Source organism: Pirellulales bacterium (assembly GCA_019694435.1).
Taxonomy (GTDB): Bacteria; Planctomycetota; Planctomycetia; order Pirellulales; family JAEUIK01; genus JAIBBZ01.
This window is the reverse complement of the sequence record JAIBBZ010000002.1, coordinates 288,358-346,028: the sequence shown is the minus strand read 5'-3', so window position 1 is coordinate 346,028 and position 57,671 is coordinate 288,358. Positions and strand designations below refer to the sequence as shown.

The following is a 57,671-nucleotide window of genomic DNA, read 5'->3' as shown; positions in this document are numbered from 1 at the left end:
TCGAGCGCAGGCGCGATCAGCGCTATCCCTACCCGCAATTGATCACGCTTCACCCGGTTGGTCCCGACGGCCGTACCCCGGTCGACGAACCGCTTGTGGTGTCGGGCAAACACCTGTCCGAATCGGGATTGGGCTTCTTCCACCCGTACCCGATCGCCTATCGCCGCGTGATTGCCTCGCTGCAAACGCCCAGCGGCCAATGGCTCGGCTTTCTGCTCGACCTCGGCTGGTGCCGCTTTACCCGGCACGGCTGGTATGAGAGCGGTGGCCGCTTCTTGAGCTGCTTGCCGTCGCCGCTGGCCCCCAACACCGAACTGGCAACCTAGCTACGCCGGGGCGGGACGACCGATTCGAGCGCGGCTTCCGGTGCTGGCTGGACGCCCTGCGCCGGCGCGGCGGTCGGCACGGACAGGGCGGCGGCTGTGCGTTCACCGCCGGAGCCCGCCAGCAAGTCGTCGAACCGTGCCCGCAACTCGGCGGCACGATCGGCCGCCCACCATTCGAGAAACCGCGTGTGGGCCTCGGTCAGCGCAGCACGACGCTCGATGAGCAGCCGGTCGATCAGTTCGCCGGCGCGCGCCGCGGCATCGGTCTTGAGATCCGTAAACGTGGTGATCGCGGCCGCATGGTCGTTGACATCGCCCAAGCGCTCCTGCATCTCCTCGACGAACGGGTACAACTGTTCGCGGAGCACCGGCGGAAAAGCCCCCGCGAACAGTTCGATCGAATACCGCAGCGCTTTGCCGCGAATCCGGAACTCGTGTAGCGCGGCGATGTCATGCAGGTCGGCCTGCCCGGCGGCAAAAAACACCTCGACCGCGCGGCTCAAGCTCGTCAGGGCAAATTGCCCGAAGGACGGTTCCCGCGTGGGCTCGACGTGAACGCCGTGCTTGCCGTTCGATGCTTCGCCGTTCCGCGCTTTCGCTACCCCTGCTGACCCATTGCCGGCCGTGGTCCTGGCGGCATCGGCCGACGGCCGAAAATGCACCTTATGCAAGAACCGTTCGATCTTCCGGCCGAAGCGTCTCTCGGCCAGCCGCTGGTACACCTTTTCGATCGGGCGCTGGGCCTTGTGGCGCCGCTGGAGGACGATTTCGATGACCGGCTTCCACGAGTTGTCGCCCACCTGGCGCGACCGTTCGCGCAAGTGATCCAGCAACACATCGGCATCTCGCGCGGCGCCGGCCGCCTTGCGGATTCTCTTGACGTCCCGGGCCAGCTTCTGCAGGCCACGCGGCGGCGCAAACTCGGCAAAACATTCCAGCGCTGCTACGGCGCGCCGCGAGGCGACGCGCAATTGATGCACATACTCGAGATCTTCGTCGGCCCGCTGCGCCGCCAGGGGCAGATAGCGCCAGACCAGGTGCAGGCGCGATTCGAGCCCCAGGCGCGCCGCCTCGCTGGCGGGCATCTGGGGCGAAACCCCGCTCAACCATTTTCCCCTGCGAGCCATCGGTCACCAGCTTCCTCTGCCGACCTCCCCAGCCAACACCAAGGGCCTCAGTCGCGCGGCGACGCCTCCGTGTCAGCCCAATCTCAGCGAAGAAGTGGCCGGCCATGACCCCTGCTTCCCCTGGGGTCGGCTAGGCCAGCGTTAGAAGAATATGACGCCTGCCACCCTAGGAGTCCATGAGCCGGACATTTTGGCGACCCGTAGCCAGGGGGGTCAGGGCGCGGTGGGCGGGGGGCCGCCTGACCCAAAAATCTCGCCCAGCAGCCGCGCGAGTTCGTCACCCCGGGCCTGTTGGCTGATCACCTTGCCGTCGCGATCGACGAGAATGGCCGTGGGAATTGCGCGAACTCCATATTTTTCCGCCAGGGGATGCCGTTCGACGCCGTCTTCGAACAGCGTGACCCAGGCCAGCCGACGCTCGGCCAGGAACGCCTCGAGGTCTTCCCGGTCGCGATCCAGGCTGATCCCCACCACGTCAAAGCCCTGCGCGTGGTACTGCTCGTAAAGCGCCTGCACCTTGGGCAGCTCGGCCACGCAGGGCCCACACCAGGTCGCCCAAAAATCCACGAGCACGACGTGGCCGCGATACGAAGCCCAATCGAAATCGAGCCCGTCGACCGTCTTGCCGGCGATTTCCAGCACCTGGTCCTTCAAATCGGCGGCCGGGGCGCTGCCAGGCCGCGGTTGTCCGGCCGCAAATTTCATGTTGCGCCCCGTGCGGGCCACGATTTTTTCCTTGCTCGCGGCAAACGTCTCGCCGAACTCCTGCAGCAGCTTGCCGGCAAGCGCGTCGTCGGGAATCAAGTTCACCACGTGACTGATCGCCGAGGCGAGCCGCAAAAATCGCTCGTCGAGCGGTTCGCCCGCCGCGGCGGCAGCGGTCAGCGCCTGGCGAATTTCAGCCAACAAGGCCTCGGCCCCGGCCACTTGTTCGGCCGTCAGCGCCAAGGCCCGACCTTCCAGCACCAACCGCTTGGCCAATCGGGCAACGTCCGGTGCAGGATCGGTCTGCAATGCCGTGGCCAGTTCCAACAAGCGGGCGTCGGCCTGCGTGTCGCCTCCACTGGCGGAAAAATGCCAGGCCTCGAGTTGAATCGCTCGGGCCCGCGCGCGCAACTTGTCGCCGGGTTGTTCGGCGAGCAAGCGCTCGACCGCGTTGTCGACGGCCGCGGTATAGCCAGGACGACGCCGGATCGATGCCGGGCGCGTGTGCATGCGCTCCAGGAAATCGACCAGGCGCAGGCCCGACAACTCGGCAGGCGCCAGGTAGGGATTCTTCGCCGGTGGATCCTCGGCCACCAGCGGCAGCGCCAACAACAGCGCAAACGGGACGGCGATCGCCGCGATCAGGCGCAGCCTGAGCGGAGTTTGCCGCGGCCAGACTGCGGACGTTTCATATCGGCGACGTCGCAATGGGCTAGTCATTGCCGCCTGCGGTGTCGGTGTCTTCGACGGGTCCCAAGAGCTTCTCAAGCTGTTCTGCCAGCTCGGGCCCGCGGGCCGAAAGCGACACGACGTTGCCCTTCTGATCGACGAGCATCGTCGCCGGGATACCGAAGATGCCGTAATACGTGGCCAGCGGATGATCCCAACCGGTGGCCATCGGGTCGTCGCTGAACAACGTCACCCAGGGGAGTTCGTTTTCCTTCAAAAAGGCCTCGAGTTCGCCGCGTTCCTCGTCGAGGCTGATCCCCACGACCTCGAACCCTTTGTCGTGATACTTGGCGTACTGCTCCAGCACGTTGGGCAGCTCGGCCCGACATGGTCCGCACCACGTCGCCCAGAAGTCGATGAGCACGACCTTGCCTTTGTACGACGCCCAATCGAACTCGCCGCCATCGAATTTCGTGCCGGTCAGTTCCAGCGGCTTGCCGATCAGCGTGGCCTTGCGGGCCGCGCCGGCGAGCTTCTGTGAATAGCTGCGGACCTCGGGGTTGTCGCTCGCGGCGAGAATCTTGGCAAACATCTCGTAGGCCTCGGCGGCCAGTTCGAGCTTGCCGGCGTCTTCGAGAATCTCGGCCGTCTTGCGCGCCAGGCCGACGTGGCGTTCGTCGATCTCCTTGGACTTCTGGATATACGCGGCGATGTCGGCCAGGCCGCTGCGCGCTGCCGCATCGTCGCCGTCGGCAATCGACATCGCCTTGTCGGCGATCAGTACCATCTCCGCTTCGGCGGCCAGCTCGGGATCCGGGTCGTTGGCCAGCGACCGGGCGAATTCGAGCAAGTTGTTCGACTTGTCGGTCGGATAGATGCGCTTGAGCAACTTGAGCGCCGCCAGCTTGGTCCGCGCCGCCGTGGATCGCGGCTCGCGTTCCATGGTCAGCTCGAGGATCTTGTCGCTCGTGGCCACCATCGCCTGCAAGATCTTGGTGAAGTGCTTGATCTTTTCAGCACGCGTCGTGCCTTGCGGCTCCTCACCTTCCAACCGCTGCAAGAACGCCAGCAATTCTTCAACCGACGCGTTCTCAGGAACAGCCAGAGGATCGACGGCGGGTTCGGCCGGCGCGGCCGGTTCCTGCTGCGCGGCTGGCTCCTCCTGGGCCATGGCCGTCACGGTCCACGCGGCCGGGGCCAGCAACAACAAGATCATTGCGACCATCGGCCGCTTCGCTTCGTCGATCGGGCTCAACCTCAACATGTGCGTTGCCGACTTTCGTGTGGAAGGGATTTCAAGCCGAGCGCCAGCGCAAAACGGACCGCCGCGAAACACCAGCGCGACCGATAAAGCCTATCCCGGCCTGTTGCCGCAAGGCAAGTCAAGCCCGGCGCCGTGGTAGCCAGCGCAAGGGGGGCGGCCCTCCAGCCGGCACCCTGGCGGCGTTTTACGGCGCAAAAATGCTGCGGCCGCCATCGACGGGCAGCGCCACGCCGGTCAGAAAATCGTTCTCGATCAACTGGAACACGGCCGAGGCGACGTGCTCCGGGCGGCCCTCGCGCTTCACGACCGTGGCGGCAATGACTGCGGCGCGTTCGGCCTCCGGCATATCGTCGGGCAGCATCACCGGTCCGGGCAGGACGGCGTTGACGCGCACGCGGGGATTGCGCGTCCCCAACTCGACGGCAAACGTCCGGGTCAGCGTTTCGATCGCGCCTTTCGACGCGAAATAAGCGGCGTAGTCCAGATACGGCCGCACGACGGCCCAGTCACCCACGTTGACGATCACGCCTCCGGTCGGCTGCGCCACCATGGCCAATCCCGCGCGCTGGCAGCAGAGGAACGTACCGAGCGTGTTGACCTCGAACTGCCGGCGGACGTCCTCGGCCGTGGTGTCTTCGAGCCGGCGCGGTACCCACACCGCGGCCGTGTTTACCAGCACGTCGATCCGGCCGAACGCGCCGAGCGTCTGGGTGACGAGGCGCTCAACCTGCCGTTCGTCGCTCAATTCGGCTGCCAACGCGATGGCGATCCCGCCGCCGGCCACGATGTCGGCGGCCGTAGCCTGTGCATCGGGCAGCGAAGTGTTGGCATGGACGACGACGCGGTAACCGCGCGCCGCCAGGTCGCGGACCACGCAGTTCCCCACGCGGCGCTTGCCCGAGCCGGTGACCAGCGCCACCGGCGCCGCGGCCCGCTCCGGGTTACTCGGGTTTGCGCGCGGCATGCGTGTCGTGTTCCTGGCCGAGCGAGGGGCCGTGAAAACGGACGATCGCGTCCCAGGCCTCTTGCGGAGATTCGGCGTAGGTAATCAGCTCCAGATGTTCGTCGGCGACCGCGCCGGCGTCGGCCAGGAACTGAAAATCGATGACCCGCGACCAGTATTCGCGGCCAAACAGGATGATCGGAATTCGCTGCATCCGCCGCGTTTGCCGCAGCGTCAGGGCGTCGAACAGCTCGTCGATCGTGCCGAAGCCCCCTGGGAACACGACCAGCGCTCGTGCCCGCAGCAGAAAGTGCAGCTTGCGCAGCGCGAAGTAGTGAAACTGAAAGCAAAGCTGGGGTGTGATGTAGGGGTTCGGCAATTGTTCGGCCGGCAACGTGATGTTCAGGCCGACCGACTTGGCGCCGACGTCGAATGCGCCCCGGTTCGCGGCTTCCATGATGCCTGGCCCGCCCCCGGTGACGACGACAAAATCGCAATCGCCGTTGGTCTGGCAGACCGTCGAAACCAGCCGGGAAAATTCCCGGGCCGCGTCGTAGTAGCGCGAACGCTCGAGAAGCTGTTCGCTCCGCCTGACTTCGCGGCTCAGCGACTGATCGTGCGGTTGGGCATGGCTTGCCGCCCGGGCCGCGGCGAGGCGACGCTCGGCCGCCGGGCGCTCGACGATTTGCGTGCTGCCGAACACCACGATCGTCGAGCGGATGCCCTGTTCGCCGAAGGTCATCTCAGGCTTGAGCAGCTCGAGCTGCATCCGCACGGGCCGCAGCTCGGACCGCGCGAGAAAATTCACGTCGCGCTCGGCCAGTTGGTAGCTGCCCGACGCGAGAATCGCTCGCAGGTTGGCCTCTTCCGCGGCACTCATGGCGAGGCCTCCAGCTCGACGCTTTCGCCCATTCGCGGCACGGTGACGTTCCAGCCCCGGCTGCGGCGCAACTCTTCGGCCAGATTCAGCGAGGCCTGTTTTTCGCCGTGGGTCAGGAACGTGCGCCGCGGCGCCGGGATCGCGCTCAGCCAGCGCAGCAGCTCGCTGCGGCCCGCGTGACCGGAAAGCCCCGAGATTTCGGCGACCTGTGCCCGTACCGGCACGTCCATGCCGTGCATCCGCAGATACTTGGCGCCCTCTTTGAGCGCCCGGCCGCGCGTACCCTCCGCCTGGAATCCGCCGAGCACGATCGTGTTGCGCGGCTCGGGCAATCGCTGCCGCAAGTGATGCAGGATGCGCCCACCCGACATCATTCCCGACGAAGAGATGATCACGGCCGGCCCCGGCACACTGTTGATCTCCTTCGACTCGGCGGCCGTACGGGCAAAGTGGATGTTGCGGCCGCGGAGCGCGCAGTGCGTGGGCTCGAGCTCCAGCTCGCTCAGGTCGTGCTCCCGGCGATAGCGCGTGTAGATCTCCGTGGCGTCGACCGCCATCGGGCTGTCGATGAAGATCGGCAGCACGGGAATGCGATTTCGCTCGGCAAGCACGTTCAGCAGATAGACGAGCTGCTGGGCGCGCCCCACGGCAAACGCCGCGACCAGCATCACGCCGCCGCGGCGAATCGCGTCGACCACCACCTGCGTGAGCGAATCGAGCAGATCGTCGGGCGGATGATCGCGGTCACCGTAGGTGCTTTCGCAAACCAGGTAGTCGCACGGCGCCGGGGGCGCGGGATCGTGATAGAGCGGCGCGTTGTATCGCCCCACGTCGCCGGAAAACATCAGCCGGAGCGGCCGGGTGCCGTTGCGAATCTCCACCTCGATCGAGCACGACCCCAGCAGGTGGCCGATGTCGTGATAGCGGCACCAGATTTCTTCGGCCACCTTGAACCAGCCGTTGCGCTCGACCGGCTGCATCAGCTTGAGCGTCTTCTGCACGTCGTTGCCCGTGAACAAAGGCAACGCCGGTTTGTGTTTCGAATAGCCCTTGCGGTTGGCATACTCCGCGTCGTCTTCTTGCAGCTTGGCCGTGTCGAACAGGATCAGCTCGGCCAGCTCGCTGGTGGCCGGCGTGCAATAGATCGGCCCCCGGAAACCCTGCCGCACCAGCCGGGGCAGCATGCCGACGTGATCGACGTGGGCATGCGTGAGCACGACCGAGTCGAGCGCATCGGGCGGGAAAGGCCAATGGTTCCAGTTCAGCAGCCGGAGCTGCTTGAGTCCCTGAAACATGCCGCAATCGAACAGCACGGACGAGCGGCCGGCCTCGAGCAGATACTTCGATCCGGTGACCGTCTCGGCGGCGCCGTGAAAGGTAAGTCGGGGCATGTCGTTTCAACGCGGATGCGTGGCGCACCGCTCTCGCGACCCCCGCGGGCGGCCGTTCAAGTTTAACCACCCTCGGCGATGGCCGTCTCCCCCAAAGCAGCCGGTGCCGCGGGACGCAGCCAGCCGGCGAGCATCAGGCACGCGGCCGCGGCGATCAGGCAGGTCAACACCAGCAGCGCCGTCCACACGTCGCGTTGGGATTGCGCGAACCAGGCGGGCGGCAGCTTCACGAGGAGATAGGCGCCGTACCAAAAGACGACGTGCTCGAGCCAGGGCCGCGCGCTTCGACCGCGCGGCGCCATGAGCCCCGTCGCCAGGCAGTAGCTCGCCGCGCCGGCCGCCACGATCAGCGCACCGCCGGGCCACCCCAGGGCGACGGTCGCCACGAGCCACACACTCACCAACGGCTCGCCCTGCCAGCGCAATCGCGCAAAGATCGCCGCGAGCGCGCACAGCGCCAGGATCAGCATCAGCGTAGGATCGAAAAACTCGGCCGCCGCCTTCGTGTGCACCAGCACCTTTTGCAGCCAGGCGTAACCTATGCCAATGCCCAGGCCGCCGGCCAGCCAGACGCGGGCATCCACCTGTCGACCGTCGCGACGCATCAGCCCGGCGGCCAACAGCGCGCACCAGGCCGTCGCCCCGACGACGAACAGCGCCCAATACGCCTCTCGTTCGAGGCTCAAGAACCGCGGCAAAGGCCCGCGCAACAGCGAGTCGAACCAGATCGCGTCGGTCCACGGTGCCAGGTAGCCCAAGTTTGCCTGCGCCACGACGACGAACATGCAGCCCGTCCAGAGCTCGATCGTGGGATACCGCGCCGCGATCGCGCAGCCGCAATCGCGGCACCGGCCGCCCAACCACAGCCAACCCAGAACCGGCACGTTGTCGCGCCCGCGAATTCGATTGCCGCATACCGGGCAATGCGACGGCGGATGCACGATGCTCTTGCCCGCGGGCCAGCGGTGAACGACCACGTTCAAAAAGCTACCGATCGACGCGCCCAGGCAGAACAACCACACGGTCGTCACGATGCTGCCGGTCACGGTGTTCCACGGCCAGAGCACCTCCTGGCGATACAACCGCGCGGCGTGCAACGTCAGCAGCAGGGCGATGGCACCGATGGCAACGACGATTTCGACGATCAATACGCGCCGCGCGCGCTGCAGCGCCCCTTGGACGTCCGGATCGAGCGGCGGGGTAGGGGGCGTCATGCGCTTAGAGAATCCCGTGCAAAGGCCCACCCCGGGCCGCCAATTGATCGACGCGCGCCGTCACGGCCGGATCTTCGACCAGGGGCGGCGCATGATGCGGTTTGATGCGCGCATCGATCACCAACGGGCCGCGACAACCCCAGTGTTTCTGTTCGACGAATTCGCCGCAGCCGGCGATGTCCGCGGCCGGATTGCTGCGCGTGAAGGTGACCCAGAGAAAGTTGCTGACGGTCCGCGCCGTAAACTCGCTGTCGTCGACCAGCACCACCAGCGGAAACTGCTGAATCGCATCGTCGTCGCGAACATGCGCCGTAAACCTGGCCGCCGCAGCGTCGCTGCCGGGGGCGGCGACCGCAAACCGCGGCGCCTCGACGGCCAAGACACCGGGCAGGCACACGCGCGGACGCGCAAATCCTTCGGGCAGACGCAAGTCGCCCACGATCGAACCAGGCAGCTCGCGCACCACCGGACCCGCGGCGGCCCACACGACCTTCGAGCCTTCGTTGAAACCGCTGCCCGAATAATCGAGCGTGTCGATCGTCGTGCGGGTCTGAAAATGTACGTCGCGGCGCCAATCGATCCGCCGCAGCAAGTGCGAGAAGAACGCGGGCAGATCGTGGATGTCGAGCCGCGGGTCGTCGTCGCCGGCGACGATCAACAGGTACTTGGCCAGCGACATCTGGCCCTGGCCCAGGATCGCGTTGGCCTGCGTGAGCAGTTCCTGCGGCCGCGGCGGACGGTGATACGGCACATAGCGCTCGCTGCCGATCGCCAACAGCAGCGGGTGGACGCCGGCCGCGTCGACTGCGTTGACGGCCCGTACGCCGGCGATGACCGTGGGAATCACCGGCCCGGTGATCTCGTGGATCAACTCGCCAAAACTCGTGTCTTCCTGCGGCGGGCGGCCAACGACGGTGAAGGGCCAAACCGCGTCGCGGCGGTGATAGACTCTGTGCACGCGCATCACCGGGAACTCGTGCACCAGGCTGTAATAACCCAGGTGATCGCCGAACGGACCCTCGGGCAGGGTCCGCTGGGGATCGATGTAGCCGGTCAGGCAAAAGTCGGCATCCGCCGCGATCGCCGCTTCGCCCGGGCTGCGCACCAGGCGAATCGACCGCCCGGCCAGCGCGCCGGCGAACGACAGTTCGGAAAGGCCCTCGGGCAGCGGCATCACGGCGGCCACGGTCATGGCCGGCGGACCGCCGACGAACACGCTCACCGGCAGGCGCTCGCCGCGCCGCACGGCCGCGGCATGATGCACGCCGATGCCGCGGTGAATCTGATAATGCAGTCCGACTTCGCGGTTCGCCTCGTAACGGTTGCCGGCCAGCTGAATGCGATACATGCCCAGGTTCGAACGTTGCCAGCCCGGCTGGTCAGGATCCTCGGTGTACACCTGCGGCAGCGTGATGAACGGCCCGCCATCACGCGGCCAGGCGACGATCGGCGGCAACTCGGCGAGCGTCGTCTCGCACTCGAGTACCGGCCCGCGACGCGTGCTGCGCGGCAGCATGTGCCATGCGGCGCGGAGGGCGCCGGCGTGCCGCCAGGGCGCTTTGGCCGCTTGGGCGGGATCGATCTTCAACTGGACCAGCTTGCGGACCCGGCCGAGCGTATCGCGAAAGATAAAGTGCGTGCGCTCGCGGGTGCCGAACAGATTGCTGACCGCCGGAAAACGGCAACCGCGCAGCCGGTTGAACAAGATCGCAGGACCGCCGGCCTGGTAGACGCGGCGCTGAATCTCGGCGGCTTCGAGCCGGGGATCGATCTCGTCGTCGATCCGCACCAGGCGGCCCGTGGCGGCCAGGTCGTCGACGCACGCCCGTAGCGAGCGATAGCCCATGGCGCGGCCTGGCTTCAGGAGAATTCTGGGCGAATCTGCCGCAAACGTTGTTCGGTCAACTGCATCAACCGATCTTCGGCCGCCTCGTCCGCAGCTTCATAGGTGACCGAGAACCGCAGGAACGCGCCGGCGTCGTCCCAGGGCACCGTGCAGATCGAATGTTCGGTGATCAGGTACTGGCTAGCCGCCTCGGCCGTCTCGAACCTCGGCCCGCCGGCGATGCCGCGCGGCGCCAGCGTGTACAGAAAGTAGGTCCCGCCCGGCATCCGGCAATCGAAGCCGCAGCGCTGCAAGGTCTCGACGAGCTTCTGCAGCCGGCGGGCATACTTCACCTTGGTCTGGCGCGGGATGTCGTCGTCGTCGAGCGCCACGCAGGCGGCCCGCTGGATGGCCATGAACTGGCCCGAGTCGCTGTTGTCCTTGATATCGGCGAACGCACGGACAATTCGCTCGTGACCGCAGACAAAGCCGATGCGCCAGCCGATCATGTTCCAGCCCTTCGACAGGCTGTGCACTTCGACGCCGACTTCCTTGGCGCCGGGAACCTGCAGAAAGCTGGTCGGCTCACCGTCGTAACTCAGCATCGCATGGGCCGCGTCCTGCACGACGACCACCTGGTTGCGCTGCGCGAAGTCGATCACGCGCTCGTAAAACGCTCGCGTCGCCAGCTTCCCCGTCGGGCTATTGGGGTAGTTGATCACCAGCAGCTTGGCTCGCAGCGCGACGTCCGGCGGAATCGCGTCGAGATCGGGAAAGAAATCGTTCTGAGCCAACAGCGGCAGCCGATGGACCTCGCCGCCGTAGTAGCGCGTGTGCGTGCCGGCGACGGGGTAGCCCGGCACGGTCATCAACGTCACGTCGCCCGGATTGATAAACGCCGCGGGCAACATGGCCAAGGCGGGCTTCGAGCCGATGGCGTGATTGACCTCGGTAACCGGGTCGATGTCGACGCCGAAGCGCCGCTTCATGAACCGCGCCGCGGCCTCCTTGAACTCGGCGATGCCGTTGTCGGCATAGCCGCGGTTCTCGGTGCGGTGTACTTCGTGGGCCAGGGACGCGCGGACCTTGTCGGCGGCGGGTACGTCGTTTTCGCCGATGCCGAAATCGATCAACGCCCGCTCAGGGTGCTCGGCCAGGGCCTTGCGCTTGGCGCGCTTGATCTTCTCGAACTTGTAGATCTCGGTGCCCTTGCCGTAGCCCGCCCCGCCGATGCGGTCGGCAAACAAGGTCTGAAAATAAGGATCGTCCATGTTCTCGCTGCTTCACCGGCCCCCGGCCATTCGGTCACCCGCCGCCTCGCGCCCCCGACGCCGTGCCGGGAGTCTGAGTGACCATAGACATCCGGTCGCGAGCCGACAAGCTACCGAGCGGCAAAATCGCCCGCGTGGATGCTCGGCAGATGCGTCACACCCATCAAAAACTTGTCGACCGAGCGGGCAGCCTCGCGTCCTTCGTGAATCGCCCACACGACCAGCGACTGGCCGCGCCGCGAATCGCCCGCCGCGAAGACGCCGGGCACGCTGGTCTGATAGTCGCCGTCGCAGGCAATATTGCCCCGCGCATCGACCTCCAAGCCCAACTCGGCGACTGGGCCCTGCCGCTCCGGCCCCAAGAAGCCCATCGCCAGCAGCACCAACTGAGAGTTCCACACCTTTTCGGTGCCGGGCACTTCGCGCAACGACGGGCGCCCATTGGCGTCGGGCACCCACTCGACGCTCACCGTCTTCAGCCCCTTCACCTGGCCCGATTCGTCGCCCAGGAACTCCTTGGTCAAGATGCTCCAGTGACGGTCGCAACCCTCTTCGTGCGAGCTGCTGGTGCGCAGCATCATCGGCCAATACGGCCAAGGCGTGGCCTGCGGCCGTTCATGGGCACGCGGATACTTGCCCAGGTCCGGCGGCTTGTCGAGCAGCTCGAACTGCGTGACACTCTTCGCGTGCTGACGGTTCGAGGTGCCTGTGCAATCGCTGCCGGTGTCGCCGCCGCCGATCACGAGCACATCCTTGCCCGTGGCGAGAATGGCCACGTCGTCGGCGATCGTGTCGCCCTGGTTGCGTTTGTTTTGCTGGGGCAGGAACTCCATGGCGAAATGCACGCCCTTGAGTTCCCGTCCAGGCACCTTCAGATCGCGCGGCTGAGTGGAGCCGATGGTCAGCAGAATGGCGTCGAATTCGCTTTTCAATTCGGCGCTCGATACGTTCACGCCGACGTTTGCGTTGCAGCGAAATTCGACCCCCTCGTCCTCGAGCTGACGCACGCGCCGCGCCACGCGCCATTTTTCCAGCTTGAAGTCGGGAATGCCGTACATCAGCAATCCGCCGGGACGGTCGTCGCGTTCGAAGACCGTGACCTGGTGGCCGGCACGGTTCAGTTGTTGCGCCGCCGCCAGACCGGCCGGCCCGCTGCCAATCACCGCGACGCGCTTGCCGGTCCGCGTCAGCGGCGGCTCCGGTACGATCCAGCCCTCATCGAAGCCGCGATCGGCGATCGACATTTCGATCTGCTTGATCGTCACCGGGTCGGCATTGATCCCCAGCACGCAGGCCGACTCGCAGGGAGCCGGGCAAATGCGGCCCGTGAACTCGGGAAAGTTGTTCGTCGCATGGAGCGTGGCGAGCGCCTCGCGCCAGCGACCGCGAAACACCAGGTCATTCCAGTCTGGAATGATGTTGCCCAGCGGGCAGCCCGTGTGGCAGAAGGGCACCCCGCAGTCCATGCACCGGGCGCCTTGTAGCGCGATCTCTTCGGCCGGCAGCACTTGCAGGAATTCCTTGTAGTGCTGCAAACGGTTCGAGACCGGCTCGTCCTTGTACGTCTTGCGCTCGAACTTCATGAACCCGCGAACGTCACCCATGGCCCACCTCCGCCAGCTCGGTGCCCAACTCGCGCTCGCGCGCCATGATGGCCAGGGCGCGCTTGTAGTCGATCGGCATCACCTTGACGAACTTCTTCACCAGTCGCTCCCAGTTGTCGAGCACGTATTGCCCACGGGTACTCTCCGTGAATTCGACGTGCCGCCGCACGAGCCGGTGCACGCGCTCGAGATCTTCCGGTTCGCTCAACTCTTCCAGTTCGACCATTTCGCGATTCACCTGCGGCGGGAACGTGCCGAATTCGTCGAGCACGTAGGCGATGCCCCCGCTCATCCCGGCGGCAAAGTTGCGCCCCGTCGGCCCGAGGATCACCGCGTAGCCGCCGGTCATGTATTCGCAGCCATGATCGCCGACCCCTTCGACCACGGCCGACGCGCCGCTATTACGCACGCAGAACCGCTCGCCGGCGATACCCCGCAAATAGACCTCACCCGCCGTGGCCCCATACAAGACCACGTTACCGGCGATGATGTTCTCCTCCGGCACGAAGGTCGATTCGCGCGGCGGGCGCACGATGATCTTGCCGCCCGAGAGCCCCTTGCCGCAGTAATCATTCACGTCGCCTTCGACGCGGACCGTAATGCCGGGAGCGCCGAACGCCAGCAAACTCTGGCCGCCGGTGCCGTGGAAGTTGAGCTGAATCGTGTCGGGCGGCAGGCCGTTGGCGCCGAAATGCCGCGTGACCTCGCTCGACAGGATCGTGCCGAGGGTCCGCTGCGTATTGCGGATGGCCATGTCGACCTTGACCGGCGTGCCGTGTTCCAGCGCCGGCCGGCACAAGTCGAGCAGCACCTTCATATCGAGAGAATCCTCGATGCCGTGATCCTGCGACTGGCAGCAGTAAGTCATCACGCGCGCCGGCACGTCCGGCTTGTGCAGCATCGTCGAAAAATCGAGGCCCCGGGCCTTCCAATGATCGATCGCCTCGCGGGTATCGAGCCGGTCGACGCGGCCGACCATCTCGTTGATCGTGCGGAAGCCGAGTTCGGCCATGATCTCGCGCACGCCCTCGGCCACCAGCAGGAAGTAATTCACGACCCATTCCGGCTTGCCGCGGAACAGCTTGCGCAAGGCCGGGTCCTGCGTGGCGATCCCTACGGGACAGGTGTTCAAGTGGCACTTGCGCATCATGATGCAGCCCATCACGACCAGGGCGGCCGTGGCGATGCCGTATTCTTCGGCGCCGAGCAGCGTGGCGATCACCACGTCGCGCGGCGTGCGAATCATGCCGTCGGTCTGCACGACGATCCGGCTCCGCAGGTCGTTGAGCACCAGCACCTGGTGCGTCTCGGCGAGGCCCAGCTCCCAGGGGATGCCGGCGTGCTTGATCGAGGTCTGCGGGCTGGCACCGGTGCCGCCGTCGTGGCCCGAGATCAGCACGACGTCGGCCTTGCCCTTGGCCACGCCGGCCGCGACGGTGCCCACGCCCACCTCGGCCACGAGCTTCACGCTGATCCGTGCATCGCGGTTGGCGTTTTTCAAGTCGTGGATCAGTTGGGCGAGATCCTCGATCGAGTAAATATCGTGGTGGGGCGGCGGTGAAATCAGGCCCACGCCCGGCGTGCTGTGCCGGATACGGGCAATCTCGCGATCGACCTTGTGGCCGGGCAACTGACCGCCTTCGCCGGGCTTGGCACCCTGGGCCATCTTGATCTGCAGTTCCTTGGCGTTGACCAGGTATTCACTGGTCACGCCGAAGCGTCCGCTGGCCACCTGCTTGATCGCGCTGGAGCGGAAATCGCCGTTGTCGTCGGGGAGATACCGCACCGGGTCTTCGCCGCCTTCGCCGGTGTTGCTCTTGCCGCCGAGCCGATTCATGGCGATGGCCAGCGTCTCGTGGGCTTCCTTGGAGATCGAGCCATACGACATCGCCCCGGTGGCGAACCGCTTGACGATCTCGCTGGCCGGCTCAACCTGGTCGAGCGGCAACGGCTTGTCGGCCGACTTGAACTGCAACAGCCCCCGTAGCGTGAGCAGCTTGCGCTGCTGCTGGTCGATGCCTTCGCAATACTTGCGGAACTCCTCGCGGCTGTTGAGTTGCGTGGCGTGTTGCAGCCGGGCCACGACGTCGGGGTTCATGACGTGCGCCTCGCCCTTGCGGCGCCATTGATATTGTCCGCCCACGTCCAACCCCAACACCTGCGGCACCGCGGTCCGCGGATATGCGTGCTCGTGACGGCGCAGCGACTCCTCGGCCACTTCTTCCAGCCCAATGCCCGAGATGCGGCTGGCGGTCCAGGCGAAGTACTCGTCGATGAAGCCGCGGTTGAGGCCGATCGCTTCGAAGATCTGCGCCCCACGGTAGCTTTGCTGGGTCGAGATGCCCATCTTCGACATGACCTTCAGCAGGCCCTTGTTGCAGGCCTTGATGTAGTTCTTTTCCAGCTTGGCGACGGTGTACTCCTCGGGCACCAGGCCTTGTTCGCGCATGTCGCGCAACGTAGCCAGGGCCAGGTACGGGTTCACGGCACCGGCCCCATAGGCGGTGAGCAGGGCAAAGTGCTGGACCTCGCGGGCCTCGCCGGTTTCGACGATCAGGCCGCAGCGCGTCCGCGTACCCTCGCGAATCAGGTGATGATGCACGGCCGACACCGCCAGCAACACGGGAATCGGCACTTGGTCGGCGCTGACGCCACGATCCGAGAGCACCAACAGCGTCGCGCCTGCGGCCAGCGCCGCCGAGCACTCGGCCTGCAGCGCCGCGATCCGGGCGCGCATCCCCTCGGCCCCTGCGCTGCGCGGAAAGAGCGTCGAAAACGTGCGTGCGCGCAAACGGCCCGAGTCGAGCGCGCGAATCTTGGCCAGGTCACGGTCGGCCAAGATCGGCGTCTCGAGCCGCAACAGGCCGCACTGCTCCGGCTGTTCGTCGAGCAGATTGCCTTCCGAGCCGATCGTCGTCACCAGCGAGGTGACCAGCTCCTCGCGAATCGCATCGAGCGGCGGATTGGTCACCTGGGCAAAGAGCTGCTTGAAATAGTTGTAGAGCAGCTGCGGCCGGTCGGAGAGCACCGCCAGCGGCGCGTCGTTGCCCATCGAGCCGATGGCCTCGGCGCCGTCGACCGCCATCGGATGCATGACGATCCGCAAGTCCTCGTACGTGTAGCCGAACGTCCGCTGCAAGGCGAGCAGTTCGGGACCGGATTGGCCGTTGGCCGGCTGGCCGTTGAGTTCGGCGGGCTCGGGCAAACGGTCGAGCGTCCACTGGTGCGCCTGGAGCCACTCGCGATAGGGCTTGCGGGCGGCCAACTGCTGCTTGAGCTCGCTGTCGGCGATGATCCGGCCCTGGGCCGTGTCGATCAGGAACATGCGGCCCGGACGCAGACGGCCCTTGGATTCCACCTCGCTGGGCGGAATATCGAGCACACCGGCCTCGGACGCCATGACCACGCGGCCGCCCTTGGTGACCCAGTACCGGCTCGGGCGCAAACCATTGCGATCCAGGATTGCACCGATGCAGGTGCCGTCGGTAAAGGCGATCGAGGCCGGGCCGTCCCAGGGCTCCATCAAGCAGGCCTGGTATTCGTAGTAGGCCTTCTTCGCGTCCGACATGCTCTCGTGGCCCGCCCACGGCTCGGGAATGAGCATCGACACCGCCTCGGCCAACGGCCGGCCGGTCATCACGAGCAATTCGAGCACGTTGTCGAGAATCGCCGAGTCGCTGGCGCTGGGCGTGCAGATCGGGAAGATCTTCTTCAGGTCGGCGCCGTACTTTTCGCTGTCGAGCATGCTCTGGCGGGCATACATCCAATTGACGTTGCCGCGCAGCGTGTTGATCTCGCCGTTGTGCGCCAAGAACCGGAACGGGTGCGCCAGGTCCCAGGTGGGGAACGTATTGGTGCTGTAACGCTGGTGAACCAGCGCCAGGGCCGACGCAAAATCGGGCTCGCTCAAGTCCTTGTAGAAGCGGTCGACCTGGTAGGCCAACAGCAGGCCCTTGTAGATCATCACCCGCGACGACAGGCTCGGCAGATAGAAGAACTCTTTCTCCTCGAGCTCGCTGGCGCGGACCGCGATCTCGGCCCGCTTGCGGATCACGTACAGCTTCCACTCGAACATGTCAGGCGCGGTCTCGGGGCCACGGCCCACGAACACCTGGCGGATGAACGGCTCGACCTCGCGCGCCGTCCGGCCGATGTCCCGATTGTCGACCGGCACATCGCGCCAACCGATCAAGCGCTGACCTTCTTCAGCAATGCACTGCTCGAGCAGCCGTTCGCAAACGGCGCGTTCGTCCGCCTCGGGCGGCAGGAACACCAACCCGGCGCCGTACTCGCCCGGCCCCGGCAGGTCGAGTCGCAGCTCGCGACAGCGGGCGGCGAAAAACTCGTGCGGGATCTGCGTGAGAATCCCCGCACCGTCGCCCGTGAGCGGATCGCAGCCGCATGCGCCGCGGTGGGTGAGGTTCTCGAGAATCTCGAGCCCCTGGCGGACAATGTCGTGGCTCTTGCGGCCATGAATGTCGACCACGAAACCGACGCCACAGGCGTCGCGTTCATTCGCCGGGTCGTACAAACCTTGCGCGCGGGGACGGAGCGGTCGCTTTCTCTCTGGCATGGCAATTACCTGGTCGGGATTCAGTTCCGCGACATCTGCGGACGTTTCTTTTTGGCGTGACCGTTGGGCGACTGGCCGTTGTCGGCCGGACCGTGACCGGCTGTGCCGTTAGCACGGGCCCCCGTGGTGCCGTAGCCGGCCGCGGCCTCGACCGCGAGTTCCGGCGCAGGTGCACACCCGGGACCGTGATCCTCGCCGTTCGCGCCGGGATAGCCCGTAGCGACCGGCACCTTATCCGCCTGTCCGACAGCCCCTTCTTCCTGTTGCAGCAGCTCGATGAATCGTTGGGCCGTGCTGCTCAGCTCGCGGCCGCGGCGATAGATGATGCCCAGCGGCCGGACCAGCTCGTCGGTGGCCAGCGCGATGCCCCGTAGCGTGCCGGTCTCGATCTCGCGAACCACCGTCGGCGCAGGCAACAAGGCCACGCCGGCATCGATCTCGACGGCGCGCTTGATCGTTTCGATATTGTCGAATTCCATCGCCATCTCGACTTCGACCCCGCGGACGTGCAGCAGCCGGTCGATCTCGCGGCGAATCGTCAGCCCCGTCTCGAAGCCGACCATGCGTTGCCCGGCCAGATCGGCCAGGTCGATGCGCGCCTTGCTCGCCAGGGCATGCCCCGGGGCACAGACCAGCACCATCGGCTCTTCGCGCCAAGGCAATGCCTGAATCGTCCGCGACGACTTGGGATAGCTCACCAGCCCCAGGTCGGTCTTGTCGTTCTCGACGCTCTCGTAGACGCGGTGCGGGTGCAGGTATTCGAGCCGTACATTGGCCCGCGGATAGCGGCTCATGAACTCGAACAGGTGCCGGTTCATGTGGTGCAGGCCGACCGAGTAGATCGACGCCACGCGCAGCCTTCCAGCGACTTCGTCGTGCAGCGTGCGCACGCGATCTTCGAGTGCCGCATAGCGGTCGACCAGGCTGCGGCAGCCGTCGTAGAACACCTCACCCTCGAGCGTCAGCACGAACGGCCGCTTCGAGCGGTCGATCAGCCGCACGCCCAGATGCTCCTCCAATTGGAGCACGACCTGGCTGGCGCCCGACTGCGAAATGCCGTTCTCGCTGGCAGCCTTGGAAAAGCTCTCCAGGCGCACGATGTCGCAGAAGATCTTGAGATTCGAGAACTTCACGGCGCAGCCCAAACCAGGGACGAAACCGGCACAAAAAGGAGTCGACGCGATAATTACGATTTCAAATATCGCGTCGTCGCAACATCTGAAATGAACAACATAGGGTAAAAGTCCTTTGACGCTTCGTCAAGCAGGAGTGACCGCGTGTTTTGGCTGCCGAAACAACCGCCCAGAGCGTGCCGAACCACCCAGTTTACGCAGGCAGTAAACTCAATGCCGATCTAGGGTTGCGCTAGAGTCGCCGACCGGCAGTGCTGGCCTGCTCCTGGCCGCGAGCACCAGCGAGCGACGATCAATCGCCCCGATAGTGCGGTCGGACGACATCAGCCAGGGCAATGCTGGCGACGGTAGCCCCCTCACGACACCGGGCGCGGCCCGGATGTTCGCCCGCGGCCCAGATGTTCACCGGCTAGGCGGGCTGACGGGCCGCGCGGATCGCGGCGGTGAGCCGGGGAACCGCATCGAACAGGTCGGCGACGAGGCCGTAATCGGCCACCTCAAAGATGGGCGCGCCGGCGTCCTTATTGATGGCCACGATGGTTTTCGAGTTACGCATGCCGGCGAGGTGCTGGATGGCCCCGCTCAGGCCCGCGCAGAGGTAGAGCTTCGGGGCGATCACCTTGCCCGTTTGGCCGACCTGAAAATCGTTGGGCATCCATCCGGCGTCGACCACGGCCCGGCTCGCACCCACCGCGGCACCCAGCAGGTCGGCCAGCTCTTCGAGCAGCTTGAAGCCCTCGGCGCCTTTCGTACCACGGCCACCCGAGACGACGATATCGGCCTCGGTCAGCTCCGGGCGCGTCAGTTCCGTCTTGTGCACTCCGGCAAAACGCTTGCGCGGATGGGCCAAGCGCTCGGGCAGCGGGGCGTCGGCAATTTCGGCCGGGGCGCCGCCTTCGCCGCACGCCTCGAACGCCGACGCACGACAAGTCGCCACGGCGACCGGGGCCGTCAGCTCGACCTCAGCCAGCAGGTTGCCCGAAAACGACGGCTTGGTGAAACGCAGGGCACCGGCATCGGCGCCGCGAATCTCGAGCACGTCCGAGGCCATCGGAGCACCCAGCCGCGCGGCCACGCGCGGCAAGCAATCGCGCGTCGCCGTGGCCGAAGCCGCGCAGACCAGCCGATAGCGCTGCTCGGCCACTGCCACAATCGCCCGGGCCCGCGCCTCGCCGGTGCCCGAATCCAAGTCGGCATGTTCCGCCACCCAGACTTTGCGGACGTCGTGCTCGGCGACCCGTGGGGCCAGCGCCTTGGCGCCCGTGCCGAGCAAGAGCACGTCGCAAGCCTCGCCGGCAGCTTTGGCCGCGGCGTGACCAAAGCCGATCGCGGCCTCGTCGCTGCGCGTCAGACGCCCCCCGGAAACAAAGACGATGGCCAAGACGTCGGACATGGCGATGAGCCCTGAGTTGAAGTTGCGCTGTTCGCGCGCGTGGTGAGACTACGGTTTTGCGAGGTCAGATCAGCCCCTTGGCCATGAGCACCTCGGCCAAGGCCTCGGGACTTTCGACCAGTTCGCCCTTTTGGCGCGCCGGCAACGTGCGGTAGCCGGTGACCCGGTAGCCGTCGGCGGGCACCGCGCCGATTTCGGACCACGGCACCACGGCCTGGGGTTTTTTCTTGGCCTTCAGGATGCCCGGCAGCGAGGCGTACCGGGGCTGATTCAGTCGCAGGTCGGTCGTGATCACGGCCGGCAAGTCGACCTCGACCGTTTCGAGCCCGCCGTCGATCTCGCAAGTGACCCGGGCCGATTTCCCGGCCGCATCAAGTTCGACCTTCGAGGCAAACGACGCGTGCGGCCAATCCAGCAACTCGGCCAGCATCAGCGGAACCTGCCCGTTCTCGGCGTCGATCGCCAGTTTGCCCATCAGCACCAGGTCGGGCGACTCGCGCCGAATTGCAGCGGCGAGCGCCGTGGCCGTCTGCAGCGGATCGAGCGGCTGCGCGCAATCGACGCGCAACGAACGATCGGCCCCCATGGCCAGCGCCGCGACCAGTTGTTCTTGCAGGGCCTCGGGACCCACGCCCAGGGCAATCACTTCGCCGCCCACGCGGTCGCGAATCACGAGCGCCTCTTCGACGGCCAGCTCGTCGAAGGGGTTGATCTCGAACTGCAATTGATCCGTGACGAGCGCCCCGCCTTGGGCAATTTTCATCCGCGTATCGCGCTGTGGCGTGCGCTTGATCGTGGCAATGATTTTCATCAATTCGGCCCGGCAGGTTGATGTTGGGGCTGGCGCAGCGGTATCTGACGCGGGTCAATAGCGACGCCCGGGTCGGTTGGGCCCGGGCGTCGCGGTCGGATCGTGACCCGTGCGCACCTACGCTCGACAAGCGAGCGGGCGAGCACGTTACTTGTTGTAGGCCATCAGGATTTCGTCGGTCTGCACGCCGGCGATCGACTTGAAGCCGCCGTCGACAATCTTCTCGCCAAGCTTGGTGACCGCGCGGAAGTATTGATCCGACGGACGTTCGCCGGTGAGACGACGAGTCAGGTCCTGGCAGAGCACGTCGGCCGCGTCGCGAACGATCTCGTCGCTCTGACGGCTGGCATACAGCGCGGTGCAGAGGATCACGGTCGCGTCCTGGACGCGCTGCGACAGCTCCGACATCCGGCACTGCCGGTCGGCCAGCGCCAACTGGTGCTTGAACATCGCACCGACGCTGATTTCGTAAGGCGACCGCTGCAGGAAGTTGGAGGCAAACTCGGCATGCGCCTTCAGCTTCTCGGGCATGGCCGGCAGCGTGTACTGCGCGCTGCGCAGCTTCTGGCCGGCCACCCACTTCATCCACGAGCTGCCCGGGCCCGCCAAGGCCAAGGCATGCGACGGGTTGAACGGGTTGGGCTTCTTGATGCCGTGCTTTTGCAGGGCCTTGCCGATCGGCTCGAAGAACTTGACGCCGTGCTCCTTGACGAGCGACTTGAAGAAGGCCATGCCGAGCATTTCGCCTTCGCCCTCGTAGATGCACGGAGCCAGGAACTCGTGCACGTTGTCGCCGAAGACGTGGCCGTGCAGGAACGAGCGGCCGCCGTGCGTCTTCATGAAGTACTCGATCGCCGCGGTCTTCTGCGATTCGCTGCCGAAGATCTTGGCGATGATGCACTCCATTTCACCGCGGTAGCCTTCGTCCAACAAACCGCCGCACCACTCGACCAAGGCGTCGCTGCCGACGACCAGGCCGGCCGTCTGGCCCAAGCGGCGCTGCACCAGCTCGCGCGTCGAGATCGGCTGGCTGTAGGTCACGCGGAACTTGGCCCAGGGGAGCATGCTGGCCATCATCAACCGCATCTGGCCCGACGCATTGGCGCACAACGCCACGCGGCCCAGGTTCAGGCCGTGATAGGCGATCGTCAGCCCGTCGCCGCGATTGACCTTCAGCAGGTTCTCGGCCGGAACGTGGAAGTCCTTGAAGATGATGCCGCGGTTGTAGGCGCCACGGATGGCGTACAGGCCGTACTTTTTCAGTTGGAAGCTGTCGTTCTCGGCATCCGGCAGGTCGGCGATCAGCACCGCCGGCTTGCCCTCGATCAAGCACACCAGGCCGATCGTGCGGCCGGGCGTGACGTTGGTGATGAACAGCTTCTCGCCGTTCACCACGTAGCGATCGCCTTCCAGCTTGGCGGTGGTACGCAGATTCGTCAGGTCCGAACCGGCACACGGCTCCGTCAGCGCAAACGCGCTGAGCCGTTCGCCGCTGGCCAGCTTCGGCAGATACTTCTGCTTCTGCTCGGGCGAGCCGAAGGTGCGAATCGGATCGACGGCGCCGATGCACCCGTGCACGCTGGCCAGGCCGGCCACGGTGCCTTCGAGCATCGACATCTTGGTCAGGAACGAGGCAAAGCTGACAAACGGCGCCCCGGCCCCGCCGTACTCGGGACCGACCAGCAGACCCCAGTAGCCGACCTGGCCCAGGTCGCCGAGCACGCGCTCGGTGATCTTGCCTTCGGCGTTGTAGAGCGACTTCGCTTCGCGATGGCGACGGACGACGTCTAACGAGTCGTTCATCACTTTGGTCACGCGATCGGGGACTTGCGGCGGCTTGCTGACGAACAGATCGACTGGCACTTCGCGGTCCCAGACGGCGCGGTGGATCGGGCTGGCCGTCGTGCGGAATTTGAACAGGTGCTCGACCTGGTCGTCGGCCTTGTCGATGGCGCCCGTACGCCGAGCCTCGTCGGCACTCTTACCGCCGAGCTTCAGCGCCGTTTCGGCGAACGATTCTTTGGTGTCGTCATGGTGGGCGCCAACTCCGTTTTGACCTTGGGATTTTTCGGCCAGCTCCATAGCGTCGGTCTTCATGCGTCACGACCTTTGTTCAAGAACGGGTTGGTTCGAATATAGGTGCAAGCGGCAACAACCGCTTCGGCAAACGCTTCCGCAAAAACCCCACCTGAGTGAGCGCAATCCGCCCGTCTCGCTAATCCATCCTGTTTCGCTGATCAATCGTAGTCCTGCCCTGCGCGGCCAGCAACTAGCTGCGACCTTTCCGTCGCGAGGCCAAGTTCCTTTCAATCGCAGCGTTCGAAAATCGTGGCGATGCCCTGGCCGATGCCGATGCACATCGTGGCCAGACCGAGCCGAGCGCCGCGGTCGATCATGTTGTGAACCAGTGTCGTCGTGATCCGTGCACCGCTGGCGCCCAGGGGGTGTCCAATCGCCACCGCGCCACCGCGCAGGTTGACGCGCTCCTCATCCATCCCCAGTGCCCGAATGCAGGAGAGCGCCTGTGCGGCGAACGCCTCGTTCAGCTCGATCACGTCGATGTCCGACAGCTTCAAGCCGGCCCGCTTGAGCGCCTTGTGCGTAGCCGGAACCGGCCCCGAGCCCATCACCGCCGGATCGACACCCGCCACGGCCGTCGCCCGGACGCGCACCAGCGGCTTGAGCCCCAGCGACTTGGCCTTCTCCTCGCTCATCACCAGAATGGCCGCCGCGCCGTCGTTGAGCGGCGAGCTGTTGCCGGCCGTGACGGTTCCCATGCCCGGCATGAAGGCCGGCTTGAGCGCCGACAGGCCGTCGTAGCTGCAGTCGTCCCGGACGCACTGATCACGGCGAATCAGCGTGCGGTTGCCATCCTCGTCGCGGCCGTAGACTGGCGCGATCTCGCGCTCGAACTCGCCCTTGCGATGCGCCTCCGACGCCTTCTGGTGCGAACGCAGCGCGAACTCGTCTTGCTCCTTCCGCGTGATGCCACCGGTCATCGCCAGGAACTCGGCCGTGAAGCCCATGTTCAAGGCCGCCAGCGACGTGCGGTGGAACAGCTTTGGGTTCGGGTCGGCGCCTTGATCCATCGGGATGTGATTCATGTGCTCGAAACCGCCCACGATCTGGCAGTCTTCGAAACCGGACATGATCGAGTGCGCGGCCTGATTGAGTGCCTGCAGGCTCGAGCCGCACAGGCGATTGACCGTCGTTCCTGCCGATTCGATCGGCAAGCCGGCCATCAAGCCGATGGCCCGGGCCGCGTTCATGCCTTGCTCGCCCGTCTGCTGGGTGTTGCCCAGGACGACGTCTTCGACCTCCTGCGGATCGATGCCCGTCCGTTCGACGAGCGCCTTGATGCAGGCCACGGCCAGATCGTCGGAACGCACGTCGCGGAACGCGCCCTTGTCCTTATGCGCGCGGCCCACGGCCGTGCGTACGCAACCGACAATCACGGGGGTCTTCATGCCAAATACTCCTTTGACGGAGGTCGTTGTGTTCGAGGCGAGGGAAAATGCCGGGCAGTGGTTGCCGGGCCCTTAGCTGTAAAACTTGCGCCCGGCGCGGGCCAGGTCGGCCAGCATCGGCGTCGGCTGTGCCCGTTCGCCGAGGGCCTCGAGCGGCTTGAGCCATTCGACGATCTTGCCGAGGCCGATCGAGTCGGCCCAGAACAGCAGCCCGCCCTTATACGGCGGGAAACCGGTGCCGAAGATCAGGCCCAGGTCCACGTCGCGCGGATCGCGGACAATCTTCTCTTCGAGAATCCGCGTGGCCTCGAGCACCATCGGCAAGAACAGTCGGTGCTGAATCTGCTCGTCGGTGAATTTTTCCTGCTTCCGCACCAGCGGGCCGATCAATTCTTGCACTGCCGGGTCGGGCACACCCTTGCCGCCTTTTTGTCCGACGTAGGAGAAGAACCCCATCCCGGTCTTCTGGCCCAGTCGCTTCCGTTCGACCATCGCGGGCAACAGCGGCGAGGCGGCGCACCGCGTCGGGAAGGCCTGCTGCATCACGGCGCCGGCGTACAGCGCCGTATCGAGCCCGACGACGTCGTACAACTGAATCGGTCCCATCGGCATGCCGAACTTCTTGGCGGCCTTGTCGACCTGGTCGATCGAAGCGCCGTCGAGCAGCAGTTCCAGGGCCTCGTTCATGTAGGGCAGCAACAGGCGGTTCACCAGGAAGCCTGGCCCGTCGTTGACGACGATCGGCGACTTGCCGATGGCCTTGGCATAGGCCACGGCCGTGGCGACGGTCTCGTCGCTCGTCTTGGCCCCGCGGATCACCTCGACCAGCGGCATCTGCCGCACCGGGTTGAAAAAGTGGATCCCGCAGAAGCGTTCGGGCCGTTTCAGCCCTTCGGCCAGCCGGGTGATCGGAATCGTCGAGGTGTTGCTCGCCAGGATCGCCGTGGCGGCCAATTGCGGCTCGAGCCGGGCATAGAGTTGCTTCTTGACGTCCGGGTTCTCGACGACGGCCTCGATCACCAGGTTGCAGCCGGCAAATTCGGCGTCCGTCGTCGTGGCGTTGAGCAGCGCGGCGTTTTCGATCGCCTTGCCGCCGTCCGGGCCGCGCTTCGACTTGTCGAAGGCCACCTCGTTGAGCACGGTTTGCACGCCCTTTTGCAGGGCCGGGGCGATGGCGTCGGTCAGCGTGACGGGCATCCCGCGCCGCATGCTCGCGGCCGCGATGCCGGCGCCCATGATGCCCGCGCCCACGACGCCCACCGTCTTGATCTCGCCGGCTTTGACGTCCGCGCGATCGACGCCCGTGTCCTTCTTGTTGCGATCCATCAAGAAGAAGACGTTGATCAGCGAGCGGTTGATCGGCGTGCCGAACAGGTCGGCCATCGCGTTGGCTTCGTTGTTGCACGCGCCTTCGATGTCGACCCGCGCCGAGTTGATAATTGTTTCCAGCGCCTTGATCGGTGCCGGATATTGCCCCTTAGTCTGCTGCTGGATGAAGGCCCCCGCCGTGGCGCTCAAGAACATCAACTCGGTGTCGTCGAGGCCCGTCACCGGCTGGCTCCAGGCCTTTCGATCGCGGAGGTAATCCCCCGTCGCCTGCTCGGCGCGGACCATGTTGATCGCGGCTTGCAGCAACCGGTCGCCCGGCACCACGTCGTTCGCCAGGCCAAAGCTCGTGGCCTTCTTGGCGTCGATCGGCTCACCGCTCGAGCACATCTCGATCGCGTTGGCCAACCCGAGCATGCGCGGCGTACGGGCCGTACCGCCCCAGCCCGGGATGATGCCGATCTTGATTTCCGGGAAGCCCATTTGGGCCTTCTTGTCGGTGGTCAAGATCCGGCGATCGCACCAGCACGACATTTCGCAGCCGCCGCCCAGGCACACGCCGTCGATCGCGGCCACGGTGACAAACGGCACCTGCGAGAGGCGCTGGAACAGCTTCCGGCCGCGCGTACACATCTCGACGATCATCTGCCGATCGATGTTTTCGGCCGCGGCGAACTCCGTAATATCGGCACCGGCGATGAATGCGCCCGGCTTGCCCGAACGGATGATCAATCCCGCCAGCCCGGGTTTCTTCTCCAGGGCGTCGAGGTGTTCTTGCAGCTCGAGCAGCACGTGCTGCGAAAAGACGTTGGCGCCTTTGCCCGGCGCGTCGAACGTGAGCACCGCGATATCGGGCTCGGGCATTGTGAGGGTGATGGTACGGGCTTCGGCCATGCTAGGCTGCCTTTGCGCGGCGGGGGTGGTGGGAGTGCGGTCCAAAAAATCCGAGCCTGTCATCGGCCAGGCAATTCTCGCGGCCGGCCGCCCCTGCGAAACATCAGCGGGACGCGGGCTCCTCCCGAATAGCCCTGCGAACCCCTCGGAGTCCATCGTTTTTACCATGCCTCGGAGGGCCGAGGCTGCCTAATTCTGTCTATACTGACCATAGAAACCAGCAATAATCGGGGGCTTCGCCGCCACCGGGTTTTCGACCCGGAAAACCTCGCCAGGAAAGGAGTCTTTTCGATGAAAAACCTCGCTGCGCTGCTCGTCGGATTGGTCACGTGCGGGGGGGTCGCAATCACGGCTACCGAGCCGACCGACGGTTCTCCCGCCGGGGCGAACCATATCCGGCTGGTGATCGACTATGGCGACGGCGTCGAGAAGCACTTCACCGCGCTCGCCTGGCGCGACGGCATGACCGTGCTCGACGCGCTGCAGGCCGCTCAGAAGGTGTCGCACGGCATCCAATTCGTCAGCCGCGGGCAGGGCGAAATCGCCTTCGTCAGTCAGATCGACGATTTGAAAAACCAAGGTGGCGGAGCCGACGGCCGAAACTGGGTGTTTTCGGTAAACGAGAAGACTGCCGATCGGAGTTGTGGTATCCTCCAGGTCCGGCCCGGAGATCGGATCGCCTGGCGGTTCGGCGGGTTGCCGCCGAAGAAATAAAGCGCTCTCGCGCTCGTCGTCAGTTCGTTTTGTTGGCACGCGGAACTTCGGGAGAACGGTTCGATGCGGAAGGCGTCTCAAGCGGCAATGTTTGCGATCATCGTCGTGTTGTGCATCGTGGCCCGCGTGGGTGCGCATGAGGGCTGGCTGCCCGCTCCTCCGAACTTCGCCCCGATGGCCGGCGCGGCGCTGCTGGCGGGTGTCCTGTTCCGCAGCACTCCGGTCGCGATTGCACTGCCGCTGGCGGCGATGGCTGGCAGCGACCTGCTGATCGGCGGCTACGAATGGCAGGTGATGCTCTGCGTGTACGCCACGCTGTTGCTGCCGGTCACCATGGGGCGGATGCTTCGCAATCGTCCGGGCATCGGCCGTTTGCTGGGGTGCACGGTCGCCTCGAGCCTGGCTTTCTTCGCCGTGACGAACTTCGCCGTTTGGGCGTTCAGCCCCTGGTACGAGCAGGACCTGGCCGGCCTGGTCGAATGCTTCGTCGCCGCACTGCCGTTCTTCAAATACACCTTGGCTGGCGACCTGGCCTGGACCGCTGCGTTCTTCGCGGCGTTGGCCCTGAGCAGCCGGACGTTGCCGCAGTGGCTGCCCGGCCGCCCGGCGCTGGCGCGCGTGCGCAAGGGTTAAGCGCGTGGCCGCGGCTGCTGGCCGAGCCTCGCTTCGGGGAGACGCGCTCAAGCGCCGCGAGTTTCTGCGCCTCGGCTTGCGCGGATTCGGCGCGTTGACGCTGCCGGGACTCTTGCGGCTCCGTGCACAGGCCGACATGGCCGCAACCGCGGCCGGCGCTATGCCGCAACCGCGCACCGCGGTGATCCTCGTCTGGCTGCGCGGCGGCGCGAGCCACCTGGAGACCTACGACCCCAAGCCCGACGCCCCCAGCGAATTCCGTGGGCCTTTTGGCACGATCGAAACGCGCGTGCCGGGGCTGCGATTGGGCGAGTTGCTGCCGCGACATGCGGCAATCGCAGATCGGTTCACGATCCTCCGCTCGATGGCCCACACCGGCGGCGGACACCCGGCCGGCTCTCTGCAGTTGCTCACCGGCGACCCGGCCCCGGCCGACAAGCCGAAGCCCGAATTCCCCGACTTGATGACCGTGGCGAACTATCTCCGCTTCGACCCGCGGCGCGAATTGCCCAACTTTGTCGGCGTCAACGGGATTTCGAGCTACGACGGCTTTGTGATCGCCGGCAGTGCTTATCTCGGCACACGGTATGAACCGTTTCGCGTGACCGGCGATCCGAGCGCGCCCGACTTTCGCGTCCCCAACATCGGGCTCGATGCGCCCGAGGCCGCGGCCCAGTTGCGTGAGCGCGCCGACTTGCGCCGCGCGCTCGATCGTCTGCGTCGCACGGTCGACCAGGTCGGCTCGATGCAAGCACTCGATGCGTTCGAGGCGCAAGCCCTGAACCTGCTCACCAGTCCTGCGGCCCAAGCGGCCTTCGACCTCCAACGCGAAGATCAACGGACGCGCGAGCGCTACGGGCTCAATGCCTGGGGGCAACAGTGCCTGATGGCTCGGCGGCTGGTCGAAGCGGGCGTCGAGTTGATCACCACCACGTTCGACGGGCCGTTATGCGGCCGCGTCGCGAACTGGGACGATCACGCGGTGAACCATCACGTGTTCGATGCGTTGGCCTTTCGAGCGCCGGCGTTCGACCGGGCCGTCACCGCGTTGATCGAAGACCTGTACGAGCGCGGCCTCGACCGGCGAGTGCTGGTCGTCGTGACGGGCGAATTTGGCCGTACGCCCCGAATCTCATACGTCGCCAGCAGCGGCGCCGGCGTGGCCAGCGCGGCCCAGGGAGTCGTTCAGCCGGGCCGCGACCACTGGCCGGCGGCCAACAGCATGCTGTTCGCCGGCGGCGGCCTGACCACGGGCCAGGTGATCGGTGCCACCGACCGCCGCGGCGAAGAAGTCGTCGAGCGCCGTGTCGGCGTGCAGGATTTCCTGGCGACGATCTACCGCCACCTGGGCATCGACTACGCGAACGTCGCGATTCCCAACTTCTCCGGGCGACCTGTACCGATCGTCACCGATGGCCGGCCGATTCCGGAGCTCACTGCCTGACCGTCACTGCCGGTATCCGCCCCGGTAGTTCGCAGCACTACGACCGCCGGCCGAAGCGCTTGCGGAACAGGCCCAGGCCCAGCACCCCCGCGATGGCTAGCGCGAAACTGCTCGGCTCGGGCACCGCGATACAGTCGTGGCGGAAAGTTCCCTGCACGGTCAGCGGCACGCTGGCCGCGTTGGCGACGTTGGTCAGGTGCAAGCTCACGATGGCCGGGCAAAAGGGCAACGTGAAGATGCCCGTGTTGATCGTATTCACCTGGCCGCCAATCACGATGAACTGCGGGATCGGCGCCGGAACGACGATGTTGGTGCCCTGCGGGTCCAAATAGTCGAAGTCGATCTGCAGAATCGCAAACGCGCCGGGGACAGTGGTCGCCGTACCGAGGAACTCGAACTCCTTGTAGTCCTGGTGCGGCGGCAGCAGATTTGGGAACACGTAGCCCTGTGACTGGCTCGGGTTGAGCGTGATCGAGTTGATGATTTCGGTCTGAGCCTGAAGCCGGCTCGTGCCCAAGAGCAGAAGCGCCACCAGCAGCGTGCTACGCAGCGAGTTCATTCGTCACTCCTGTTCGGCGCACGGTCCGTGCGCCTGATTGGGGGATCCCACAGATCGCGCATCCGCGGCGCGGCACACGCGCAAGCCGGGGGCGGTCTTCCAGCATCTATCGGTTGCGTAACCGGCAAAATCCATACAATCGGCACAATCGCCGCAACCTGCACGAAACAGGTACGCGACCCCCGCTGGAAGGCGATCGCTAGCAGCGCCAGCCGTCGCCGCACGACGCGTTTAGGGAGTCGCTTTTTTGAGCTGCGCCAGGCTCGCCTGTGCCGCCTTGCGCACCGCCGGCGTGTCTTTCAGCCGCTCGTTCAGCACGGCCGCAAACTCCGCGTCGGCCGCGGTGCCCATCGCCAGCACGGCCTCGCGCCGCACGGCCTCGTCGGCGTCTTGGGCCAAGCGCACCAGTGCGCTGCGCCCCGCGGCGTCGCCGGCGGCAATCAAGGCCCGCGCCACGTCGACCTGCAACAGGTGATCGGAACCACGCAGCAGGCGATCGAGCGGTTCGCGATGCCGGGGAAGTCGCCCGGATGCTGCGATGGCCGCCAATGCGGCACGGACCACGGCCGGGTCGCTGTCGGCCAGCAAATCGGCAACCAGGTCTTCCTGGCCGGCCGCGGGATACTCGGCCAGATGTTCGCAGGCGCGGCGCCGGATCTCGGCGCTCGCATGGCCCAGGGCGAGTTGCGCCATCCATTGCGCCTCGGTGCTGGCATCGCCGGCCAGCGCCAGCAGCACCCCGCGCCAGACCAGCACGTCGGTCTCGTGTGCCATGAGCCGAGCCAAACGTGTGCGTGCCAGGGGCGACAGCGCGCCGCCACGGGTGACCTGCCCGCGCAAAGCTTCGGCAGCAGCGCGCCGATCGCGCACCGCGCGGCTGCCCAATGCCGCCAAGGCCGCGAACGATTGATCGACCTCGGGAAGAATCTCGACGTAGACGACCTCCGGCACTTCGACGCCGCGCTCGGCGGCCGCGGCAATCGCGCCGGGCAAGCGGTCGTCGAGCGCCAACAACTCTTCGCGGGCCCCGGCTCGCGACTCCGCGGACAATGGGCCGGCGGACAAAGTTTGGCAAGCCCGTTCGGCGACAACGACGTCGGCTGCGGCGACGGGTTCGGTCAGCGCACCTGCCGCGGCCTCCGTGGCTGCCATTGACTGCCGCAGATCGCCCCGCCCTTGGGCGAGCTGTTGCCGCAAAGCAGCTAATTGCTCTTGGCGCAGGACTTCGGGCGCGGTGGGCGAAAACGACTTTGCCGCCGGCCAACGAGCGGCAAGTGCGCCGGCCGCGGCTGCGCGCGCCTGTTCGCTGTGCACCTCCAACGCCACGAGCAACACTGGCGCCGCCAATTCGTCCGGCCAGCCGTGCACTGCCGCAACCAGGCTCTCCACCACCTCGGGGCTGATATCCGCGGCCAGCTTTTCGGCCACCCTCCGACCGTCGTCGTCGGGCCACCGGGCCAGGCTTTGGGCGACCGTCTGCCGCACGCGCCACGCGCGATCGTCGGCCTGGCCAACGACCAGGGCCCGTTCGCCGCGCTGTGCCAGCGCCTCGATCGCCGCCGCGCGCATCAATTCGCCTTCGTCGTCGAGATACGATTTCAGTTTGGTCTTCGAAGGATCGTCATCGAGATGTCCCAGTGCCTCGACCGCGGCGAGCCGCACGTGCAAGTTGCCGTCGTAGAGCGCCTGCGCGACGAGCGTGTCTGCATGCGCCACGTCGCGCGCGCCGACGACGCGCACGGCCGCGGCGCGAACGGTGGGATCGCGATCGTTGCACAGCTCGCCAACCTCAGCCGGCGGCGGCGCATTTGCGGTTTGCCACACCTCGAGCGCCGCGGCGCGCACTTCCGGCGCCTCCGCGTGCAACGCCTCGCGAAATCGCGGCTCCTCGCTCGGAGCGACGAACCGTCCCTGCGCCGCGAGCAATTCGGCGTGCAGCTCGCCGTGATAACTCGCCGCGCGGCGCGCCAGCGAGTTTTCCTGCTCGACCAGCAGCGCGGCCAGCGCGCGTTGCGGGTGGGCCGTGGCCGGTACAGTTGCCAGGGCCTCGGCCGCGGCGCAGCGCAGTTGCAGCGATGCTCCTGGGTCGCCGATCGTGCCCTGGAGCACTTCGGCGCCATCAGCCCGATCGAGGCGCGCCAGCGCGATCGCGGCATTGGTCCGCACGAGCCGGTCGTCACTGGCCAGGGCCGCCAGCAGGACCTCGACCGGCGGCGGCGAGGCCAAGAGCTTTTCAACCGCCAGGTTCTGCCAGCGCAAATTCACGCCGCGCGCATGATCCTGGTCCGGGCGTCGCGTCCAGCCATCGCGGCTCAGCTCGCTCGGCAAATCGTCGTCCTGCGGCTTGGCATCCGGCGAATTGCTGGCCACGGGCAAGGCCGCGTTGGCCTGGCCGGCCACGGTTTGTTCACCGTCGGATGCCGTCGCGTGCTCGGTGGCCAGTCGATTTGCGTCGTCGCGCCGCGCCCAGGGTGCCAGGCCGCAGCCCGAGGCGCCGCCGAGCACCAGCGCAAGGCACAGCGCGAACCATTCTCGAGGTTGCCGGAGCGACCGATCCATGGTCGTAAGCATCCTTAGGCGCGTCTTGGCCCACGATTCGTGGGTCATCAGCGCGAATCATGCAGCCCTGATGTTGCTGGCGTCAGCCCGGCGGTTCCGCAGCGACGGCGCGATCGGCAGCGGCCGGCGTGGCGCGGGCCGCTACTTCGACCCCCAGCGCCGCCAGGATCATCTTGGACTGCCGCTGCAGCCATTGATGGACCTCCGCGGGCCGATCTGCCGGTGTCTCCGCTCCGGCCAGCGCCTGCATGGCGGCAACGACCGCTTGGCGTTGCGCGTCTTGCAAAAAGGGCGCGGCCTTGTGACTTTGTGCGTGCCGTAGCAAGCCCACCAAAGCGGCGGCCCGAACAGCGTCGTGTTGCTTGGGATCGCTGACCAATTTGACGAGTGCTCCGGCAGCGTCGCCCAAGGGCGTCGGCGCGCCGGTGCCTGCCAAGGGCGGCTCCTGCGCATTCAAATCGCCGAGAATCAGCGTCCAATTGACGCGCGACGCGGGGTGGAACGCCGGATCGCCCGCGAGCCGCTGCAGCGACGTGAGCAGCAATTTGTTGAGCGCGTCATGCGCCTGCGTGTTGCCCTTGTTGCCGTAGTTGCGCAGATCGCGCTTCAGCATCTCGCGCAGCTTCCCGGCATCGGCCAGGCGCTCGAGCTTGGAGAATTCGGCGATCCGCGCTTGGTAGAACTTGTCGAAATTCTCGGGATTGTCGACCGCGCCGGTGCGCTGTGCCGCGCTGACCGTCGCGTTGGCGCCGGCAGGGACCTCGATCTTCAACTGCCGGAATCCGGCGGCCTCTTCCGCGCCCACCGACACGGTTCCGATGCCGGAGAGCATCAGAGCCAGGACCAGCGGTCCGGCCGCTCGACGCACTTGATCAAACGCGCCCATTCGCACCATCTCGTTTGTTCCGGTTCCCCACGTGCGCATGTGGAAACACGCAGCCAACATCGGGGCACTAACCTAGCATAATGCGGTCTGGCCACTCATGCCGTCGGGCACCGGGGTGCGCTCGCTCGTGGCGTGCGTCGCCAGCCCGCACGAACCCAACCATGGCAAGGCCAACCAAGACGTGCCATCTAAGACATGTAAGTGCAAACGTGATAAGATGTTCAGGTCGGCATGCGGCAGCGCACGGTACCATCGTCCGCCGCCGGCTGTCAAGATTTGCTGAGCCCGGGCCGGGCCGGACAGGCGGCCGACCAGACCGACACAAACCTTTATCTTCTATAGACTTCGGAATCGCGCACCCGAGAGGCCCTGCAAGCTCGTGACGCTGTTGTTCACCTCGAAACGCTTTCTCGACCATGAGACCGGCGCCCACCCGGAGCGGCCACAGAGGCTGATCCAGGTCCATCGGCACCTGGAGCGAGTAGGACTCGCGGCCCGCTGCGAAATCCCACAATGGCAGCCCGCCACCGATGTGGAATTGACCCGCGTGCATCAACCCGGCTACCTGCCTTGGTTGCGCGACTATTGCCTGCGCGGCGGCGGACGCGTCGAGGCCGACACGGTCGTCTGCCCGGCTTCGGCCGAGGTGGCCGAGTATGCCGCGGGCGCGGTGTGCGAGGCGGTGCGCCGTGTGTTGGCCGGCCCGCAACGTCAGGCGCTGTGCCTGGTGCGCCCGCCGGGACATCACGCCCTGGCCGGAGAAGTGATGGGCTTCTGCCTCTACAACAATGTGGCGATCGGCGCGCGGGCTGCGCTCGACGAAGGGCGCCTGTCGCGCGTCATGATCGTCGATTGGGACGTGCATCACGGCAACGGCACGCAGGACACCTTTTGGCACGATCCGCAGGTCGCGTTCTTCTCGGCGCATCGTTGGCCATTTTACCCGGGCACCGGCCGCGCCGAGGAAACCGGCTCCGGGCCAGGCCTGGGCCTCACGCGCAACCTGCCGTGCCCGATGGGCATCGCGCGAAGCCTGTATCTCGACCGTGTCCGCGCTGAGCTCGAACAGTTCGCGTCGCGACACCCGCCCGAGCTGATTCTGATCAGCGCCGGGTTCGATGCGCACCGCGATGATCCCGTGGGATCACTCGGGCTCGAAGTCGAGGATTTCGCCCAGCTGACCGAAATCGTGCTCGACGTGGCCGAGGCCTTCAGCGGGGGCCGGGTGGTCAGTGTGCTCGAAGGGGGCTACAACCCTGGTATCCTGGCCGCCTGCGTCGAGGCGCATCTGGCGACCCTGCTGGACCGCGATCCCGCCACGCCTGCCGCTTGAAAACTGGCCTTACCTTCGCACCGAGCTTGCGGACCGCTGCCATGAAAACCGACGCCTCGCAGGCACTGTTGAACGACGTCGATGCCTATTGCCGCGAACTGCGGCCGCACGAGGAGTTGTGCTATCTCGAGCACCGTTTCAACGAGCAGACGATCGAACTGGGCAAAAAATACGACATTCTGTCGATGCCCTTTCCACGCGAATACGGCGGCCGTGGCGCCGATGCGGTGACCTACGCCCGCGCCCTGGCACGCATCGGCCGCGAGGGTACCGGCGTGCGGACCTTTTTCTCGGGCCACGTGTCGATCGGACAATACCCGATCTATCGCTACGGCAACGAAGCCCAGCGGCAGCGTTATCTGCCCCGCGCCGCGCGCGGCGAGATCATCGCCGCGTTCGGCTTGACCGAGCCCGATGCCGGCTCAAATCCACTGGAGATGACCACTACCTACCGCCGTGAGGGCAACCGCTTTCTGCTCAACGGCGTGAAGTATCTGATCTCCAACGGCGGCATTGCCGACGTCGTCGTGGTGTTCGGCTATCCCGAGGATCAAGCGGGCGACGCGCGGCGGATGAGCGCCTTTATCGTCGAGACGGCCGGCGAAACGTTCGAGCGCGAAGACCTGACCTCGAAAATGGGTATGTACTCGGCCAACACGGGTATGTTTCAGATGACCAATCACCCGGTGCCCGCCGAGAACCTGCTCGGCGAAGAAGGCAACGGTTTTCGCATCGCCATGGGCACGCTGATCTCGGGCCGCTTGAGTGTGGCCGCCGGGTGCCTGGGAGTGATCGAAGACTGCCTGGCCGAGGTCTTGAATTACAGCAAAGAGCGGCACCAGCACGGCAAGCCAATCGCCAAGCACCAATTGGTCCAGGAACACCTGGCAATGATCGAAATCCATCGGGCCACGAGCGACGCCGTAATCGAGCGCGCCGCCCAGGCCAAGGCTGCAAGCGATGCGGCCCCGGGCGATGCCAAACTCGTCGCCGAGGCCGACTTCCTGGTGACCGAGGCCAAATTCGTGGCCACCAACGCCGCCTGGGATGCCGCGGATCGTGCCGTGCAGGTCTACGGGGGTCGCGGCTGGTCCGAGTTGTATCGCGTGGGCCGTCATCTGCAAGACGTGCGCGTGTGCCGCATCTATGAAGGCACCGACGAAATCCTCAAGCTGAAGATCGCCGCGGCGCTGTTGGGCAAAGAGTATCAGGCGTTTCAGTGACGCGGCGGCGCTCTGGCGCCTCGTGCAATTGCGTTCGTCGCCGTTTCACGAGACCGCAATCTGAAGCTGGCCTGTGGACCGGCGTTCATAGGTGCCCGCCCTGTGGAACGTCTCAATTTTCTTGCGGCAGGTGCGAATAAGATCAGGCCTGGAGACTACGCGACGTGAAGGATCTGCGGCGATGCAATCCGCGCTAGTTGTCATCGGTGTGCTGGTAGCGCTTTACGTGGCGCAATCGTTGTTTTGGCGCTGGGCCAGCCGTCGCTGGTCGTTGCCGTGCCCCACGGCGCTGTCGTGGGCCGTGGATGGACGCATCGTCGACGTCGTCGCAGGCACCGAGATCACCTTGCAGCGCATGCAGTTGAGGCCGGGCACGACTGTCGTCGAAATTGGCCCCGGTCCGGGCCGGCTCTTGCTGCCGGCGGCGCGCCGCGTGTTGCCAGGTGGAAGAGCCATCGGCATCGAGCTTCAGCAAGGGATGCTCGACAAGCTCCGCCGAAAACTCAGCCAGAACGACCCCGGCAACGTCGAATTGATCCATGCGGACGCCACCCGCGCCGTGCTCCCGCACGCCAGCGCCGATCTGGTGTTTCTGTGCACCGTGCTGGGCGAAATCCCCGATCGAGCCCGAGCGCTGCAGAACTGTTTTGATGCCCTGCGGCCGGGCGGGCGGCTGTCGATCACCGAAATCAAGGGCGACCCTCACTACCAGTCGCGCGCCAAAGTAGACTCGTTGGCGCGGGAAGCCGGCTTCGAGCCCGAGAGCTGCGAGGGCAACTGGTGGCGTTACACGGCCAACTTCCGCAAGCCGATCTCGGCCGGGCAATCGCAGCCCTAGTCGAAGATTGCCTCAGGTCGTCGCGTTCGTGTGCCAACCCGGACCTCCGCTCGCCAAAGCCTAGTCATGAAAGATCACGCCGACTGGAACGACAGCTACCGCGAAGGCAATCTGCCCTGGGACACCGGCCGGCCTTCCACCGAGCTGCAACATGTCTTGAGCGCATACGCCCTGCGGCCGTGTCGCGCACTCGAAATCGGTTGCGGGACGGGCACCAACAGCGTCTGGCTGGCCCAACAGGGCTTCGACGTCACCGGCATCGATGTGGCGCCGCTGGCGATTGAGCAAGCGCAACAGCGCGCAGCAACCGCGGGGGTGCACGTGCGTTTCCTGGCCGCCGACGTGCTCCAATTACCAGACCTCGGCGGCCCGGCTGACTTCTTTTTCGATCGCGGCTGTTACCATGCCGTTCGTCGCAGCGCCGCGCGGCAATATGCGCCTGCCGTGGCGCGGCAGTTGGCTCCCGGCGCACGGGGCTTGATCCTGGCCGGCCACGCGCGCGAGCCACACATGCCGGGGCCGCCGGTGGTCAGCGAAGAACAGCTTCGCGAGGAGCTTGGCCTGGCGTTCGAAATCCTCGATCTGCACGAGTTCCGCTTCGACGAAGCCCCCGGGGTTCCGGCAAGCTTCCTGGGCTGGTCGTGCCTGATTGCCAAGCGCTGACCGATGCGCTTTATTCCCCCAGCTGACGGCGGATCTGCTGCCAGCCGTTTTTCAAGACTTGACCCGCGGCGGCTTGGATCAGGGTGGGGCTCACCGTCGCGATCAGACCCTTGAGCCGGGTCACGTCGGCCGACCAGGCGAGCCGTGAGCCGCCGTCGTGCGGGGCGATGGCCAGGGTGCTCGCCACGTCGATCTCGGTGCCGATACCACGCCCGGCGATGCGCATCACGGCGCCCCGCGGCGGGTCGAGCGACTCGAGCCCGATGTCGAGCTTGAGCGTACCGCGCAAGAAGCCGAAACCGGGCCGCACCGTGCACTTGAGTTGCCGCTCGCCGACGCGCTCGGACGAAGCCAGGTCGGGGATATTGGCCGCCAGCAGGTCCATGTCGGTCATCACGGCGAACAGCCGCTCGGGCGGTGCGCGAAACAATTCTTCGCCGGAAAGCTGCAGTGAGGCGGCCATGTGCAAAGGGAAAAAATGCCAAGAAGCAAGGAGAACTCCACGCACGATTATAATGCCGCCACGGGGTTCCTCCGAGAGAAAGCCAGCTGCGCTGGGAAACTTGATGCAGATGATGCATGCTCCACGGGCGGCGACGATTGTGCTGCCGCTATTGCTCGCCGCCGCTGTGCACGGCGCTGAACCGCCGCGGCCGGCCACGGACGCGCCGCTCGACGGCCGCGAGGGGCATCCGCTGGCCTTGGAGAACTTTCGCCCCCGGTCCATGCTGCGGCTCGACAATCACCCACCGCAGCGAGCCCGCTTCCCAGCGGTCGACGTTCATTTTCACCCGCGGCTGAAAATGCACAGCTCGCCGCAGGGCCTGGACGAGTACGTGCGGCTGATGGACGAACAAAACATTGCGCTCTCTGTCAGCCTCGACGGCGGTACCGGCGAATCGCTGGCCGAGCATCGCAAGTTTCTCTGGACGAAGTATCCCGACCGGTTCGTCATCTTTTCCACGCTCGACTTCATCGGTGCGGGCAAGAACTCGGAGCCGGAGACCTGGGACTGTCATCGCCCGGAGTTTGGCCGCCGGGCCGCAGAGCTGTTGGCCGACGCGAAAGCACAAGGAGCCAGTGGCCTGAAGTTTCACAAGACGTTCGGGCTGGCCTGGAAGAATCCCGACGGGTCGCTGATCAAGATCGACGACCCGCGCTGGGACCCGATTTGGGAGGCTTGTGGCCGGCTCGATTTGCCGGTGCTCATCCACACGGCCGATCCGGCCGCGTTTTGGGAGCCGATCGACGAACAGAACGAGCGCTGGGAGGAACTGAAACGTCACCCGGAGTGGAGCTTTCACGGCCCGCAATGGCCGCCGCGCCTGGAACTGCTCGAGGCCTTGTTGCGCATTGTCGCGCGCCACCCGCAGACGAAATTCATCGGTGCCCACGTTGCCAGCAATGCCGAGGACTTGCGAACCGTTGGCCGCTGGCTCGACGCGTATCCCAATCTTTATGTCGACCTGGCCGCCCGCATCGCCGAGCTGGGGCGCCAGCCATACACCGCGCGCGACTTCTTCCTGAAATACTCCGACCGCATTCTGTTCGGGACTGACGGCCCGCGTACGCGCGGTCGCTTGCTGCCGCACTGGGAACTGCTCGAGACGCGCGACGAATTCTTTGCCTACGGCGACGAACCGTTTCCCGTCCAGGGCTTCTGGAATATTTACGGTCTCGACCTGCCCGATGAAGTCTTGCGCCAGGTGTACCTGGAGAACGCGCTGCGCTTGATCCCGGGGGTGCGCGAGCGGTACGAACGCTGGCAGGCCGCACCAGCGAAGCCGTAGCACATCGCGCAGCCGGGCGGCACAAGGCCAAGGGCGGCATTCGCCCCGGCGCGGCTAGCACGACATGGGCGATTGCGCGAACAGCATGTGCCCGAATTGCCGTACCAGCTCTGGATCGAGCTGCGTGCCGGCGGCACGGTCCAACACGTCGACCGCTTCTTCGACGGTGTGGGGACGCCACCAGCCGCGGCCGAAGTGCACGTCGTCGAACAGGCTGGCGATCGCCAGCACGCGGGCCCCCAGGGGAATTAGCTGGCCGGCCGGATCACCGTGCGTGCCATCGTACCACCGATCGGAAAGTCGCACGGTGTCGACCAGCTTCTTGTTCGAAAAGCAGCTATTCAGGATGTCCACGGTCACCTGCCGGTGCCGCTGGGCGATGGCGAATTCTTCGTCGGTCAGGGCGCCGGTCTTGTTGAGAATCTGATCGGGAATCGCCAGCCGACCGATGTCGTGCAGCAGCGCGGCGATTTCCAACCGGATTCGCTGCTTGGGCTCGAGCCCCATGTATCGGGCAAAGTCGCGGCACCATTGGGCCACGCGCCGCGAATGCACGGCCGTCGGTTCGTCGCGGTGTTTGAGCGCCGTGAGCAGCGTGTTGACGACCAGGTAAGGAATCGTCGCACCGTCGTCGCGGCCGTCGTCCTCCGGCGCGTCGGCAGCCGCGGAGGCCACCAGGCTCGACGAGTGTGCGAGGTCGTCGTGGCGGATAACCCGGTTCCGTCCGCTGCGTTTGGCGATCAGCAGGGCCTGATCCGCGAAGTCGATCAACGTCTCTTCGTTCAGCACTTCCAGCGTTCGGGCCGACAACCCACAACTGATCGTGAAACAGAATTGGTCGTTGCCCCCCGGCAGTCGAAGCTGCGCTACGAGATCGCGGACGCGCTCGGCCAGCTGCGCGGCGCCCTCGGCGTCGGTGTTCGCCAGCAGCACGCAGAATTCTTCGCCGCCATAACGGCACAACAGGTCCGATTCGCGGAACCGATCGCGTAGCGCGTCGGCCAGCGCCTTGATCACCAGGTCGCCGGTGGGGTGGCCGTAGGTGTCGTTGATCCGCTTGAAATGGTCGATGTCGAGCATCAGGCACGACAATGGCAGATCATAGCGCTGCGAACGCTGCCACTCGCGCGTGGCTTGCTCGAAAAACGCTCGCCGATTCAACAGGCCCGTCAGCGGATCGGCCACGACCAGCTTGGACAAGCGCTCGTTGGCGACGTTGAGCCGTTCGTTCTTTTCGCGCAGCGATTCTTGGAGCTGGATGATCCGCTCGGCGGCCTGAATGCGCGGTACGAGCTGCCGGACCTCGATGGGTTTGCCGAGGAAATCGTCGGCGCCGACCTCGAGCCCGGCGACGGGGTCGGGTTGCGCCGTCACCAGGATCACGTAGGGATACCAGCCCAGCTCCGCGGCGCGCAAGGCGCGAATCAGCTCGAGCCCGTCCATCCGCGGCATGACCCAGTCGGTCAGAATCAGCGAGGGCTGCAACTCGAACACCACGTCGAGCGCTTCCAGACCGTCGGCCGCCGTGGTGACGTCGTAGCCCTGTCGGACGAGCAACCGTTCCAGCAGGCGGCTGCACGCCGGGTCGTCTTCGACGACCAGGGCGCGTTTTTTGGCAGGAAGATTCATCTGCACCGACATCCGGGACTGGCGCCGCCTGGAACCAAACCAAGCCTACGTCGTCCAGGACGCAAAAAGTGCGAAACGGCACAGTGCGCAAGCAAGCGCGGCCATCCCAACGCGCACTAACCGTTACGGGCTGCACCACCCCACTACCCCATGGGGAGTACGACCCGCAGCGGAGGGCCGGCGTCGGGAAAATCCCTCTGCTGTTCGCGTCGCAATTACCGCGCAAAAGCCGGGTCAGAACAATTTAGTCGCGTGCGGCCGACCGCACTCAGGCGCAGAGCTGTCAGGCGCCGCAATTCGGGAAACCCGCTCTGACCCTTCTCTATTTCACCGGTGTGACGCCGGGAATCTGCCACGTTCCATCCAGGATCGACGGCGATTGCTCCTGCGGCCAATACAACCGCAGCATGAGCTTGAACCCGTCCCTTGGTGCAGGCAGCCAGTTGGCTTCGCGCTCGGGCCCCGGGTTCTCATGTTGAATGTACAGGTCGACGGACCCATCGGCGTTGGTCTGCAGCGAGTTGCGGGCGCTCAGCGTGTACCGATTCAAGGGATTGTCGACGAAGAAGTAGTCGGAGTTGTACATGGTCAAAGACCAGAAGCCACGGACCGGTGGCAACTGCCCCGGCGGAAAATGCATGACGTACTTCTTCGCGCCTGAGTAGGGCTGTCCACTGGCGTCGACTTCCGACGTCGGATAGATCGCATCCTGGGGCCGATTGGCCCCCAGGCCGATCGCCGTGATCAAGGCGCGCTGCAGATAGCCGGTGCCGTACTGCCCGGTCTGAATCGTGAATTGCCAGCCGTTGATGTCCTTTCCGGCTGTCTTGAAATGGGCCATGATTTGCTCAAAACCGATCTGCGGCACGGTTTTGAGCGCGGCTTGAGTTTCACGATCAAGCTTGGACAGCTCGAAGGGCCGGCCGGCAACCACTCCAAGCCGCGCCATCTTCGCGATGATGGGGGCGTCGCTTTCGGCCGGCGGGTTGCCCGCCAACAGCTGCGCCAGCAAGGTAAAGTAGGAAGCGATGTCCAAGCCGTTCACTTGCTCGCGGACCGGTGTCTGCATGTCGACCTTGGCGTCGACCTCGCCGGCCGGTGGCGCGTACGCCTTGCCGAACGAACTCAAGGGAACCAGCGCAATCTCGTCTTGCATGTGGTGCACGGCCGCGTAGTCGGCCGCGGTTCCCGTGCAGTAGATGCGACCAAGGATCCAGACCAGGTTCGTCGGCGCTTTGTACTGCGTGACGCCGGCAGGCAGCGTGCCTTTCCAGCTGGGACCGGTGATGGCGAATTTCTGGGCGCCGGTGCCCGTGGTTCGTTTGCCCGGCACCTGAAACACGTTCGTCCAGGCATCCAGCAGCGGAAACAGGTAATAGCGATCGTGGGCGTCCGGTAGACTCAGCACCCACGGCTCCCGGCCGACATCCAGCCAACCCGTCGTATACAGCGTGTCGGCATTCGGTGCGGTCACGTCGCGAAACGCCGCCGACGGGTACTCGCGCATCCGCACGAGCTGACCCATGGGCGCGCGGGTGCCTTCCGGCTGGCGCACGTTGGTCATCACGCGTCGCGTCATCTCCATCGTGACCAGGGGATAGCCGTAAATGTACGCATCGATGGCAATCTGCTTGGCTTCCGCGGGCGAGATTTGCGCGTGAGCGTGCGGCACCGCCAGACAGGTGCCGAGCAACCACGCTGCCGCCAGGATGCCATCGCGAGAACTTCTATTCTGTGTGTGCACAAATGACCTTTGAGCTCTGAAGGATTTGGGTCGGTTCAATGTGGCCACCAGTCTAGCAGGCAGGACCAGACGCGGCGCGCCGACGACCGTGGAACAGAATCCGTCACACACTACCAGAAGGGGGGACAGGCGTAAAAAGGTGTCAGGAATGCTCTGTAGAAATCCCGCCGATAGTTGCATTCGTTAGCGGCTCGGCGTGCGTAGCACGCTTGGATGAGCACGACTTCCAAGAGTCCGAAGCGGGTGCTGGCGGTTGCCTATCGGATCGGTTGCGCGGCGCTGGCGCCCTACGCGCATCGCTCTAGTCCCAAGAAGTTCACGCAGCCGCAACTCTTTGCTTGCCTGGTGCTCAAGGAGTTCCTGCAGCTCGACTATCGCAAGCTGGCGGCGCTGCTGCGCGACTGCACCGAGCTGGCGGCGACAATCGAGTTGCAGGTGATCCCGCACTTCACGACGTTTCAAATAGCGGCCGAGCGGTTGTTGTCGATCCGACCGGTGCGACGACTGCTCGAGGCGTCGCTGGGGCAAGCGCGGCGGCAGCGCAAGTTGGGCAATCGCAGTCACCTCGCCGCGCTCGACGGCACCGGCTGGGAGTCGCATCACGCGAGCGACTACTTCGTGCGCCGCCGCGCGAAAGGCGGAAAAGCCTGGCAAAACACCACCTATCGGCGGTTTCCCAAGGCGGGCCTGCTCTGCGATTGCCGCAGCCACTTGATCCTCGCCCTGGTGCCGGGCCGTGGACCTGCGCCCGACGTGCCGCACTTCCACGCGGCGCTCGACGACGCCCTGTCGCGCGTCGCGATCACCACGCTCGTGGCCGATGCCGGCTATGACGCCGAGCATGTGCATGAGTATGCCCGCGAGGAGTGCGGCGTGAACACGTTCATCCCCGCGAAGATCGGCCGCCCGACCGCGAAGCCGCCGAGCGGCTTTTGGCGCAGGCGAATGGCACGCTGGTTATATCTCACGCGCTACACGCAACGCTGGCAGGTCGAGACCGTCAACAGTATGCTCAAGCGGCTGCTGGGCTCGGCCTTGAGAGCGCGACGTTATCATTCCCAGTGCCGCGAACTCTGCCTGCGAGCGATCACGCTGAACGTGATGATCCTCAGACGCAGCAGGGTTTTCTACGGAGCAGACCTGTCCCCGTTTCTTCGCCTAGAGAATTAATGGATCGATTTTGCAAACGCCGTCCAAGTCAAAATCGCAGACTTCGAGAATGTTTCTGGTTGCAGCAATATTACTACTGCATGTGTGGCTTTGTGTTCCTGCGATTGTGTGTCGCGATAGCCATGATCTGGCATTTTCGTCGTTTTGGAAATTCATTGCCCCTTGGGTGAGTTTTTTATTGTTAGGACTTGTGCAGGCACGTAACGTATTTGGTCCATCGGCCGCAAAGGTTGCAGCGGGGTTTGCGGCGATTGCGTCGTTTTTTTCTGCTTTGGTGTACGCAAATCTCGGTACACCAGTGCCACACTATGGGTCAACTGGGGGGCTCACGGGGATTGTCGATCATGCCTCGCTAGACGTGCTCCTGTGGTGGATCCCTTCGACTGTACTAGCGTTTGGACTCAGTATGTATTCAAACATTATAACCTCATTTTCAAAGATTTGGGATCGCCGACGCCGTTAAGCGATTGGGGGGAAGAAACGGGGACAGGGGGAAGAAACGGGGGGGAAACGGGGACAGGTCTGCTCCGTAGAAAACCCGCCGACAGCTTCATCCGCTAGCGGCTCGGCGTGCGTAGCACGCTTGGATGAGTACGACTTCCAAGAGTCCGAAGCGGGTGCTGGCAGTTGCCTATCGGATCGGTTGCGCGGCGCTGGCGCCCTACGCGCATCGCTCTAGTCCCAAGAAGTTCACGCAGCCGCAACTGTTCGCTTGCCTGGTGCTCAAGGAGTTCTTGCAGCTCGACTATCGCAAGCTGGCGGCGCTGCTGGGCGACTGCACCGAGCTGGCGGCGACGATCGAGTTGCAGGTGATCCCGCACTTCACGACGGGCGAAGAAACGGGGACAGGTCCAATTTACGAATCCGAGAGCGAAGGCTTGCGCGGTCGGCCGGGCGCGCGGAGCGTGGCTTCGAGCCCAAGGGCGGCGGCGGTCGACGCGATCCATGACGTGCTGCCGTAGGGTGTGCCACGCTGCACGCTTCGCCGCAGCGCGGCCAACTCGGCTTCGGTGTGCGCCTTGTTGACGTGTTCGCGCCAGCGACGTGGGCGGGGAACCGGCCAACTCGACAGCCAGGCCTTCTGCTCGGCGGCGCCGCGCTCGCGAACCCACACGCTACCCCAGCGCCAGTCGACGGCGCGGCGGACCAGGCCGGCCCGCAGTGCATTGCGCTCGACGTACCGCAAGACCTGGTAAAAATGCTCGTCGGTCTCGACGGGGAACGACTTGAAACGGCCCTGGTAGACGTGGCCAAGCCCAGCCGCCGCTTGGCTCGCACCCAACGCGTCACGTGCGTCACCGTGAGCCGTTGGAAAAACGTACCCAGTTGACCGTCGGCTTCCGGCCAGACCACGAAGTGCCAGTGATTGGGCAGCACGCAAAAGCCGCAGACCCGTAGCGGCACCTTGGCCAGGGTCTCCGCCAGTGCCTCTTCGAACGCTTCGTAGTCGCGGGCGCCTTGCAATGATTGGCGTCGTCGAACAACCGCATCCGCCCCACGCCACGATTCAGCACATGATAAACGAACCCACCCGGTGCGGCACGCGCGGTTCTTGGCATGGCTGCAAGCGTAACGACGATCGCCCGGATTGGCAAGAATTGGACCTGTCCCCGTTTCTTCGTCTCGTTTCTTCGTCTCCGTTGCGCCGTGTGAGCTTGTAGGCACCCAGCAGCAACAACGCCCCTAGCATGAAGAGCACTTCTGAGGACGGTTCGGGAACCAATCTCAACTCGCTGCCAAACAGAAGAGTCTCGCCGATGCCATAGGTCAGTGAATAAGCGCCGAAGCCAAATCCCGACCGGTCAAAGTCGGCGAAGTCAATCGTCGGCGGCAAGGCACGATCGGAGAAGACACTGCCTGTCGTGTCAGCGAAGAAGATTCCCGCCAAAATCTCGATATCTGGAATCGTCGGCGGAAAAAAGTAGATGAAGAGCGCGTCGCCGCTGAACCCGCGGCCCAAGTCTCCAACGTCGTTGTAGACATGCATCTCGTACTGGCCGCTCATCGCGTGCGGAAAAAAATCGGGGTCCCCGTTAACGACGATTCCCAAGACATCAAAGTCGATCGACTGCGAAATGCCATAAACGGTCTCGAGTGGGCCGTCATACAGAATCGTCGACCCCGCCGCGTCGTAACTGAACTCACCGGAAAACGGGTCACCAACCGCAATACCCGTCACAATAGAATGGACCTCGTCGACAACCCCCTCGAAGCGGTAATGCACAGGCGATGCTATGCCGGTCTGGGGCACTCCGAGCGTAGCGGATGCGAAGGTGAGCGTGATGCATGTCACTTGGACTAGGTTAGGTCGCTGCTTCGGAGCATTGTGGTGAACTCGCTCAATTGACTCGCAACGCATATGCATGTCCCCACACAACTACTGCAAGATGCCGTTGATATAGACTCTGCCATTTCCGGACTTCGTAATAATACCAGAAGCGGTGCAGTTATAGAGGAAAGAAACGGGGACAGGGAAAAGAAACGGGGACAGGTCCAATTTACGAAACAAAAACCGGGTCAGAACTGTTTTCTGGACACGGCCGCCGCGGGCCGCTATCTTGCCATGTATGCCTCGTCCCCTGCGACCCGTCGGCGCCAGTCTAACGTATCACGTCATCAATCGCGGCAACAATCGCCAGCCCGTCTTTCATGGCGACGATGATTTCGCGGCGTTTTTGCGGGCCCTGGGGGAACTCAAGCAGCGGCGGCCGTTCAAGCTGTTCGGCTACTGCCTGTTGCACAATCATGTTCATTTGCTGTTGCAGCCGTCGGCCGAGACGACGATCAGCCGCCTGATGCAGAGCCTGCTCATCTCACACACGCAGCGCTATCACAAGCACCACGGCTCCGGCGGACACGTCTGGCAGGGGCGGTTCAAGAGTCCCGTGATCCAAGGCGGCGAACACCTGCTCACCGTGCTGCGCTACGTCGAGCGACCAGAAAAGGTTCCAGGAACCGTTGTTAGCCTCGGGCGGACATTCGCTCGTTGATCTTGGGGGTTGCCGCTGCCTTCCGAACTCTGCCGGGCAGCAGCGGCTCCAGAATGGCTGACCTGCTTTTTTAATCGCGCCGGGGCCAGGAGAAGAGTCGCAGGCGGTTGCCGTCGGGGTCGGTGGCGACCAATTCGCGAAAGCCCTCGGCGTTTTGCGACGGTGGCCGGACCTGCTCGCCGGCGGCTGCCAACCGCGTGGCCAATTGCGGTAGATCCTCGACCTCGAAGGCCAGGCTGAACCGCGGCGAGGCTTCCGCCGAGCGTGTCCGCTGCAACAGGGCCAGCCGCGTCTCGCCGGCAGCTAGCAGGGCATAGCCATCATCGACCACGCGAACCAGAACCCGCAGGCCGAGCACATTCCGATACCAGTGCACCATTTGCTCCCAGCGCGCGGTGCGCAGCTCGACGCAAAACAGCCCGATCTTGGCGTGATGGCTTCGTTCAATCACGTTTTGGATCCACCCGGCGGCAACGGCACAAAACGACCCACGGCGCGCACCAAGCCCCCTTCGCAGGCGCACAATGCGCAAGTTGAGCGTCCAAGGCAAGATCGCTTCGGCGGCTCGCTCCGGCGAAGAGCTGAGGTTGACGCACCCTCGTGCGGCAATAAAATGCGTCGCTCCTTAGGTTTAGACGGATCGAACCGTTCCCGGCTGGATGCCCTCGGAGACGTTCCACGTGGTCACCACCCCAGGTGATCGAACGATGCCTTCACCGCGCGACGAATCGGCAGAGCGAGATATCGGCCTGCTTGAAGCCGCGCGCCGGGACAAGCTGCGCCGCCTCGAAGAGTTGGGCGTCGACCCCTGGGGACAGCGCTTCGACGATGCGAGCCCGATCGGCGAAGTTCGGGCACGCGAAAGCGAGATCTCGACCACGGTTCCCCCGGGCGCCGAAGCGGGCGCCGCGCCGGAGATGCATGGCCCGAAGGTGCGCGTGGCCGGCCGGATCGTGCTGCATCGCAAGGCGGGCAAGCTGCATTTCATCGATCTGCGCGACTGGACCGGCCGGATCCAACTGTTGATCGGCCAGAAACAAGTCGGCGAGCGCGCCTGGGCGATTACCGATTGTCTCGACCTGGGCGATTTGATCGGCGTCGACGGCGAGCTGAAACGCACCAAGACCGGCGAGCTGACCGTGTTCGTCGAGCAGGTGCACTTTCTGACCAAGTCGCTGGAGACGCCTCCCGAGAAGCACAAGGGACTGACCGATCCCGAGCTGCGCCAACGGATGCGCTATCTCGACCTGGCCTATACCGACGGCGTGCTCGAGCGCTTTCTGGCTCGCACGAAGATCGTCCAATCGATCCGCCACACGATGGCCGAGCGCGGTTACGTCGAGGTCGAAGGCCCGACGTTGCACTCGATTGCCGGCGGGGCCGCGGCGCGGCCGTTCGTCACGCACCACAATACACTGGACATGCCGCTCTACCTGCGGATCGCGCTGGAGCTGCATCTCAAGCGTCTGTTGGTCGGCGGCGTCGAACGCGTGTATGAGCTGGGCCGCGTCTACCGCAACGAGGGCATCAGCCCCCGGCACAATCCCGAGTTCACGATGCTCGAGGCCTATCAGGCCTATGGCGACTATCGCACGATGATGGATCTGACCGAGGCGATCATCACCGGCGCCCTGGCGGCGATCGGACACGAGGGCCCGGTCGCCTGGGGCGAACATCGCATCGACTTTTCGGCCCCGTTCGCCCGCCGCACCTACGACGAACTGTTCGCCGAACATACGGGCGTCGAGCCGGGCGACGAGGTGGCCGTGGCGCGGTTTGCGGAATCGATCGGCCTGGCTCCGGCCGGCAAGCACCCCGACGTGGTCAAGACTGAGGTCTTCGAAGAGCGCGTCGAACGCTCTTTGCGCGGGCCCGTGTTCGTGATCGACTACCCGTCGAGCATCTGCCCGTTGACGAAGCGGAAGCGTGACAACCCGGCCGTGGCCGAGCGGTTCGAGCTGTTCGTCGAAGGGATGGAAATCGCCAACGCTTATACCGAGCTGAACGATCCGGACCTGCAGGAACAACTGTTTCGCACGCAACTGGCCGGCCAGAAGGAAGAAGACTCGATGGCCAAGATGGACCACGACTTCATCCGCGCGCTGCGGCACGGCATGCCGCCCGCGGGCGGCCTGGGCATCGGGATCGATCGGCTGGTGATGCTGCTCACCGGCAGCACCACGATTCGCGACGTGATATTGTTTCCGCTGTTACGACTCGAAGCCACCGAGCGCGGCTAGCCTGCCGCGCCGTCCGGTGGTGGCCGACAAGGAAGTCCGGCCGGAACGTTCGCCGCGCACGATGCGGCCGAACGCCACCGGCCCTTTCGCCAAGGAACCGGCGATGTATCGATTGCTGCTCTGCTGGCGCTACCTGCGAACGCGGTATATCGCCCTGGCCTCGGTCATCAGCGTGACGCTCGGCGTCGCGACGATGATCGTCGTCAACAGCGTGATGATGGGCTTCACGCAAGAGATGCAAAGCCGGATTCACGGCATTCTCTCCGACGTGACCTTCGAGAGCCGCAGCCTCGAGGGCTTTCACGACCCCGATCGGCACATCGCCCTGATCCGCAAGGCGGCCGGCCAATACATCGAGGCCATCTCGCCGACGGTGATGGTGCCGGGCATGATCACCTTCGAATACGGCGGCAATTCGATCACGCACCCCGTGCAGATCGTCGGCGTCGACGCTGCCACGGCGGGCCTGGCGGCCGACCTGACGCAGTATCTGCAGCATCCGGACAATCGCGGTCAACTGAGCTTCGACCTCCACGAAGGCGGCTACGACGTCGTCGATCATCAAGCGAACGGTCCGGCGCAGCCGCGCGAGCAACTGCGGATCGCCGGCTGGGAATACCGGCGCCGGCATGCCGAATATCAACGGCGCTGGCGCGAAGAACAAGCGCGGCAAGCAGCGCTCGCCCAGCAGGCGTATGCCGAGCAAGTCGAGGGCGATCCGGCGCTTGATCCGGCCGCGACGGACCCGGCGACGACCGACGAAACGGCCGCGCCCGCCGAGCCCACCCCGCAGAACCCTTTCGCGACCGCACAGCCCGAGGGAGCCGAGGCGAACATCTTCGATCCCGGCCGAGAAACGCATGACGGCATCATTCTGGGCATGTCGATCGTCTCGTTTCGCAGCAGCGACAGCCGCGATCACTTTCTGAACGTGCCGGGCGACGACGTCAGCCTCACGTTTCCCACGGTGGGCTCGCCGCCGCGGGCCGTGTCGTTGCCGCTGACGGTGGTCGACCTGTACGAAAGCAAGATGAGCGAGTACGACTCGAGCCTGGTCTTCGTTCCGCTCCGCGCGCTGCAGGAGTCGCGCGGTATGCTCGATCCGAGCACCGGCATCGGCAACGTCACGGCCCTGCAGATCAAGCTCAAGCGCGACGCCGACGGTCCCGTCGTGCGCGACCTGCTGCGGCGGGCGTTTCCCGAGCAGGTCTACGGCATCTACACCTGGCGCGACAAGCAAGGTCCGCTGCTGCAAGCCGCGCAACTCGAAACGCGAATCCTCAACGTCCTGCTGTTTCTGATCATCGCCGTCGCCGGGTTCGGGATTCTGGCGATCTTCTTCATGATCGTCGTCGAAAAGACCCGCGACGTCGGCATACTCAAGGCGCTCGGCGCTTCAAGCGGTGGCGTGATGGGCATCTTTCTCGGCTATGGCATGTCGCTGGGGCTGGTCGGCTCCGGCGCCGGTGCCGTGATCGGATTGTTGTTCGTGATCTACATCAACGAAATCGCCGACGTCTTTGCCTGGCTGACGGGCAGCGAGGTCTTCGACCCGTCGATTTACTACTTCTACAAGATTCCCGCGATCGTCGATCCGGTGACCGTCGCCTGGATCGTCGCCGGTGCCGTGGCGATCGCCATACTGGCGAGCGTGTTGCCGGCGCGGCGCGCGGCTCGTCTCAATCCCGTGGAGGCCTTGCGTTATGAGTAGCCTCGCATCGCTCGTTTCGCGCGCCGGCGCCCCGTCGGCGGCGGCCCTGGCCGGACCGCATCACGCTCGGCCGGCCGACGGCGCCTATGCGCTGCGCGCCACGGGCATCGAACGCGTCTTCCGCAAAGGCCCGATCGCCGTGCCCGTGCTGCGCGGCGTCGACCTGGCGGTGCGCGAAGGCGAATTCCTGGCGATCGTCGGCTCGAGCGGCTCGGGCAAGAGCACCTTGTTGCACATCCTGGCGACGCTCGATCGTCCCGATGCCGGTTCGGTGTACCTGGGCGCGCGGCGGATCGACAATCTGGCGCCGCTTGAGCGCGACGCCTTGCGCAACGCGACGTTCGGCATGATCTTTCAGTTCTATCACCTGCTGCCCGAGCTCTCGGCCCTCGAAAACGTGCTCGTGCCGTTGATGATCCGCGAAAGCATCTGGGGCTATCTCACGCGCCAGGCGCGCCACACGGCCGCGGCCCGCGAGTGGATCGAGCGCGTCGGACTCGCACATCGCGCCACGCACAAGCCGCGCGAACTCTCCGGCGGCGAGATGCAGCGCACGGCGATTGCCCGAGCGTTGGCCGCCGGACCGCAGGTGCTGTTCGCCGACGAGCCGACGGGCAACCTCGACCAGGAGACAGGCCAGGAGATTCTGCGGCTGCTGGTTTCCTTGAACCGCCAGCAGGGCCTCACTATAGTCATGGTCACGCACGACCAGGCGATTGCCGGCATGGCAGACCGCGTGGTACGACTCGCCGCCGGACGCGTCGAGCCCGCCTGATGCGCGAACCTGCCCCCGCGGATGGGTGTCCGGAGCGGCACGGGTTCGACACCGTTGCCGCTCAATGAGGGGGGAGATTCACGCCATGTCAGCCGGCCTCCGTTCCGACGCACGCACCGAGAGGTCGACCATGTCCGCCGCTCCAGCACCTTCCAGTTCGCTGCAGGTGTATATCAACGGCCAGCTCTTCGACAAAGCCGACGCCAAGATCAGCGTCTACGACCATGGCCTGCTCTACGGCGACGGTGTCTTCGAGGGCCTGCGCAGCTACGGCGGCAAAGTGTTCCGCCTCGAGCAGCATCTCCAGCGGCTCTACGAGTCGGCCCGGGCCATCTGGCTCGAAATCCCCATGTCGGCGGCCGCCATGGGCGAGGCCATCGATCGCACGCTCCGGGCCAACCAGTTGCAAGACGCCTATATCCGCCTGGTCGTCACCCGTGGCGCCGGCGCGTTGGGGCTCGACCCCAATCGCACGAGCGATCCGCAGATCATCATCATCACCGATCACATTTCGCTCTACCCGGCCGAACTCTACGAGCGCGGCATGGAGATCGTCACGGTCAGCGTGATCCGCAATCATCCGGCCGCGCTCAGCCCGCGAATCAAGTCGCTCAATTATCTGAACAATATTCTCGCCAAGATCGAAGGCCTGCAGGCCGGCTGCGCCGAGGCCCTGATGCTGAACGTCAAGGGCGAGGTGGCCGAGTGCACCGGCGACAACGTGTTCCTCGTCCGCAAGGGGCGGCTGCAAACCCCTTCGCTCGAAGCCGGCATCCTCGACGGCATCACGCGCGACGCCGTGATCGAGTTGGCGCGCGAGGCGGGCATCGCCGTCGACGAACTGCCGCTGACCAAGCACGACGTGTACATTGCCGACGAATGCTTCTTGACCGGTACCGCGGCCGAGGTGATCCCGGTCGTAAAGGTCGACAGCCGCAAGATCGGCACCGGCGCGCCGGGCCCGATCACGCGGATGCTGATCGAAAAATTCCGCGCCGCCACGCGGGCCTGATCTTTTGGCCGGCGGTCGCCGCGTCGTGTTTCTCTGTCCGCCAGCCCCAGGGTCAGCGATGTTGAATCTCGCGCGAGCCGCCTGCCTGTTCTGCGTTGCGGGGAGTACGTGTTTCGTCGTTGGGCCGCTCGCGGCCGATGATTGGCCCCAGTGGCGCGGACCTCTGCGCGACGGCGTCTGGCGCGAGACGGGCCTGCTCGAACGCTTTCCCGAAGCCGAACTGCCCCTGCGCTGGCGGGCCGAGATCGGCAGCGGTTATAGCGGGCCCACCGTCGCGGCGGGACGGGTCTACGTGACCGATCGGCTCGTCGAGCCCAAGCAGATCGAACGTGTGCACTGCTTCGACGAGGCGACCGGCAAGCCGCTCTGGAACTACGCCTACGATTGCAATTACAGCGGCGTCGGCTACGAAGCCGGCCCGCGCGCGAGCGTTACCGTCTACGACGGCCGGGCCTATGCCCTGGGGACGATGGGCCATTTGATCTGTTTCGACGCCGCCAGCGGCGCGATCGCCTGGCAACACGATTGCAACACGGAATACAAGATCGAAATGCCCATCTGGGGCATCGCCGCGGCGCCACTCATCGAGGGCGATCTGGTCATCGTGCAGATCGGCGGCGAACACGCGTGCGTCGTCGCATTCGACCGGCGCTCGGGCGCCGAGCGCTGGAAGGCCCTCGACGATCGTGCATCGTATGCGGCGCCCATCGTGATCGAGCAGGCGGGCCGCCGTGTGGTGGCGTGCTGGACGGGCGACAACGTCGTGGGTCTCGATCCTGCCAGCGGCGAGACCTTGTGGAAGCATCCTTTCGTGCCGACGCGCATGGTGATCGCCATCACCACGCCGGTCGTCGATCGCGAGCGGCTGTTCGTCTCGTCGTTCTACGACGGCTCGTTGATGCTGCGGCTCGTGCCCGACGCGCTACGGGTCGAGCAAATCTGGCGCCGTTTGGGGCCCGATGAGCAACACACCGACAGCCTGCACTCGATCATCAGCACGCCGGTGCTCGATGGCGAATATGTCTATGGAGTCGACAGCTATGGCGAGCTGCGCTGTCTCGACGCCAAGTCCGGCGACCGGATTTGGGAGAGCCAGCAGGCCACGCCCCGCGCGCGGTGGAGCACGATTCACACGGTGCGCAACGGCGATCACTACTGGATGTTCAACGAGCGCGGCGAATTGCTGATCGCCCGCCTGACCCCGCAAGGCTTCGAAGAGCTCAGCCGCACGAAACTGATCGAGCCCACCGCCGAGCAGCTGCGCCAGCGCGGCGGCGTCTGCTGGGCGCATCCGGCCTACGCCAACCGCCACGTCTTCGCACGAAACGACCGCGAACTGGTCTGCGCCAGCGTGGCCGCGCAGCCGTAAATTGCGCTGGAGTTGCTCGCCTGAGGGCCGCGGCACCCCGACCGTTAGCGTCTTGCCCGCGAGCCGTCACTTCTTCGGGATAAACAAATTGGCGGCAGCCATCGCGGCTTGCATCTCGCGCGCGTCGAGAAAACCGTCGCTGTCACCGTCCACGATCGAAAACACGAGTTGCAGCGACGGCGGGCATTCGTCTGCCGAGATCTTGCCGTCGCCGTTGGCGTCAGCCTCTTTGACCTTCGCCAAAAACTGTTCGGGCCCGGTCGGCTTCGGAGCCTCCGACGGCACGGCCTTCGGACCGTACAGTTCTGCCTCGCTCAGCACACCATCGCCGTCGACGTCGAGCTGCTTGAGCGACTTGCCGGCTACGGCCAGCTCGCGCGTAGAAAGCATCCGGTCGCCATTGAGATCGAGCACCTTGATCAGGCGGCTGTCCAACGCGTTGCCCATGCCGGCCGCTTGACTGTCGCCGGCCGGGTGCCCGGGATGGTTTTCGGCGAGCCCTTGAAGAAACTCGTCGCGATCGATCCGCTTGTCACGGTTCTTGTCGGCGTGCACCAGGAACTCGCGGAACAGGCGCCGCTTGTTGTAGGGCACCTCGTAGGTCGTGAGAAAACCATCCTGGTTCTCGTCCATTTCTGCGAACACGACAGCCGGATCGGGCCGCGAAGCCTGGGGCGGCGGCTCTCCTGGGGCGCCTTGCGGTGGCGCAGCGGCACCCTGCCAACACATCAGTCCCCATGCGGTCAGCAGCTGCAAAGCCGTCATGGTTTGAGCCCTCCTTCCCCGGGACCTGCTCAGCCGACAACGGCGAACTCGCACCTCGCGTGCCCCCCCGCCAGACCACGCCGCCGCTCGGCGATGCAAGAAACCGCCGGCACCAAGCGACTCGGAAGACTAAAGGTCATCCTAACCGCCTGGGGAGCCATGTTCCAACTTCCGCGACATAAAGGCCGCTTCGGTGGACACAGGACGGTGCAAAGTGGGCGCCCGAGCCGGGTGACGCCCTGGCAGCTTCGGACCCCGGCACAGGAGAATGCACGCTTGAAAGAGCGGCTCGCCCAACAGGACTGCCGCGGCGTTGAGGGCCTAGTCTGCCAGGAGTAGATTCGAATGCCGCGGCCAAGGGGACGCGTGCTGCACCAAACTGGTGAACGGACTTTGAAACGAATCGCCGTGGTCGCCCTGCAAATGGCCCTGGTGCTCATCGGCACAGGCGCGCTGGTCTTCTTGCTTGGAGAGCCTCACTTCGAAGGCCGGAACAAGCACGCGACGCTGCTGGAGATCTATTTCAAAGACCCCTTTCTGGCCTATGCGTACGTCGGCTCCGTCCCGTTTTTCGTGGCGCTCTATCAGGCATTCACCGTGCTGGGATATGTCGTGCACGATCAGGCTTTCTCGCCGGCGACCGTGCACGCGTTGCGCACGATTAGAATCTGTGCGAAAGTCATCGTGGGTTTTGTGGCCGGAAGCGGCCTGTTCTTTTTCTTCAGCGATCCCGACGACTGGCCAGCAGGCCTTTTCTTGCGTGTGCTGATCGGTCTTCCTGCCATCGTCGCCGCCACGGCCGTGGCCCGGCTTGAACGCGTTCTGCGGCACGCCTTGGAACCAAGACCCGAGAGCGATTGAACGGTGCAACGAGCGCGGCGAGTTCCCGTTCGCCCGATTGCCCCCCCGGACTTCGCGGAGATCCGCCGCAGTGAAATGGATCGAGCCCGTCGCTGAGAACCATCGCCAGCGTGCCCGCTAATCCGCGGCTTCGCGGTGGCCAAACGGGCAAAAAGCCCACCACCCGACTAGCAATCCTCGCCGCAAATTGCCCAATTCCTCGCGAATTTCATCGCGTTTTTTGAAGGCAAGTCCGATTGACCACTTAGGCGCCTGCGGTAAAATGCCGCACAGTGATCGGCGGTGGATTTTTCCGTCTGGACGACGCGAAGTTGCCCCCTGCCGCTCGCGAGTTTGACGCTTTTCTACTCTCTGCACGACCTGCGTCACGCACGTCCGTGGGCCAGCAGGAGGATTTGGCAAGCGAATCATTCCGGCGATCGTCGGACTGTATTGCCCTCATAGCTTCTTGAATCATTTGCGCGGTTCGGTCGGGCCAAAGCAGGTGAAGGGAAACTCACCTCCTCAACGGGGCATGCTCCTCGCGAGCGAACATCATTGAGCATTGAGCACAGGGACGGCGGCGGTATGCGCGTCCGGCACCTCGCGTCAGGCGTCCAGATTTGGGCGCCTGCCAAGTTGAACCTGTTTCTCGAGGTCCTCGCCAAGAGGCCTGACGGGTTTCATGAAATTGAAACCCTGATGTGCCCGATCGACTTGGGCGACACGCTCGAGTTCGAGCCACTTGGTCCAGGACCGATCGAGTTCTCGGCAGCGCTGGCGGCGCATCGGGCATCGCGCAGCGCCGCGCTGCCAACCGGCGCCGACAACCTGATTGTCCAGGCCCTCGAGCGACTCCGCCAGCGTTATGGCATCGAACGGGGTGCCCGCGTTCGTCTGCACAAGCGCATCCCGCTCGAGGCGGGTCTGGCAGGCGGTTCGAGCGACGCGGCCGCCGCGCTCGTCGCGGCGAACCTGGGCTGGCAGTTGAGGCTGGCCCACGAAGAACTCGCGCTGGTGGCCGCCGAGTTGGGCAGCGACGTGGCGTTCTTCCTGCACGGGCGCCCCGCCATCTGCCGCGGCCGCGGCGAACGCATCGAACCGCTCGAGCCGCGCGGGCTGATGCAGGTCGTCGTCGTCAAGCCGCCCGAGGGGCTTTCGACCGCGGCCGTCTATCGCGCGTGCGTCCCCAGCGAGCGTCCGCGCGGGGCACAGCAGTTGGCCGATGCCCTGCGTCAGGGGCGTTGGGACCAGGTGGCCGCGGCGATGCACAACGATCTTCAGGCACCCGCGGCCGGCCTGTCGCCTTGGATCGATCGGATTCTCACCGCCTTGCGCGGCGAGGATGTTGTAGCCCGGCAAATGACCGGCAGCGGTTCGGCCTGTTTTGCCATTTGTCGCAGCACCAACCAGGCCCGCACGATCGCCGGGCGTCTGCGGTCGCAGCAGTGGGGCGAGGTCAGTGTGGTCCGCATGAACTGTTGATTATCACCTGCGAGGGAGAGCGGCCATGGACATCACCGAAGTTCGCATCAAGCTCATCGAAGAGCCCGGCGAGCGCCTGCAAGCGTTTTGTTCGATCACCCTCGACGACTCGTTCGTCATCCGCGATTTGAAGATTATCGAAGGTCCTAACGGTCCCTTCGTGGCCATGCCCAGCCGCAAACTGACGGCGCGCTGCACGCGCTGCGGCTGCAAGAATCACCTGCGGGCCGCGTACTGCAACCAATGCGGCGTGCGGTTGCGCGAGCCGCAACTAGTGCGCGATCACGAAGGCCGCGCGAAGCTCTATGCCGACATTGCCCATCCGATCAATTCGCGCTGCCGCGAGCAGCTTCAGCAGCGTGTGATCCAAGCGTTTCAGGAAGAGCTCGAACGCGCGAAATTGCCCGGCTACGTGTCGAGCTACGAGGATTTCGAGCACGATCTCGAAGCCGAGGCCTATGGCGACTCGCAGCAGCGTCACGA

At 65.2% G+C, this 57,671-nt stretch carries 46 protein-coding genes (2 of these 46 only partly in view); 20 read left to right on the top strand and 26 right to left on the bottom strand.

All coding sequences use genetic code 11. The features are described from left to right. A protein-coding gene (locus K1X74_03620; GenBank protein ID MBX7165416.1) for a hypothetical protein crosses the window boundary here: on the top strand, window positions 1-326 show its 3' portion. Its footprint begins 127 nt before the window's first position; the window shows 326 of its 453 coding nt (coding positions 128-453); its start codon lies off the left edge, out of view; the stop codon is at window positions 324-326. Here the strand turns inward: K1X74_03620 and K1X74_03615 are convergent. The 17 genes from K1X74_03615 to K1X74_03535 all read right to left on the bottom strand — a co-directional run bounded on the left by K1X74_03615 (window position 323) and on the right by K1X74_03535 (window position 26,816). After that, window positions 323-1,453, bottom strand: coding sequence for a CHAD domain-containing protein (locus tag K1X74_03615; GenBank protein MBX7165415.1), 1,131 nt, complete (start codon window positions 1,451-1,453; stop codon window positions 323-325). The genes K1X74_03620 and K1X74_03615 overlap by 4 nt on opposite strands. Window positions 1,454-1,666: 213 nt before the next feature. Further along, the gene (locus K1X74_03610) at window positions 1,667-2,866 is read right to left on the bottom strand and encodes a TlpA family protein disulfide reductase (protein MBX7165414.1); all 1,200 of its coding nucleotides are present in this window, start codon (window positions 2,864-2,866) and stop codon (window positions 1,667-1,669) included. Between the two features lie 4 nt (window positions 2,867-2,870). Next, window positions 2,871-4,091, bottom strand: coding sequence for a TlpA family protein disulfide reductase (locus K1X74_03605; protein ID MBX7165413.1), 1,221 nt, complete (start codon window positions 4,089-4,091; stop codon window positions 2,871-2,873). A gap of 184 nt (window positions 4,092-4,275) precedes the next feature. Further along, the gene (locus tag K1X74_03600) at window positions 4,276-5,055 is read right to left on the bottom strand and encodes an SDR family oxidoreductase (GenBank protein ID MBX7165412.1); all 780 of its coding nucleotides are present in this window, start codon (window positions 5,053-5,055) and stop codon (window positions 4,276-4,278) included. Beyond that, window positions 5,033-5,914, bottom strand: a complete 882-nt coding sequence (locus K1X74_03595; protein MBX7165411.1) for an LOG family protein — start codon at window positions 5,912-5,914, stop codon at window positions 5,033-5,035. Before K1X74_03595 ends, K1X74_03600 begins: the two co-directional genes overlap by 23 nt. Continuing rightward, a complete protein-coding gene (locus K1X74_03590) occupies window positions 5,911-7,305 on the bottom strand; it encodes an MBL fold metallo-hydrolase (protein MBX7165410.1) in 1,395 nt (464 codons plus the stop codon). The genes K1X74_03595 and K1X74_03590 overlap by 4 nt, the downstream gene beginning before the upstream one ends. Window positions 7,306-7,367: 62 nt before the next feature. Next, entirely contained in the window at window positions 7,368-8,519 is a 1,152-nt protein-coding gene (locus tag K1X74_03585; protein MBX7165409.1) for a prepilin peptidase, read from the bottom strand. Window positions 8,520-8,523: 4 nt separating this feature from the next. Continuing rightward, window positions 8,524-10,365 carry a UbiD family decarboxylase gene (locus K1X74_03580; GenBank protein ID MBX7165408.1) on the bottom strand — a complete coding sequence of 614 codons (1,842 nt, stop codon included), beginning with the start codon at window positions 10,363-10,365 and terminating at the stop codon, window positions 8,524-8,526. A 14-nt stretch (window positions 10,366-10,379) separates the two neighbouring features. Next, window positions 10,380-11,615 (bottom strand): LL-diaminopimelate aminotransferase, encoded by a 1,236-nt coding sequence (locus K1X74_03575; GenBank protein ID MBX7165407.1) that lies wholly within the window; start codon window positions 11,613-11,615, stop codon window positions 10,380-10,382. 110 nt (window positions 11,616-11,725) lie between these two features. Then, window positions 11,726-13,219: a glutamate synthase subunit beta gene (locus K1X74_03570; protein MBX7165406.1), complete on the bottom strand. Its 1,494-nt coding sequence runs from the start codon at window positions 13,217-13,219 to the stop codon at window positions 11,726-11,728. Next, window positions 13,212-17,792 (bottom strand): glutamate synthase large subunit, encoded by a 4,581-nt coding sequence (gene gltB, locus K1X74_03565; GenBank protein ID MBX7165405.1) that lies wholly within the window; start codon window positions 17,790-17,792, stop codon window positions 13,212-13,214. The genes K1X74_03570 and gltB overlap by 8 nt, the downstream gene beginning before the upstream one ends. Before the next feature lie 20 nt (window positions 17,793-17,812). Next, window positions 17,813-18,925: a LysR family transcriptional regulator gene (locus K1X74_03560; protein MBX7165404.1), complete on the bottom strand. Its 1,113-nt coding sequence runs from the start codon at window positions 18,923-18,925 to the stop codon at window positions 17,813-17,815. Window positions 18,926-19,334: 409 nt separating this feature from the next. Next, complete coding sequence (locus K1X74_03555; protein MBX7165403.1) at window positions 19,335-19,898, bottom strand: electron transfer flavoprotein subunit alpha/FixB family protein; 564 nt, start codon at window positions 19,896-19,898, stop codon at window positions 19,335-19,337. Window positions 19,899-20,382: 484 nt separating this feature from the next. Beyond that, window positions 20,383-21,129: an electron transfer flavoprotein subunit beta/FixA family protein gene (locus tag K1X74_03550; protein ID MBX7165402.1), complete on the bottom strand. Its 747-nt coding sequence runs from the start codon at window positions 21,127-21,129 to the stop codon at window positions 20,383-20,385. 147 nt (window positions 21,130-21,276) lie between these two features. Then, window positions 21,277-23,211 (bottom strand): acyl-CoA dehydrogenase family protein, encoded by a 1,935-nt coding sequence (locus K1X74_03545; protein MBX7165401.1) that lies wholly within the window; start codon window positions 23,209-23,211, stop codon window positions 21,277-21,279. 224 nt (window positions 23,212-23,435) lie between these two features. Next, the gene (gene fadA / locus K1X74_03540) at window positions 23,436-24,596 is read right to left on the bottom strand and encodes an acetyl-CoA C-acyltransferase FadA (protein MBX7165400.1); all 1,161 of its coding nucleotides are present in this window, start codon (window positions 24,594-24,596) and stop codon (window positions 23,436-23,438) included. Window positions 24,597-24,668: 72 nt separating this feature from the next. Then, on the bottom strand, window positions 24,669-26,816 hold the full coding sequence (locus K1X74_03535) for an enoyl-CoA hydratase/isomerase family protein (GenBank protein MBX7165399.1): 2,148 nt from the start codon (window positions 26,814-26,816) through the stop codon (window positions 24,669-24,671). Window positions 26,817-27,107: 291 nt separating this feature from the next. On the opposite strand from K1X74_03535, the gene K1X74_03530 reads away from it, so the two are divergent. The 3 genes from K1X74_03530 to K1X74_03520 all read left to right on the top strand — a co-directional run bounded on the left by K1X74_03530 (window position 27,108) and on the right by K1X74_03520 (window position 29,607). Further along, on the top strand, window positions 27,108-27,530 hold the full coding sequence (locus K1X74_03530; GenBank protein ID MBX7165398.1) for a DUF4430 domain-containing protein: 423 nt from the start codon (window positions 27,108-27,110) through the stop codon (window positions 27,528-27,530). A 63-nt stretch (window positions 27,531-27,593) separates the two neighbouring features. Beyond that, on the top strand, window positions 27,594-28,163 hold the full coding sequence (locus K1X74_03525; GenBank protein MBX7165397.1) for a hypothetical protein: 570 nt from the start codon (window positions 27,594-27,596) through the stop codon (window positions 28,161-28,163). A gap of 136 nt (window positions 28,164-28,299) precedes the next feature. Continuing rightward, window positions 28,300-29,607 (top strand): DUF1501 domain-containing protein, encoded by a 1,308-nt coding sequence (locus tag K1X74_03520; protein ID MBX7165396.1) that lies wholly within the window; start codon window positions 28,300-28,302, stop codon window positions 29,605-29,607. A 37-nt stretch (window positions 29,608-29,644) separates the two neighbouring features. On the opposite strand, the gene K1X74_03515 is transcribed toward K1X74_03520, so the two are convergent. From K1X74_03515 to K1X74_03505, 3 genes are all read right to left on the bottom strand, one after another. Then, on the bottom strand, window positions 29,645-30,166 hold the full coding sequence (locus K1X74_03515) for a PEP-CTERM sorting domain-containing protein (GenBank protein ID MBX7165395.1): 522 nt from the start codon (window positions 30,164-30,166) through the stop codon (window positions 29,645-29,647). Between the two features lie 231 nt (window positions 30,167-30,397). Then, window positions 30,398-32,725, bottom strand: coding sequence for a HEAT repeat domain-containing protein (locus K1X74_03510; protein MBX7165394.1), 2,328 nt, complete (start codon window positions 32,723-32,725; stop codon window positions 30,398-30,400). 82 nt (window positions 32,726-32,807) lie between these two features. After that, the gene (locus tag K1X74_03505) at window positions 32,808-33,611 is read right to left on the bottom strand and encodes a hypothetical protein (GenBank protein MBX7165393.1); all 804 of its coding nucleotides are present in this window, start codon (window positions 33,609-33,611) and stop codon (window positions 32,808-32,810) included. A gap of 379 nt (window positions 33,612-33,990) precedes the next feature. On the opposite strand from K1X74_03505, the gene K1X74_03500 reads away from it, so the two are divergent. From K1X74_03500 to K1X74_03485, 4 genes are all read left to right on the top strand, one after another. After that, on the top strand, window positions 33,991-34,944 hold the full coding sequence (locus K1X74_03500) for a histone deacetylase (GenBank protein ID MBX7165392.1): 954 nt from the start codon (window positions 33,991-33,993) through the stop codon (window positions 34,942-34,944). 41 nt (window positions 34,945-34,985) lie between these two features. Further along, window positions 34,986-36,167, top strand: coding sequence for an acyl-CoA/acyl-ACP dehydrogenase (locus K1X74_03495; GenBank protein MBX7165391.1), 1,182 nt, complete (start codon window positions 34,986-34,988; stop codon window positions 36,165-36,167). Window positions 36,168-36,348: 181 nt separating this feature from the next. Next, window positions 36,349-37,005 carry a class I SAM-dependent methyltransferase gene (locus K1X74_03490; protein MBX7165390.1) on the top strand — a complete coding sequence of 219 codons (657 nt, stop codon included), beginning with the start codon at window positions 36,349-36,351 and terminating at the stop codon, window positions 37,003-37,005. 66 nt (window positions 37,006-37,071) lie between these two features. Then, complete coding sequence (locus K1X74_03485) at window positions 37,072-37,668, top strand: class I SAM-dependent methyltransferase (GenBank protein ID MBX7165389.1); 597 nt, start codon at window positions 37,072-37,074, stop codon at window positions 37,666-37,668. 10 nt (window positions 37,669-37,678) lie between these two features. On the opposite strand, the gene K1X74_03480 is transcribed toward K1X74_03485, so the two are convergent. Further along, window positions 37,679-38,131, bottom strand: a complete 453-nt coding sequence (locus K1X74_03480; protein ID MBX7165388.1) for an SRPBCC family protein — start codon at window positions 38,129-38,131, stop codon at window positions 37,679-37,681. Here K1X74_03480 and K1X74_03475 point away from each other — a divergent pair. Further along, entirely contained in the window at window positions 38,130-39,458 is a 1,329-nt protein-coding gene (locus K1X74_03475) for an amidohydrolase (protein ID MBX7165387.1), read from the top strand. The two genes, K1X74_03480 and K1X74_03475, sit on opposite strands and share 2 nt — an antisense overlap. A gap of 54 nt (window positions 39,459-39,512) precedes the next feature. On the opposite strand, the gene K1X74_03470 is transcribed toward K1X74_03475, so the two are convergent. Both K1X74_03470 and K1X74_03465 read right to left on the bottom strand, forming a co-directional pair. Next, window positions 39,513-41,087: a diguanylate cyclase gene (locus K1X74_03470; protein MBX7165386.1), complete on the bottom strand. Its 1,575-nt coding sequence runs from the start codon at window positions 41,085-41,087 to the stop codon at window positions 39,513-39,515. A gap of 322 nt (window positions 41,088-41,409) precedes the next feature. Further along, window positions 41,410-42,672: a DUF1254 domain-containing protein gene (locus K1X74_03465; protein ID MBX7165385.1), complete on the bottom strand. Its 1,263-nt coding sequence runs from the start codon at window positions 42,670-42,672 to the stop codon at window positions 41,410-41,412. Between the two features lie 372 nt (window positions 42,673-43,044). Between K1X74_03465 and K1X74_03460 the strand changes: the two genes are divergently transcribed. After that, on the top strand, window positions 43,045-44,001 hold the full coding sequence (locus tag K1X74_03460) for a transposase (protein MBX7165384.1): 957 nt from the start codon (window positions 43,045-43,047) through the stop codon (window positions 43,999-44,001). 587 nt (window positions 44,002-44,588) lie between these two features. Continuing rightward, on the top strand, window positions 44,589-44,963 hold the full coding sequence (locus K1X74_03455) for a hypothetical protein (GenBank protein MBX7165383.1): 375 nt from the start codon (window positions 44,589-44,591) through the stop codon (window positions 44,961-44,963). Between the two features lie 545 nt (window positions 44,964-45,508). Here the strand turns inward: K1X74_03455 and K1X74_03450 are convergent. Continuing rightward, window positions 45,509-46,225 (bottom strand): hypothetical protein, encoded by a 717-nt coding sequence (locus K1X74_03450; protein MBX7165382.1) that lies wholly within the window; start codon window positions 46,223-46,225, stop codon window positions 45,509-45,511. A gap of 343 nt (window positions 46,226-46,568) precedes the next feature. Between K1X74_03450 and K1X74_03445 the strand changes: the two genes are divergently transcribed. Then, on the top strand, window positions 46,569-46,991 hold the full coding sequence (locus tag K1X74_03445; GenBank protein ID MBX7165381.1) for a transposase: 423 nt from the start codon (window positions 46,569-46,571) through the stop codon (window positions 46,989-46,991). Window positions 46,992-47,061: 70 nt separating this feature from the next. On the opposite strand, the gene K1X74_03440 is transcribed toward K1X74_03445, so the two are convergent. Further along, window positions 47,062-47,442 (bottom strand): VOC family protein, encoded by a 381-nt coding sequence (locus K1X74_03440; GenBank protein ID MBX7165380.1) that lies wholly within the window; start codon window positions 47,440-47,442, stop codon window positions 47,062-47,064. 256 nt (window positions 47,443-47,698) lie between these two features. Between K1X74_03440 and lysS the strand changes: the two genes are divergently transcribed. The 5 genes from lysS (at window position 47,699) to K1X74_03415 (ending at window position 54,098) form a co-directional block, all read left to right on the top strand. Next, window positions 47,699-49,231 (top strand): lysine--tRNA ligase, encoded by a 1,533-nt coding sequence (lysS, locus tag K1X74_03435; GenBank protein MBX7165379.1) that lies wholly within the window; start codon window positions 47,699-47,701, stop codon window positions 49,229-49,231. Window positions 49,232-49,334: 103 nt separating this feature from the next. After that, a complete protein-coding gene (locus K1X74_03430; protein MBX7165378.1) occupies window positions 49,335-50,942 on the top strand; it encodes an ABC transporter permease in 1,608 nt (535 codons plus the stop codon). Then, window positions 50,935-51,717, top strand: a complete 783-nt coding sequence (locus K1X74_03425; GenBank protein MBX7165377.1) for an ABC transporter ATP-binding protein — start codon at window positions 50,935-50,937, stop codon at window positions 51,715-51,717. Before K1X74_03430 ends, K1X74_03425 begins: the two co-directional genes overlap by 8 nt. A gap of 130 nt (window positions 51,718-51,847) precedes the next feature. Further along, window positions 51,848-52,729, top strand: a complete 882-nt coding sequence (ilvE, locus tag K1X74_03420; GenBank protein ID MBX7165376.1) for a branched-chain-amino-acid transaminase — start codon at window positions 51,848-51,850, stop codon at window positions 52,727-52,729. A gap of 58 nt (window positions 52,730-52,787) precedes the next feature. Further along, the gene (locus tag K1X74_03415) at window positions 52,788-54,098 is read left to right on the top strand and encodes a PQQ-like beta-propeller repeat protein (protein ID MBX7165375.1); all 1,311 of its coding nucleotides are present in this window, start codon (window positions 52,788-52,790) and stop codon (window positions 54,096-54,098) included. A 66-nt stretch (window positions 54,099-54,164) separates the two neighbouring features. Here the strand turns inward: K1X74_03415 and K1X74_03410 are convergent, their stop codons facing one another. Continuing rightward, window positions 54,165-54,863: a hypothetical protein gene (locus tag K1X74_03410; GenBank protein ID MBX7165374.1), complete on the bottom strand. Its 699-nt coding sequence runs from the start codon at window positions 54,861-54,863 to the stop codon at window positions 54,165-54,167. Window positions 54,864-55,256: 393 nt separating this feature from the next. On the opposite strand from K1X74_03410, the gene K1X74_03405 reads away from it, so the two are divergent. From K1X74_03405 to K1X74_03395, 3 genes are all read left to right on the top strand, one after another. Next, window positions 55,257-55,724, top strand: coding sequence for a DUF2975 domain-containing protein (locus K1X74_03405; GenBank protein MBX7165373.1), 468 nt, complete (start codon window positions 55,257-55,259; stop codon window positions 55,722-55,724). Between the two features lie 567 nt (window positions 55,725-56,291). Continuing rightward, window positions 56,292-57,188, top strand: coding sequence for a 4-(cytidine 5'-diphospho)-2-C-methyl-D-erythritol kinase (locus K1X74_03400; GenBank protein MBX7165372.1), 897 nt, complete (start codon window positions 56,292-56,294; stop codon window positions 57,186-57,188). Between the two features lie 25 nt (window positions 57,189-57,213). Beyond that, on the top strand, window positions 57,214-57,671 hold the 5' portion of the coding sequence (locus K1X74_03395) for a SpoVG family protein (GenBank protein MBX7165371.1). 187 nt of this gene lie beyond the right edge of the window; only the first 458 of its 645 coding nucleotides appear in the window; its start codon is at window positions 57,214-57,216; its stop codon lies beyond the right edge, outside the window.

What these genes read in the sequence shown, in the direction of transcription:
- K1X74_03615 (MBX7165415.1), bottom strand. Translation starts at nt 1,453, where the DNA reads ATGGCTCGCAGGGGAAAATGGTTGAGCGGGGTTTCGCCCCAGATGCCC.
- K1X74_03605 (MBX7165413.1), bottom strand. Translation starts at nt 4,091, where the DNA reads ATGTTGAGGTTGAGCCCGATCGACGAAGCGAAGCGGCCGATGGTCGCA.
- K1X74_03600 (MBX7165412.1), bottom strand. Translation starts at nt 5,055, where the DNA reads ATGCCGCGCGCAAACCCGAGTAACCCGGAGCGGGCCGCGGCGCCGGTG.
- K1X74_03595 (MBX7165411.1), bottom strand. Translation starts at nt 5,914, where the DNA reads ATGAGTGCCGCGGAAGAGGCCAACCTGCGAGCGATTCTCGCGTCGGGC.
- K1X74_03590 (MBX7165410.1), bottom strand. Translation starts at nt 7,305, where the DNA reads ATGCCCCGACTTACCTTTCACGGCGCCGCCGAGACGGTCACCGGATCG.
- K1X74_03585 (MBX7165409.1), bottom strand. Translation starts at nt 8,519, where the DNA reads ATGACGCCCCCTACCCCGCCGCTCGATCCGGACGTCCAAGGGGCGCTG.
- K1X74_03580 (MBX7165408.1), bottom strand. Translation starts at nt 10,365, where the DNA reads ATGGGCTATCGCTCGCTACGGGCGTGCGTCGACGACCTGGCCGCCACG.
- K1X74_03575 (MBX7165407.1), bottom strand. Translation starts at nt 11,615, where the DNA reads ATGGACGATCCTTATTTTCAGACCTTGTTTGCCGACCGCATCGGCGGG.
- K1X74_03570 (MBX7165406.1), bottom strand. Translation starts at nt 13,219, where the DNA reads ATGGGTGACGTTCGCGGGTTCATGAAGTTCGAGCGCAAGACGTACAAG.
- gltB (MBX7165405.1), bottom strand. Translation starts at nt 17,792, where the DNA reads ATGCCAGAGAGAAAGCGACCGCTCCGTCCCCGCGCGCAAGGTTTGTAC.
- K1X74_03550 (MBX7165402.1), bottom strand. Translation starts at nt 21,129, where the DNA reads ATGAAAATCATTGCCACGATCAAGCGCACGCCACAGCGCGATACGCGG.
- K1X74_03545 (MBX7165401.1), bottom strand. Translation starts at nt 23,211, where the DNA reads ATGGAGCTGGCCGAAAAATCCCAAGGTCAAAACGGAGTTGGCGCCCAC.
- fadA (MBX7165400.1), bottom strand. Translation starts at nt 24,596, where the DNA reads ATGAAGACCCCCGTGATTGTCGGTTGCGTACGCACGGCCGTGGGCCGC.
- K1X74_03535 (MBX7165399.1), bottom strand. Translation starts at nt 26,816, where the DNA reads ATGGCCGAAGCCCGTACCATCACCCTCACAATGCCCGAGCCCGATATC.
- K1X74_03530 (MBX7165398.1), top strand. Translation starts at nt 27,108, where the DNA reads ATGAAAAACCTCGCTGCGCTGCTCGTCGGATTGGTCACGTGCGGGGGG.
- K1X74_03525 (MBX7165397.1), top strand. Translation starts at nt 27,594, where the DNA reads ATGCGGAAGGCGTCTCAAGCGGCAATGTTTGCGATCATCGTCGTGTTG.
- K1X74_03520 (MBX7165396.1), top strand. Translation starts at nt 28,300, where the DNA reads ATGGCCGCAACCGCGGCCGGCGCTATGCCGCAACCGCGCACCGCGGTG.
- K1X74_03515 (MBX7165395.1), bottom strand. Translation starts at nt 30,166, where the DNA reads ATGAACTCGCTGCGTAGCACGCTGCTGGTGGCGCTTCTGCTCTTGGGC.
- K1X74_03510 (MBX7165394.1), bottom strand. Translation starts at nt 32,725, where the DNA reads ATGGATCGGTCGCTCCGGCAACCTCGAGAATGGTTCGCGCTGTGCCTT.
- K1X74_03505 (MBX7165393.1), bottom strand. Translation starts at nt 33,611, where the DNA reads ATGGGCGCGTTTGATCAAGTGCGTCGAGCGGCCGGACCGCTGGTCCTG.
- K1X74_03495 (MBX7165391.1), top strand. Translation starts at nt 34,986, where the DNA reads ATGAAAACCGACGCCTCGCAGGCACTGTTGAACGACGTCGATGCCTAT.
- K1X74_03490 (MBX7165390.1), top strand. Translation starts at nt 36,349, where the DNA reads ATGCAATCCGCGCTAGTTGTCATCGGTGTGCTGGTAGCGCTTTACGTG.
- K1X74_03485 (MBX7165389.1), top strand. Translation starts at nt 37,072, where the DNA reads ATGAAAGATCACGCCGACTGGAACGACAGCTACCGCGAAGGCAATCTG.
- K1X74_03475 (MBX7165387.1), top strand. Translation starts at nt 38,130, where the DNA reads ATGTGCAAAGGGAAAAAATGCCAAGAAGCAAGGAGAACTCCACGCACG.
- K1X74_03480 (MBX7165388.1), bottom strand. Translation starts at nt 38,131, where the DNA reads ATGGCCGCCTCACTGCAGCTTTCCGGCGAAGAATTGTTTCGCGCACCG.
- K1X74_03470 (MBX7165386.1), bottom strand. Translation starts at nt 41,087, where the DNA reads ATGAATCTTCCTGCCAAAAAACGCGCCCTGGTCGTCGAAGACGACCCG.
- K1X74_03465 (MBX7165385.1), bottom strand. Translation starts at nt 42,672, where the DNA reads ATGGAGATGACGCGACGCGTGATGACCAACGTGCGCCAGCCGGAAGGC.
- K1X74_03460 (MBX7165384.1), top strand. Translation starts at nt 43,045, where the DNA reads ATGAGCACGACTTCCAAGAGTCCGAAGCGGGTGCTGGCGGTTGCCTAT.
- K1X74_03455 (MBX7165383.1), top strand. Translation starts at nt 44,589, where the DNA reads ATGAGTACGACTTCCAAGAGTCCGAAGCGGGTGCTGGCAGTTGCCTAT.
- K1X74_03445 (MBX7165381.1), top strand. Translation starts at nt 46,569, where the DNA reads ATGCCTCGTCCCCTGCGACCCGTCGGCGCCAGTCTAACGTATCACGTC.
- lysS (MBX7165379.1), top strand. Translation starts at nt 47,699, where the DNA reads ATGCCTTCACCGCGCGACGAATCGGCAGAGCGAGATATCGGCCTGCTT.
- K1X74_03430 (MBX7165378.1), top strand. Translation starts at nt 49,335, where the DNA reads ATGTATCGATTGCTGCTCTGCTGGCGCTACCTGCGAACGCGGTATATC.
- K1X74_03425 (MBX7165377.1), top strand. Translation starts at nt 50,935, where the DNA reads ATGAGTAGCCTCGCATCGCTCGTTTCGCGCGCCGGCGCCCCGTCGGCG.
- ilvE (MBX7165376.1), top strand. Translation starts at nt 51,848, where the DNA reads ATGTCCGCCGCTCCAGCACCTTCCAGTTCGCTGCAGGTGTATATCAAC.
- K1X74_03415 (MBX7165375.1), top strand. Translation starts at nt 52,788, where the DNA reads ATGTTGAATCTCGCGCGAGCCGCCTGCCTGTTCTGCGTTGCGGGGAGT.
- K1X74_03410 (MBX7165374.1), bottom strand. Translation starts at nt 54,863, where the DNA reads ATGACGGCTTTGCAGCTGCTGACCGCATGGGGACTGATGTGTTGGCAG.
- K1X74_03400 (MBX7165372.1), top strand. Translation starts at nt 56,292, where the DNA reads ATGCGCGTCCGGCACCTCGCGTCAGGCGTCCAGATTTGGGCGCCTGCC.